Below are 41,630 nucleotides of genomic sequence, written 5' to 3'. Positions count from 1 at the left end.
GGTCACATCGGCAAAGACGGTCGGCTGAATGTAGTAGCCGTCCATATCTGCCCGTGCGCCGCCGCAGACAACGCGGGCGCCCTCTTCTTTGCCTTTCTCGATGTAGCCCAGCACGATGTTCATCTGGTTCTCAGTGACCATCGGGCCAAAGCTGGTGGCCTCATCCATCGGATCGCCGATCACGGCGTTGCCGGTGCGCTCGGCCAGACGGGCAAGGAATTTTTCCTTGATGCCTTTCTGCACAAACACCCGGGTGCCGTTGGAGCAGACCTGGCCGGAGGAGTAGAAGTTGCCGTTGATGGCGCCGCCGACGGCGTTTTCCACATCGGCGTCGTCAAAGATGATCAGCGGCGACTTGCCGCCCAGTTCCATGGTGACGTGCTTCATGCCTTCAGCCGCGGCAGCGTAGACCTTCTTGCCGGTCGGCACCGAGCCGGTCAGCGAGACCTTGTCGACGCGCGGGTCAGTGACCAGCGCGCCGCCCACCTCGCCCATGCCCTGGACAACGTTGTAGAGGCCCGCGGGCAGGCCCGCTTCATGCAGGATCTCAGCGACTTTCAGGGCACAGAGCGGGGTAGTTTCCGAAGGTTTGAACACCATCGAGTTGCCGCAAGCCAGCGCCGGGGCGCCTTTCCAGCAGGCGATCTGGGTCGGGTAGTTCCAGGCGCCGATGCCGACGCAGAGGCCCAGCGCCTCGCGCATGGTATAGACCCAGTCTTCGCCCATCGGGATGTGCTCCCCAGTGAGGCTTGCCGCGAGGCCGCCGAAATACTCCAGCGCGTCGGCGCCGGAGGTGGCGTCGGCCACCAGGGTTTCCTGCAGCGGCTTGCCGGTGTCGTAGGTTTCCAGAACGGACAGTTCGTGGTTGCGCTCGCGCATGATGTCGGCAGCACGGCGCAGGATGCGGCCGCGCTCGGTGCCGGTCATCTTGGCCCATGCCTTCTGCGCTTCCTTGGCGGTGGACAGCGCCTGTTCAACGATGGCTGGGGTGGCGGCATAGACGGTGGCGATCTGCTCGCCCGTCGCGGCGTAGATCACCGGGATCGGGGTGCCGCCCGTGTCTTCGACGTAGGCGCCATTGATGAAATGGCTGGCTTTGGGCTGTGCGGGGTGGGTCATAATTTTATGCCTCCGGCGGGGATATTTGGGGCCAGAAGAACTGGCGGGATGCTGATTTCGGGTTATTCGCCCCGGGGGAAGCGTTTGCTTTCCTCGAGGTTGTCGAGATTCATGTGGTTGCGCATGTAGCGCTCGGAGGCCTTTTGCAGCGGCTGGTAGTCCCAGGGGTAGTAGCCGCCCTGGCGCAGCGCCTCGTAGACGACCCAGCGGCGGGCCTGGCTGGCGCGCACTTCTGCGTCGAAGGTCTCAAGATTCCAGCGGGCCTCGGATTTGGCGCGCAGGGTTTGCAGCGTGCCGGCATGGGCCGGGTCATCGGCAAGGTTGGTCAATTCATGCGGGTCGGCCTCCAGATCAAACAACTGATCGGGGTCAAGGCTGCAGCGGTTGTATTTCCACTTGCCGTAGCGGAGCGACACCAATGGCGCATATGAGGCTTCCGCCGCATATTCGATGGCAACCGGATCGGTGCGCTCAGTTCCCGTGGCCAGCGGCACCAGGCTCTGGCCGTCGGTCCAGGGTTCGATCTCGCCCATGTCCACACCGGCCAGCGCACCCAGCGTCGGGGTCACGTCGATGGTGGAGACTGGGGTTTCGATGAGGCCCGCGGGCAGGTCCGGCGCCGAGATCATCAGCGGCACGCGGGAGGAGCCTTCGTAGAAGCTCATCTTGAACCAGAGACCGCGCTCGCCCAGCATGTCGCCGTGGTCGGAGACAAACAGGATGATCGCTTCCTGCCGGGTGGTTTCCAGCACGTTCAGGATCTCGCCGATCTTGTCATCCAGATAGGAGATGTTGGCGAAGTACGCGCGGCGGGAGCGTTTGATGTTCTCTTCGGTGATGTCGAAGCTGCGCCAGTCGTTTGCGTCGAAAATCCGCTTGGCGTGGGGGTCGTGGTCCTCGTAATCCATAGCGGAGACTTCGGGCAGCAGATGTTCGCAGCCCTCATAGAGGTCCCAGTATTTCTTGCGCGCCACATAGGGGTCGTGCGGGTGGGTGAAAGAAACGGTGACACACCAGGGGCGGTCATCCAGACCGCGCGACAGCTCATAAAGCTTGGCGGTGGCGTTGTAGGCGACCTCGTCGTCGTATTCCATCTGGTTGGAAGTTTCCGCCACCCCTGCCCCGGTGACCGAGCCCATGTTGTGGTACCACCAGTCGATCCGCTCGCCCGGCTTACGGTAGTCCGGGGTCCAGCCGAAGTCGGCAGGATAAATGTCGGTGGTCAGGCGGTCTTCGAACCCGTGCAGCTGGTCGGGGCCGACAAAGTGCATCTTGCCCGACAGGCAGGTGTAGTAGCCTGCCCGGCGCAGGTGGTGGGCGTAGGTGGGGATGTCGCTGCGGAACTCGGCGGCGTTGTCATAGACGCCGGTGCGCGAGGGCAGCTGGCCGGACATGAAGGAGGCGCGGCCCGGCGCGCAGAGCGGCGACGCGGTGTAGGCGTTTTTGAAGCGCGAGGAGCGTTCCGCCAGTTTCTTCAGGTTCGGCGCGTGCAGCCAGTCTGCCGGGCCGTCCGGGAAGAGTGTCCCATTCAATTGGTCAACCATCAGGATCAGGATATTCGGGGCACTCATCGCGGACCTCCCAGTTAAGGCGATGTTTCTGCAAAGGCGCCTGGCAGGCCCGAGGGCGCTGCCAGGCAGTTAATGGCTGAACCGACTATTCGGGGAAACAGAAGTCCAGCCGGGAGACCGCCCTTAGTGGGCCGCCTTGATCTTGTCGAAGTCGAGCGTGTTCTCCTCGGGCGAAGCGTCGATGCTCATCACTTCGCTGCGCTTGGCGATCAGGATGTAGCCCAGGCAGGCCACGTAGATGCCGATCACCGCGGTACCGATCCACTGGATCTGCAGCCACTGGCTTTGGAAGGCCAGGGTCAGGCCGAACAGAACCACCGCGTTACCGACCACATAAGGAATGGTGCCAAAGCGCTTTGCGGTGAGGTTGAGGTTGTCGGTGTAGAGGCGGATCAGCGAGTCAAACGAGTTGACCACGAAGATAATGCCCACCGCGACCATGGAGACATTGATCAGCAGCGTCGTTTCGATGCTGTTCAGGTGGTAGTAGTAGAGCACCGAGAACCAGATCCCCAGCGGGATCGACGGGAACACAAGCAGCGCTGCCAGAACCTGCCAGGTGCGCAGGCCGCCGACAAAACGCGAGGTGAACTGGCCGATCATGATCGACCATGCGAACCACCAGAACAGATAGAACTCGTGATAGTCGGTCAGCGGCAGGATGAACTTGTGGATGTTCGCGAAATAGCCGCCGATGTTCGACGCAGTGGCGGCGAATTCACCCAGCCCCATGCCGGCATAGGCCCACATGCCCAGGATCAGCGCCAGGAACAGGCCGGTCGAGCCCACCGACAGAATACGCACGTATTTGATGTCGGTCGAGGAGAAGGCCGCAAACAGGATTACCAGGAAGGTGATCACATAGAAGGCCGGAACCACGGTTTCGCCATCGCCGATGAAGGTCGCGTAATACGGCAGGTAGATCAGGAACAGCGCGCCGGTGAAGGCGCAGGTGCCGATGATCACGATGTTGTTGATCAGCTTCACCAGCGGGATTTCAAAGAACTTCACCCGCGGCTCAACCACGCAGAAGTAGAAGGTGGTCAGGAAGTAGAAGCCCCAGATCAGGAAGCCCCAGAAGCCGAACTCCAGCGCCAGCGGGTTGGTGAAGCCATAGGCCGGTTCCGCCGCGGTGTCCGCATAGAGCGGAAAGTCCCAGGCCAGCGGGAACATGATCAGCCCAACGTCGAGGCCGGAAGTGAACAGGATTGCAATGAAGGTGAAAAGGTGAACGGGTGTGACGCCGACATTTCGGACGTTCCACCACTTGATCACGCAGAACGCCACCAGCGCAAATGCCAGCAGAATCCCGAATGAGATTATGTAGGTCATATGTCCCTCCCATTTGCGGGCGGTTCCCGCCCCAAGACATGGGACGGGTACATAACACAGGAGTCTGATCCGCCAAACGATTTTTTAAACAGCCATTCAAGTTTCAGTTCTGCGATAACAACAGTTGAAACGCCGGCCCAATTGCCGCACAAATTTACCATGAGCAGGAAACGCATCCGGGACATCCGCAACGAAGAACTGATCGAAGCGACCATCGTCGCCGTGCACCAGCGCGGTTACGGCGTTGTAACCATGGCGGAAATCGCCAAGGAAGCGGGCGCCTCGGCGGCCTCGATCAACTACTACTTCGGCTCCAAGGAAGGGCTGATGGAAGCCACTATGCTGCATCTTCTTGGCAAGCTGCGGCAGGCGATGATCGCGGGCTATGCAACCGCACGCACCCCTCGCGAGCGGCTTTATGCGGTGATGGACGCGAACTTTGCCGATGGCCTGTTTACTGTGCCGCAGTGCAGTATCTGGATGCAGTTCTGGGCCAATGCGCCGTATTCGACGCGGCTGAGCCGTCTGCACCGAATCAACCGGTCCCGGGTGCGCAGCCATTTTCTGGCCGAGCTGCGGGCGCTGCTGCCCGCTGAGCAGGTGGAAACAGCTCGCCAGGCGCTGCAGTGCTACATGGACGGTGTTTGGCTGCAAGCGGCGCAGGCCGAAACCGCGCTGAAACCGGATGCAGCCCGCAGCGCAGCACACCGGGTGGTGGATCTGGTCATTCCCTGACCGGTCAGGACCCTTGCCGCCGGCGATAGACCAGCCGGGTGCCGCGCGGCAGATAAATCAGTGTCATCTCGTCACTGGACAGGGCCTTGATCTGGTAGCACAGGCTGGCGCCATGTTCGCTGTCCCACGCCATCAGGAAGTCGCCAACGTAGCCCAGGCCGCGGCAGCTAGACTGCACCGAGAGATATTCCGGTGCCATCACACTGCCGCGGTAAGTGACCTGGCGGATCGCTCCGGTAACGGTGAACTTATCGCTGGGGTCGTCCTGCAGCCGCCATTCCCCCTGCATCTCCTGAAGTATACGGTCGAATTTTCCAGGCTTGCGCAGCGCGGCACTGTGCAGCGCCAATTCGCCGGACGATCCGAAAAAGCTGGTCATCTCGCCCTCGATCATCAGCAGCGCACCCTGCTGCAGCCCCTGCAGAAAGGAAAAGACCGTATCCTCTTTGCGGTCCCTGCCAGAAGCGCCGATTTCCATGCCGTTGCCAACAAACCGGCAGGAGACGGTTTGCTCCGCTCGCATCGGTGTGCAGCCCTGAAACACCACTTGCGCAGAGAACGGTACCCCGCTGCTGCCTGCGTCCGTGGCCCGTGGCTCCTGCCTTACTGAGCGGGAACTGAGCTGGATGCGAGGCGCGGTCTGGCCGGTTCGGGCCTTGGCAAATCCCTTCTCCGCATACCCGCGGCTTCGGCATTCCTTGCTGCCGTCAATGCGGAACCGGCCTGGCGCCGTGCAAAACCGGATGCTGTCATCCCGGAACTGCCGTCCTGGGCTTTCCGCCCGGAAATAGAAAAACTTGCCTTGGTACCCTTTGGGCACCGGATCGGTGCAGGCACCCGGCGGCAACCGGGTCCAGCCCTCGCTGACCCAGCCGCTGTCGGCCCGGGTGCTGACTGCCAGAAGATGCAGCTCACCGGTGTCATTGCAGATACTGGCCCCGGCACTCGCTGCCAAAGGTTCCAGGAGGACCGCCAGCAGCAGCGCAGGCAGCCAAAGGTACAGCGCCATTTGCAGCTCCCTTACACTCCACCAGGGGTACATTACCCCGGAATTGTAACACCCATAAGACGATTAAACGCCAGTTGCGTTACCGGAAGGTGTAAGAGCTCTCTTTTTGATCCTGGCCTCACGCCACGAAATGAAACTGACCGCCGCCAGGATCAGCCCGCCGCCCGAAACCACCCAGATGTCGGCCGGCTCGGCAAAGACCAGGGCGCCCAGCAAGGTCGCCCAGACCAGCTGCAAAAAGGTGACCGGCTGGGTAACGGCCACCGGCGCAGCGGCAAAGGCCAGCGTCATGGTGTAATGACCTGCGGTGGCAAAGCAGGCGACGCCGAACAGGATGGCGGTTTCAGCCAGGGTTGGCGGCACCCAAACGGCCCAGGCGAAAGGTGCCAGGCCAATGGTGACAAAGATGGAAAGCATCGCCACCACCACCGCCGGGCTGTTGCTGCCGACGGTGAACTTGGCGATCAGGTAGGAGGCGCCGAAGGAGACCGCGGTAAACAGCATGGCGATATGGCCGGGCGAGACCTCGCGGAAGCCCGGGCGCAGGATGATCAGCGCGCCGATCAGCGCGACGGCAATAGCGGTGATGCGGCGGAAGGCGAGTTTTTCTCCCAGAAACAGCGCGGCGCCAAGCGTCACATAGACCGGCGAAAGGTAGTTCATTGCCGTGACCTCGGCCAGCGGGATCTGGGTCATGGCATAGAACCACAGGATCACCCCGGCGGTGTGCACTACACCGCGGCCCGCAAACAGCGCCCAAAGCCGCGGGGTCAGGCGTGCCTTGCGCAGGGCACTTGCCATCGGGATCAGGAAAACCAGCCCCAGCAGATAGCGCAGAAACGCACTTTCAGCGGGCGGGATGCGGGTGCCCAAGTGTTTGACCAGCGCCGTCACCGCCACAAAGCAGAGCCCAGTTACCACCATCCAGAACACTCCCTTCAGAGGGTTCTGGGCGGTTTCAGGGGCGTTAGCGATCTGGCTCATGGCGGTGACAGAACACCCGTTCGGGCCTGGGTGCAAGGCTTCACATGTGAATTATTTGCGCCGCTCCGGCAGCGGAATGAACTCCTGATCATCGCCCGGCGGCAGCTGGAAGCGGCCGTGCTGCCAGTCGCCTGCGGCCCAAGCTTCCTTGGCGGCCTCGATCTTGTCGCGCGAGGAGGCCACGAAGTTCCACCAGATATAGCGCGGCCCGTTCAGCGTCGCGCCGCCCAGCGCCATCAGCCGGGCGCCCCCGGGGCCTGCCGTCACGGTGATTTCGTCTCCTGGCCGGAATACCATCATCCGCCCCGTTTCAAAGGTTTCGCCGGCGATCTGCACCGTGCCTTGGGAGACATAGAGCCCCCGGTCCTCGTGATCGGACGGCAGTGGCAGTTTGGCGCCGGGCTGCAGCACAACGTCGGCATAAAAAGTTTCTGAATAAAGAGTTACAGGCGCTTTCTCACCCCAGGCGGAGCCAAGGATCAGGCGCACCTCCTTGCCCTCGCCCTGCAGGAAAGGCAGCGCCTCCTGCCCGTGATGCTCAAAGGCGGCGGGGGTGTCCTCGTGGCTTTCCGGCAGGGCGATCCAGGTCTGGATGCCGAACAGGCTGCTGGGATTCTGCCGGGTCGCGGCAGAGGTGCGCTCGGAATGGGTAACGCCCTCGCCCGCGACCATCCAGTTCACCTCGCCCGGGTAGATCATCTGATGGGTGCCTAAGGAGTCGCGGTGCTCGAACTCACCCTTGTAGAGGTAGGTGACAGTGCCAAGCCCGATATGCGGATGCGGGCGCACGTCGATGCCCTGGCCGGTCAGGAACTCGGCCGGGCCCGCCTGGTCGAAGAAGATGAAGGGGCCGACCATCTGGCGGCGGGGCGCTGGCAGCGCGCGGCGAACCTCAAAGCCGCCGAGGTCGCGGGCGCGCGGGATGATCACGGTCTCGATTGCGTCCAGGCTGCCCGCGTCGGGGCATTGCAGTTCCAGGGCCGGGTTCCAGCTCATCTTTCCCTCCTCTTGGCGGCTATAGAAGGAAAGGTAGGCTGTTTGGGTGCGGGCGTAAGGCCAGCCCGCGCACAGGCGCTGTTCACGGGGCGCGGCGCATCACATCAGCAGCAGCTTGGCGGCAATTGCCCACATGGTGAGGCCGACAATGGCGTCGAGAACCTGCCAGGCGCGCGGCCGGGCAAAGACCGGAGCCAGCAGGCTGGCGCCGTAGCCGAGAGTGAAGAAGAAGGAGAAGCTGGCGATGGTGGCCCCGGCCGCAAAGACCAGCGGCTCGGGGTATTGGGCCGAGATTGAGCCCAAGAGCACTACCGTGTCCAGATAGACATGCGGGTTCAGCCAGGTGAGCGCCAGCACGGTGGCCAGCACCGGCAGCAGGGCCGCCCCTGCCCCTTCCTGCGCGGCCTCCAGGGTTTCGCCGCCTTTCCAGGCGGCACGCAGCGCCCGGGCGCCATACCAGATCAGGAAGGCGGCGCCGCCGAAACGCATAGCTTGCTCGAACCAGGGTAGCGCCAGGGCCAGCGACCCGAAACCCAGCACACCGGCAGTGATCAGCAGCGCGTCGGAGCCTGCGCAGGTGAGGCAGATCCAGAACACATGCTGGCGCCGCAGCCCCTGGCGCAGGACAAAGGCGTTCTGGGCGCCGATCGCCATGATCAGGCTCAGGCCGAGAGCAAATCCGGCGATCAGGCTTGGCGGCAGACTGAGGGGCATTGCGGTCTCCATTGTTGTGCTGGGATTTGACTACTGCCTGCACCGGCTTTAATCCAGTTAAAGAGATTAACTTCAGATTAGAGCTGCTAATGCAAATGGATCCCAGCCAGCTAGCGGCGCTGAGCGCGGTATTGCGGCTTGGCTCATTTGAGGCCGCGGCGCATTCTCTGCGGGTGACGCCCTCGGCCGTGTCCCAGCGGATCAAGGCGCTGGAGGACCGGATCGGCGCGGCGCTGGTGCTGCGGGGGGCGCCCTGCACCGGCACCGCAGCAGGGCTGCGGCTGGCCAAACACGCCGAGGACATCGGCCTGTTGGAAGCGCAGCTGGCGCGCGAGCTGGCCTTGGAAGGCGGACACGGCCCGGTGCGGCTGCGGATTGCGGTCAATGCCGACAGCCTGGCGAGCTGGTTCATCCTGGCGATGGCTGCAGTGGACGGGGTACTGTTTGACCTGGTGGTGGACGATCAGGATCACAGCGCCGAGTGGCTGAAGCGCGGCGAAGTCTCGGCAGCGGTGACTGCCAGCGCACGGCCGGTGACCGGGTTTGACGCCTACCCGCTGGGTGCGCTGGACTATGCGGCGACGGCCAGCCCGGGCTTCATGGCGCGCTGGTTCCCCGACGGGGTAACAGCCGAAGCCGCGGCGCGCGCGCCTTGCATGATCTTCAATGCCAAGGACAATCTGCAGCGCCTGTGGCTGGAGCGGAATGTGGCACCTGGGCTGGCACCGCCTGCGCATTTCCTGCCTTCGACCCAGGCGTTCATTGACGCCGCCGCCGCGGGGCTCGGCTGGGGCATGAACCCGCTGACGATGGTAGCGGAGGATATCCGTTCCGGCCGCCTTGTGCCGCTGATTGCCGGCACAACGCTGGCGGTGCCCCTGACCTGGCAAGTTTCCCGTGTGATGGCTCCGGCCCTTGCAGAGGTGACCCGGGCCGTGCAGACATCGGCCAAGCAGTATTTGACACAAGACCAATAGGATGCCCTGCAGATGTTTGCAAAAGACGCCCTGAGCTACGATCCGCTCCCCCTGCCCGACCGGGCTGGGTATTCCGATGCTGAGATGCAGGAAAGAGCGGCAGAGTTCCTTGCCCATATGCAGCGGCGGCACACGGTGCGGGATTTTACCGATCAGCCGGTGCCGCGGGAGGTGATCGCGGATTGCATCCGGGCGGCCGGCACGGCGCCTTCGGGCGCTAACCACCAGCCCTGGTTCTTTGCCGCCATTTCCAGTCCGGAACTGAAAGCGCGGATCCGGGAAGAGGCAGAAGAGGAAGAGCGCAAGTTCTACGCAGGCGGTGCGGGCGATGAGTGGATCAAGGCGCTGGAGCCGATTGGAACCGATGCGGACAAGCCGCATCTGACCACTGCCCCCTGGCTGATCGTGGTCTTTGCCCAGCGCTGGGGGGAGTTCGAGGACGGCACAAGGTTCAAGAACTACTATGTGCCCGAGAGCGTCAACATCGCCACGGGCGTGCTGCTGACGGCCTTGCATACGGCGGGGCTGTGCACGCTGACACACACGCCGAACCCGATGAAGTTTCTGAATGGCGCGCTGGACCGGCCATCCTCGGAAAAGCCCACCATGATCATTGCGGTTGGCCATCCGGCAGAGAATGCGACGGTGCCGTCGGTGGCCAAGCTGAAGAAACCCCTGGAGGAGATTTGCGCATTTGTAGAGTGACGCTGGCGGCAGGAAGCCGGAGAGTTCGTACTTTCCGGCCAATTTTCCTGCGAGAAAACCGCTCCGCTTCTGACGGACGGCGCGGCTGATGCCGCGGCCGGCCGCTTCCCTGCCCCGCAGCCTGAGCCTTCAGGTACTGCTGCCGCGGGCCGGGGTGCTGCTGGGCTGGCTGGCGCTCAACCAGTGGGCAAGACTGCCGGAGCCGCTGGTGTTTGCTCTGATGGCCGCGGACGGAGGATTTCTGCTGTGGCAGTTCCGCGCCTTTCAACGAAGCGCGGATGCGCATGTGCGCAGCACCGGGGCGATGGCGCCGGTCTGGGGCGGCTACTTGCTGCTGCTGTTTGCCGGGTTTGCCGCCATAACCCTGTGGTGGGATGCGCTGCTGATTGCACGGCAGCCGCAGGAGGCGCCCCGCTATGCCGAGCAGCGGGCACGGGAGCGCGAGGCCCTCTACAGCCTGACGGTGTCTGACGACGGCCGCAGGATTCTGTTTTCCGGCGAAATCACCTTTGGCCTGACCAGCCGGATGCGGCAGCTTGCGGATGATCATCCCGGTCTGGAGACAGTCGTCTTATCCGGCCCCGGCGGGCTGATTGCCGAAGCACGGGGGGCGGCCAAACTGATCCGGGACCGGAACCTGTCCACGCAGGCCACGGGGCTTTGCGCCTCTGCCTGCACGCTGATCTTCATTGCCGGAAGGCGGCGCAGCCTGGACACTGAGGCGCAGCTGGGTTTTCACAGCTATGATTTGCAGATCGAAAGCGGGCTGCCGCAAGTGGATGTCCAAAAGGAGCAGAGCAAGGACCGGGCATTCTTTCTGCAGCAGGGCATCAGCGCAGACTTTGCGGACAAGGTTTTCGGGATACCGCACTCCCGCCTCTGGACTCCGGACAGGCAGGAGCTGCTGACCGGCGGTGTTCTGACGGAATAGCGCAGCCCAGGGCCAGCCGGAATTTCTTGCCGGTTTGTGTCAGGTTCCTTAGCCTTTGAAGCATCAACCGGGGGACAGAACATGAAGCATTTTCTTTTGGCGCCGGCCTTTATGCTGGCTGCGGCGCAGGCACATGCCGGCCTGGAAATCTGCAATAACGCCAGCCACAGCCTAAGTTTAGCCATCGGCTATTCCAGCGAAGGGGATTGGGTTTCGGAAGGCTGGTGGAATATTCCCGCTGGGGTGTGCAAAACCCCGGTCAGCGGCGATTTGAAAAAACGCTATTACTATTACCGGGCCAACGCCTCGGGTGAGGTTTTTGCCAGCGGCGACTACACGTTCTGCACCACATCCGAAGCTTTCACCATTTACGGCGATGCCGATTGCGCAGCGCGCGGTTATGACACCCAGGGGTTCCGCAAGCTGGACACCGGCGAGACCGCCACGCATTTCACGCTGACACTGAACGGCGCCGCTGCCGCCCCTGCTGCGCCGGCCCCGGCAGCTGCAGGCCCCCAACCGCCCGGCACCTATGGCGAACCCTATACTGACAATGTGATCCTGCAGGGCTGTTATTCGGAAGGCATCCGCGAATGCAGCTTTCACGCCAGCGGCACCAAGTTCTTTGTCCGCGATGACGGGCGCACGCCGCAGTTTGTGTTTTCGGTCATGGAAACGCTGGACCCCGGCACGCCTTTGACGGTGGCCGGCGATCTGGAAGCGGTTTATGACCGCACAGCCGATGCGGTCTTGCGCGATGCAACGGTCCGGTCCTGGACTGAGCATGACGGGCTGCTGCATAAGCTGCAGGGGCACTGGTACGCCGAAGACGATCCCAATGCCCAGTTCACTATTCTGGGTGCCGAGCGGGAGAATACCTATGACGGCGCCTATTCCGGGCGCGATTACCTGTCCGTTTCGGAATGGTGCCACGATTTCGAAGGCGGCGGCCCCTACCTCTATGCGCGGGAGGAGGAAACCGGCGAGGACTATTGCTATGTGATTGACTACGTCGACCACCTGGAACTGGTGCTGATGCACCTGCCGCGCGGCAATATCCTGCGCTACCGCAAGCTGGACTGACGCCAAAGGGGCGCTGCCCCTCGGCCTGCGGCCTCACCCCGGGGTATTTGCAGCCAGAAAGAAGCAGATGAAAAAGAAAGGCCCGCCTGAACCGCGGGCCTTTCTGACAAATTGAAACGCAGCGGATCAGAGCTGCGCCATGACCTCGTCGGACGCTTCGAAGTTGGTGGTGACGCGCTGCACGTCATCATCATCCTCCAGCGCATCCACCAGCTTCATCAGCTTCTGCATGCCCTCTAGGTCCAGCTCAGTGGTGGTGCTTGGCTTCCAGACCAGTTTGGTGCTTTCGGACTCGCCCAGTTCAGCTTCCAGCGCGTTGGACACATCGTTCAGGTCGCTGTCGGCGCAGTAGATGATGTGGCCGTCTTCGGAGCTTTCGACATCCTCGGCGCCCGCTTCAATGGCCGCCATCATAACGGTATCCGCATCGCCCACGGAGGCCGGGTAGCTGACTTCGCCCTTGCGGTCGAACATGAAGCCCACGGAGCCGGTCTCGCCCAGGTTGCCGCCATTCTTGGAGAAGGTGGAGCGCACATTGGAGGCGGTGCGGTTCTTGTTGTCGGTCATTGCCTCGACGATCACTGCAACGCCGTTCGGACCATAGCCCTCATAACGGATCTCGTCATAGTTCTCGGCATCGCCGCCCACGGCCTTCTTGATCGCGCGTTCGATCACGTCCTTGGGTACCGACTGCGACTTGGCTTCCTTAACGGCCAGGCGCAGGCGCGGGTTCTTGTCGGGATCGGGGTCGCCCATCTTGGCGGCCACGGTGATCTCCTTGGCCAGCTTGGAAAACAGTTTGGACCGCGCCGCATCCTGACGGCCTTTGCGGTGCTGAATGTTTGCCCATTTTGAATGGCCTGCCATGGTGCATCCTTGCTGCTGAATTTGCGAATTTGCGCCCATATAGCCTTGGCCGGGGGTGGCTTTCAAGCGTCCCTGCCCCGCCATCCCCCTTGTTCCGCGGGGTTTCGGGGCTAAGCTGGCGGTATGACATATGATCAGGCCGTTTTGTTTGCGTTATTTGCTGCTGTCTTTGCCCTGCTGTTGTGGGGGCGTTTCCGATACGATCTGGTCGCCTTTGCCGCGCTGATGGCGGGGGTCGTTCTGGGAGTGGTGCCGGCCGGGGACGCCTTTGCCGGTTTCGGGCACCCTGCGACGCTGGTGGTGGCGCTGGTGCTGATTGTTTCGGCCGGGCTGGTGCGATCGGGCGCCGTGTTCCTGATCACCCGGACGCTGGTGGACAGTGCGCGCGGGCTTGGCGCGCATATCGCACTGATGGGCGGGGTTGGCGCGGTGCTGTCGGCCTTTATGAACAATGTGGCGGCGCTGGCGCTCTTGATGCCCGTCGATATTCAGACCGCGCGCAAGGCGGGCCGCGCGCCTGGGCTTAGCCTGATGCCTCTCTCTTTTGCCACTATCCTGGGCGGCATGGTGACGCTCATTGGCACACCGCCCAACATCATCATAGCTGCATTCCGGGAGGAGACCTTGGGCGAGCCGTTCCGGATGTTCGATTTTGCTCCGGTGGGCGGCACGGCAGCGCTCGCAGGCCTGGCGTTTGTGGCATTGATCGGCTGGCGGCTGATCCCGGCGCGGGAGAATGCGGCCGGCGCGTCGGAAGCGCAGCTGGCGCCGTATATGGCAGAACTGACGGTCGGCGAGGGTTCCGAACTGATCGGCAAGCGGCTGGGAGAGCTGGATGAAGAGGCCGAGAAAGCGGATGTGGCCATTCTCGGTCTGATCCGGGACGGCAAACGGCGCTATGGCCGGTCTGCAGCTGCCTTGCTGAAGGAAGGCGACACGCTGGTCCTTGAGGCGGAGCCGGAAGCCTTGGACGAGTTCCGCAGCGCCTTGAAACTGGATTTCGCCGACGCAGCGCGGCAGGAGAAGCTGACGGCAGCGGGCGACGGGCTGGAGCTGGCCGAGGTGGTGGTGCCGGAGACCGCCCGCATCCGCGGCCGCAGCGCCCAGTCCATCGGCCTGGCCTGGCGGCAAAGCGCGGTGCTGCTGGGGGTATCGCGCCAGGGCCGCCGGATTACCCGGCACATTCGCCAGACGGAGATCGAGGCTGGCGACATCCTGCTGCTCTTGTGCCCGCGCGGGCGCAGCGCTGATGTCACCGACTGGCTGGGCTGCCTGCCGCTGGCAGAGCGCGGGCTGGCGGTTACTGCCAATGACAAGACCTGGGCAGCCATAGGCCTGTTTGCCGCTGCAGTTCTCGCGGCTTCAATTGGCCTGCTGTACTTGCCGGTGGCCTTGGGGCTGGTCGCGATAGGCTATGTCCTGCTGAAGATCCTGCCGGTGGCAGAGATCTATGACCATATTGAATGGCCGGTGGTTGTGCTGCTTGGGTCGATGATCCCGCTGGGTGCCGCGCTGGACGCCTCGGGCGGGACGGCTTTGATTGCAGGTGCGCTGACGGGCCTGACCGCAGGACTGCCCGCCTGGGCAGTGCTGACTGTACTGATGGTCGTCACCATGACGCTGTCGGATGTGCTGAACAACACCGCAACAGCCATTGTCGCAGCCCCGGTCGGCATCCAGATGGCGGAGTCGCTCGGGGTGTCTCCGGACCCGTTCCTGATGGCGGTCGCTGTCGCGGCTTCGGCTGCCTTCCTGACCCCGATCGGGCACAAGAACAACACGCTGGTGCTTGGTCCCGGCGGATACCGTTTTGGCGACTACTGGCGCATGGGCCTGCCGCTGGAGGCTCTGGTTATTGCAGTGTCGATCCCCGCCATTCTGCTGTTCTGGCCTTTGTGATCCGCGGCCCCAAACCCCTCACAAGGATTTTGCGGGTTCCTCAGCCTCCTGCCCAGGATCGGCGTGATTGACGGCCCAGGCCTGCGACATCAGTGCAATTGCGGTAGAGCCTGCAAGCACCACAATCAGGAATGTTTTCTTGAAGTCCATTTCCCCACCCTTTGAAACCTCTCCCGGTTTCATATGGGCATTGCTTCAATAACTTTCCGTAAACATCTGCAGAGACGGCGGAAAGCCGCCACCGCTGTCTAGGCCGGCCCGGATCAAAGCGGCCAGATGAAGGGAATGATCAGCGAGGCCAGCAGGCCAACACTCAGGTTCAAAGGGATGCCGACGCGCAGGAAATCGGTGAACTTATAGCCGCCGGGACCGTAGACCAGCATGTTGGTCTGATAGCCAATGGGCGTGGCAAACGATGCCGAGGCCGCCACCATCACCGCCACCACCAGCGGCCGGGGATCTACGCCCATGGCCTGGGCCAATCCGATAGCAATCGGGGTCACCACCACGGCCACCGCGTTGTTGGAGACCAGCTCGGTCAGCACCGAGGTCAGCAGATAAACAGCCCAGACCAGGAGGAACGGCGGCAGCATCGACAGGAAGGGGGCTATGGCGTTGACGATCAACTCCACCGCGCCGGAGCTTTCCAGCGCCGCACCGATGGCCAGCATGGAAAAAATCAGCGCCAAGAGGCTGCCGTCAATGAAGGAAAACGCCTCATCCGCGTCGATGCAGCGAGTGACAAAGACCAGCGCCACGGCAAAGACAGACAGCATCAGGATCGGGGCGACGCCAAAGGCGGCCAGCAGCACGATGCCGAACAGCGCTGCAATGGCAATCGGCGCATGGCTGCGGCGGTAGGCGCGCTGGGTCGGCTGCGAGACATCGGCCAGGTCCATATCCGCTGCCAGGCGCTGAATATCGGCGGGCGCGCCTTCCAGCAGCAGCGTGTCCCCCACCCGCACCACCAGGTCATCCAGCTGCACGCCTATGTTCTGGTTCCGCCTGTGCACCGCCAGCGTATAGACGCCATAGCGGCGGCGCAGGCGCAAGGCGCCAAGCGAGCGGCCCACCATGCGGCAGCCCGGGGTGATCAGCACCTCAACGGTTTCGGTCTCCACCGCCGAGACCTGATCCACCCGCTTCAGCTCTTTGTTGGACTGCAGGCTAAGGAGTTCGGTCATCCTGGTACGCAGAACGACCCGGTCGCCCACCTGCAACTCCACCCCCTTGAGGTTGCGGCGCAGCGAGGCATCGCCGCGGATCACGTCAATGAGACGCACGCCGGGGCGCTTGAACAGTTGCACGCCGGTGACTTCACGGCCGATCAGGTTGCTGTCCGGCGGGATCACTGCCTCGGTGAAGAACTTCATCTTGGACTTGTCGCTGAGCAGCATCGCCATGCTGTCGCGGTCTGGCAGCAGCTTCGGGGCGATGAAGCGGAGATAAACCATGCCATAGACCACCAGGATCAGCCCCAGCGGCGTGACCTCGAAGATGCTGAAAGCCTCCATGCCCTGCGCCCGGGCAACACCATCCACCAGCAGGTTAGTCGAGGTGCCGATCAGCGTGAGCGTGCCACCCAGGATCGCCGCATAGCTTAGCGGGATCAGCATCTTGGAGGCAGAGACACCAAGCGTGCGTGCAATCTGCACAAACACCGGAATCATGACCACAACAACCGGCGTGTTGGACACCACGGCAGAGGCCGCCACAACAAAAGCCATTAGCAGCGCCACCGCCAGCCTGGGATTCACCTCGGCCTGTTTCTTGGCGATCTGGGTGAAGGCATCCAGCGCCCCGGTTCGCACCAGGGCGCCCATGATGATGAACATGGCCGCGATGGTCCAGGGCGCCGGGTTGGACAAGACCGGCAAAGCCTGGTCATACGGCAGAACGCCGGTGGCCAGCATTGCGGAGACGCCGGTCAGCGCCACCACTTCGGTCGGATAGGTCTCGCGCAAGAACGCCACGAACATGGCCAGGACAATGGCGAGCGCCAGAAACGCACTGCCGGTGTCACCGAATTGGAAAATCTGCATATGCCGTGACTACGCCCATAGTGTTACAGGCGGGTTGATTGCGCCCGAAGACGTGCCGCCATCGGGCAGTTTCCCCCAAACCCCTTGGCGGAGCAAGAAATTCCGCATCTTCTCCGCTTCCCGATAGAAATTTCAGGATTTTTTACAACAAAGCGCCGGCTTGCAGATAAATCCTCCTGCAAGCGGCGGCATCTGGAGAACCCCAATCGGGCTCAGGCGGGTTCAGGGGGCGGCGTCCTGCAGCAGGCCGCCGTTGCGCACCATGCGAATCTGCTTGGCGGCGCCGGTGCGGTCGTCGGTTTCAACAAAGACGCCGGACAAGGTTGCCTCGCCGTTTGCGGGCGTAAAGCGGGCTTTCGGCATGCCGGTCAGGAAGCGGCGCATCGGTTCCGCCTTGTCCATGCCGATGACGGAATTGTAGTCGCCGCACATGCCTGCGTCGGTCAGGTAGCCAGTGCCCTCCGACAGGATCTGCGCATCCGCCGTCGGCACATGGGTGTGGGTGCCCACCACCAGCGAAGCGCGACCATTGCAGAAGTGGCCCATCGCCATCTTCTCGGAGGTGGCTTCGCAGTGCATGTCGACGATGATGGCCTGGGCCAGCCCGCCGCGCGGGTGCGACTTCAGCACGGCTTCCACTGCGCCGAAAGGATCGTCAAAGGCGCGTTTCATGAAGACCTGGCCCAGTACCTGCACCACCAGCACCTTTCGCCCGCCCGGTGCTTGGAACAGCCTGTAACCGAGGCCCGGTGCACCCTTGGCGAAGTTCAGTGGCCGGATAATGCGCTGCTCTTTCTCGATGAACTGCAGCATGTCCTTCTGATCAAAGGCATGATCGCCCAAAGTCAGGCAGTCGACACCCGCATCCAGCAGCAGCTTGGCGTGCTCACCGCTGAGCCCCATGCCGTTTGAGGCGTTTTCGCCGTTCACCACAACAAAATCGAGCCGCCATTCCTGCCGCAGCCGCGGCAGGGTTTCGGTAATGGCACGGCGCCCGGCGCGGCCCATCACATCGCCTAGAAACAGAATTCGCATTTCTGTCTCCTAGGCTGCGAGGCGCCGCAGGACAAGTGTCTGCCGGGCGGCTTAACGCGAAAACTGCAGAATGCGGCTTTCGGTGACCATCATGTCGAGCGGCTGGTCGGTGGGCTCCAGCGGCAGCTCTTCGGCTTCCTGAGCGTCAAAGGCAAAGCCGATCGCCAGGGTTGCCCGCTTGCCGCGCAAAAGCTCCAGCGTGCGGTCGTAGAAGCCGCCGCCGTAGCCCAAGCGTCCGCCCTTGGCGTCAAAGGCGACCAGCGGCACCACCACGATTTCCGGCTCGAAGAAATCATCTACCTCAGGCACACGGGCACCGAAGGGGCCATCGCGCATGGCGCCTTCCGGCTGCCAGCGGCTGAATTTCAGCGGCATCCCCTCGCCCATGATCACCGGCACACCGACGGGGCCGTGCGCCGCAGCCTCGGCCATCACCGGCAGCGGATCGATCTCGGTGCGGATCGGCATGTAGCCCGCCAAAGGCACGCCGCGATAGCCGGCCAGCACCTCAGCCAGATGTCCGGCGACGCCCGGCAGATTGCGGGCATGCGCTTCCTTGCGGCGGGCAAAGGCGGCTTTGCGAGCGGCGGCTTTAATCTCGGTCAGATCCATCATGGCGGTCTCCTAAAGCAATACGGCGGCGGCGAGCCCGAGGAAGGCGAAGAAGCCGACCACATCGGTCACGGTGGTCACAAAGGCGCCGGAGGCCAGCGCCGGGTCGATGTTCATTTTCTCAAGTAGAACCGGGATCACTGTGCCTGCCAGCCCGGCCACGACCAGATTGATCACCATCGCGACGGCAATCACCGCGCCCAGCATCGGCGAGCCGAACCAGGCAATCCCTACAATGCCCATCACCACTGCAAAGATCAGCCCATTGACCAGCCCCACCAGCACCTCACGGCGGATCACCCGCCAGACGTTGGAGCCTGTAAGGTCACGGGTGGCAATCGCGCGCACGGCAACGGTCAGCGACTGGGTGCCGGCATTGCCGCCCATCGAGGCGACAATCGGCATCAGCACCGCAAGCGCCACGATCTGGGCAATCGCGGCCTCGAACTGGGCAATCACCAGCGAGGCCAGCACCGCGGTCACCAGGTTCACTGCCAGCCACGGAAAGCGGCGCTTGGTGGTCTCGATCACCTTGTCGGCCAGCGAGCTTTCCTCGCCGACACCGGCGAGGCGCAGGATGTCTTCCTCGTGTTCTTCGTCCAGCACCACCATGGCGTCGTCGATGGTGATGACCCCGACCAGGCGGCCTTCCTCATCCGTCACCGGCGCCGAGATCAGGTGGTACTGGTTGAAGGCATAGGCCACGTCTTCCTCGTCCTGGTCGGCCGGGATCACCTGGAAGGTCTCCTCGACCAGCTCCTTCAGTGGCACCTCGCGCTTGGCGCCCATGATCCGGCCCAGGGTGACATTGCCGATCGGATGGGTGCGCGGATCAACCAGAACCATGTGGTAGAACTGCTCCGGAAGATCATCGGACTCGCGCATGAAATCAATGGCCTGGCCAACGTTCCAATGCTCGGGCGCCATCACCACCTCGCGCTGCATCAGACGGCCGGCGGAGTTTTCAGGGAAGCTCAGCGACTGCTCGACCGCAACCCGGTCGGCATCTTCCAGCACATCCAGAATGGCTTCCTGCTGCGGCTCCTCAAGGTCTTCCAGAAGGTCGACGACATCGTCGCTTTCCAGCTCCCGCACCGCCTCGGCCAGAACCGCCGGGTTGAGGATGCCGATCACCTCTTCGCGGATGCTTTCATCCAGCTCCGAGAGGATGTCGCCGTCGAACTCGCGGTCGTAAAGCCGGATCAGGTCTTCCCGTTCCTGCGGGCTGACCTGTTCCAGAAGGTCGGCGATGTCGGCGGCGTGCAGGTCTTCCAGCAGCGCTGTCAGCTCAGCCTGATCGCCGCGGTCCACCGCGTCGCGGACCTGGGCCACCAGGGTGCGGTCCAGGTCATAGGCATCATCCTGAGACAGGTCGCCGGTGATATTGTCGCCGCTGCTCATGTGATGCCCCCCGGAGTATTTTCTTGAGTGTTTGCCCGTAAAATAGAAGAAGCGCTTACCGGAAAACAACGGCAATGGGCCAATTTACCGGAGCTTGAGGCGCGGGTATCCTGAGCACGGCGCATTTGCAAGGAAAGGCTGGACGGAATGGCTGCGGATTACATTCTAATTGGGCAAGTGCTGTCTTTTTCCCACTCCCCCTTCACCGGGGAGCGCCCGGAGGACGCCGCCCGGCTGGATGAGGCCGTGGGTGTGAGCGGAGACAAGGTAGCAGGCACCGGCACCCTGGCAGAAATGCAGGCGCTGCTGCCGGGGGCCTTGATAGTGGACTACGGCCCGCACCTGATCATGGCGGGGTTTGTCGATGCCCATGTGCATTACCCGCAGACCGCGATCATCGCCAGCTGGGGCAAGCGGCTGATCGATTGGCTGAACAGCTATACCTTTCCGGAGGAGATGCGGTTTGCGGACCGGGAATATGCAAATGAGATCGCCGGCCGCTACCTGGATCTGACCACAGCGCATGGCACCACCACGGTCTGCAGCTATTGCACCATCCGCCCCGAAAGCGTGGAGGCGTTCTTCTCCGCGGCGCAGGTGCGCGGGCAGCGGGTGGTCGCAGGCAAGACCTGCATGGACCGCAACGCGCCGGAGGGGCTGCGGGACACGGCGCAGTCGGCCTATGACGACTCGGAGGCGCTGATTGGGCACTGGCACGGGGTTGACCGGCTGGAGTATGCGATTACGCCGCGCTTTTCGCCGACTTCCAGCCCTGAGCAGCTGGAGGCGATGGGGGCATTGTGGGCCAAGCACCCGGAATGCCTTATGCAGACGCATCTGAGCGAGCAAACTGACGAGATCGCCTGGGTTCGGGAGTTGTTCCCGCAAGCGCGTGATTACCTGGACACATACGAAGAATTCGGGCTGCTGGGCGCCAAGGGGCTTTACGGCCATGCGATCCATCTGGAAGAGCGCGAACGGCACCGGCTGCGGGAGTTCGGCGCGGCTTTGATCCATTGCCCGACGTCCAATACGTTCATCGGGTCAGGCCTGTTCGACATGGCCGGGCTGATGGCTGAGGGGCAGCGGATCGGGCTGGCGACAGATACCGGAGGCGGATCGAGTTTCTCGATGCTGCGCACCATGGCAGCGGCTTATGAAATCGGCCAGCTGCGCGGCACACCGCTGCACGCGGCGCAATTGTTGTGGCTGGCGACCCAGGGGTCGGCGGCGGCGCTGCGGATGGAGAGTAAGATCGGAAATATCGCGGCCGGCATGGAGGCAGATCTGGCGGTGCTGGATCTGGCCTCCACCCCGGCGATTGCGCAGCGTTCTGAACGCGCGTTGGATCTATGGGAGGCGGTATTTCCGACTATCATGATGGGCGATGACCGCGCGGTCGCCGAGGTTTGGATCGGCGGCCGGCGGGTTTAGGTGAGGCGCTGGCGCGCCTCTGCCCCCGGCGGGGATATTTTTGGCCAGAAGAAGAACTGGGCTCCTAGTCCATCAGCCGCTGGGCAAGCTGGCCATGGCGTTCCAGAAGGCGCGGCATATCCAGCGTGGTGATTTCGCCGCCTTTGACAATCTGCCTGCCTTCAACAAAGAGGTGCTTGACCTGGGTGGGGCCGGCCAGCAGCAGCGCGGCGGCGTCCCAGCTGCCGCTGGAGGCCACCCCTTTGGTGTCCCAGATTGCGATATCGGCGCGTTTACCAGGCTCCAGGCGGCCGCAGTCGGGGCGGCCCAGCACATCGGCGCCGCCGCGGGTGGCGATTTCCAGCGCCTCATAGGCGCTCATCGCATCGGCGCCATTGGCGACCCTCTGCAGCAGCATGGCCTGGCGCGCCTCGCCGCTGAGGCTGGCCATGTCGTTGCTGGCAGAACCGTCGACCCCCAGGCCAACCGGCACGCCAGCATCGCGCATTGCACGCACGGGCGCGATGCCGCTGCCCAGACGGCAGTTGGAACAGGGGCAATGGGCGACGCCGGTACGGGTTTTGGCAAAGAGGTCAATCTCTTGCCCATCAAGCTTCACGCAGTGGGCGTGCCAGACGTCATCGCCAGTCCAGCCGAGTTCCTCGGCATATTGACCGGGGCGGCAGCCGAAGTTGGCCTCGGAATAGGCAATGTCCTCGTCGTTCTCGGCCAGGTGGGTGTGCAGCATCACCCCCTTGTCGCGGGCCAGGATGGCGGCGTCGCGCATCAGCTCTCGGCTCACAGAGAACGGCGAACACGGGGCCAAACCGACCCGGACCATGGAGCCTTCGGAGGCGTCGTGGAAGCTGTCGACCACGCGGATCATGTCATCCAGGATGGCGCGTTCATTCTCGACCAGGCTGTCCGGCGGCAGCCCCCCGTCGCTTTCGCCGATGCTCATAGCGCCGCGGGTCGGGTGGAAACGCAGGCCCACTTCGCGGGCGGCGTGGATGGTGTCCTCCAGCCGAGCACCATTGGGATAAAGGTAGAGGTGGTCAGAGCTGAGCGTGCAGCCCGACAACGCCAGTTCCGCCAGGCCCAGCTGGGCGGAGACAAACATCTCGTCGGGGGTGAAGCGCGCCCAGATCGGGTAGAGCCGCTGGAGCCAGCCGAACAGCAGCGCATCCTGCGCGCCCGGCACCGCGCGGGTGAGGTTCTGGTAGAGGTGGTGGTGGGTGTTCACCAGGCCCGGAGTGACCACGCAGCCGCGGCCTGAAACGATTTCGCCGGCTGTCTCCAGCCCCTGCCCTATGGCCGCGATCTGCCCCTCCCGGATCAGCACATCGGCGCCACGCAGCACTTGGCGGCGGTCATCCATCGTCAGAATGGTGTCCGCATTTTGAATCAGAATTTCTGCCATAGTCACACACTCCTTTTGGCAGCCCGCTTCAGAGGAATGTGTGACAGCCGATGGAAAACGGGCAAAGAACCGGCCTGAGGCGCAGGCTACAGCCCGGGGCAGCCGGTTTCAAGCAGTTCAGGACCGGCCGAGTTCAGGACTGGCGCAGCAGTTCCAGCGCTGCGGCGTGAATTTCCGCATTGGCAGCCGCCAGGGCACGGCCGCCGTTGTGGGCCGGATTGCCCTGCCAATCGGTGACGATGCCGCCCGCCGCCTGGATCAGAGCAATCGGCGCCTGAATGTCGTAAGGATTAAGGCCAGCCTCGATCACCAGATCAACCTGCCCGGCCGCCACCAGCGCATAGGCATAGCAATCGGTTCCGTAGCGGGTGAGCTTGGCGCAGGCAGCTACGCGCTCAAAGGAAGCGCGTTCTTCCGGAGTGCCGACTTCCGGAAAGGTGGTGAACAGAATGGCATCTTCCAGCGCTGCGGTGGTGCGGGTTTGCAAGGAATGCTCGCCCAGCGGGCCCGTCATCGAGGCGATATCAGGGCCGCCGCAGAACCGTTCACCGGTGTAGGGCTGGTCGATCACCCCGAGAAAGGGACCGTTTTCGTCCGCGAGTGCTATCAGCACACCCCAGGTCGGCGTGCCGCTGATGAAACCGCGGGTGCCGTCGATCGGGTCCAGAACCCAGGTGCGGCCCGAGCTGCCTTGTTCGGTGCCAAACTCCTCCCCCAGGATGCCATCCTCGGGCCGCAGTTCCGCCAGCACCGCCCGCATCGCCTGCTCGGCTGCGCGGTCGGCCACGGTGACGGGATCAAACCCGCCGGCCAGCTTGTTCTCAGCATTCAGGGAAGCGGTGCGGAAATGCGGCAGGATGGCGGCGCGGGCTGCGTCTGCCATCCTGTGCGCAACATCAAGATCGGAAAAGGCGGCCTGTGTCATGCCCTTAGGGGTGCCACCCGGCCGCTTTTATTGCAAGCGCAAATCCCGCCTTCTGCAAGGATTGCGCCGCAAAGACAGTCTTAGACGCCGTCCCGGTTTCAGGCCGCGTCGCTCAGCACGCGGGCCAGTTCAAACAGGCGGCGGCGCTGGTTTTCCGGAATTGCGTAATAGGAGCGCACCAAATCAAGCGCTTCCTTGTCCCCCATCAGGTCCTCCGGCACCGCGGCTTTCTCAGCCGGGGCTTTGCCTTCTTCCTGCAGCCCTTCGAAAAAGAAGCTGACCGGCACTTCGAGGGCATCGGAGATGTCCCAGAGCCGGGAGGCGCTGACCCGGTTTGCACCGGTTTCATATTTCTGAATTTGCTGGAATTTGATGCCGACCTGTTCGGCGAGTTGCTGCTGCGTCATGCCGATCAGCCACCGGCGGTGGCGGATACGCTTTCCCACATGCACGTCAACGGGATGAGCCATGCGTTTCTCCTAGTCTCAAAAATCCGGCTGCAACCCGGACCGCTGCATTCCATAAACCTGTTCCGGTGAAGTCAAATCCGTACCGGAAACATGTTTCCCCATCAGAGCGATCTGAGCTCAACCTCTGCGCAAAAGTGTACAACCCTTGCGATTGATTGCAAGGCTGCCGTCGCCCCCGGCCGGCCGCCGAAGCCCAAGCGCATGATTTCATGTATCATTTTTCTAAACGTTTTATTGCCAATCAGCTGCCGTTCGCGTACCTCCCCAAAAATAGCGAGGTGCGCTCCCCTGCGGAGCCCCGCCAGTGTGACCCCGCGAATCACACTGATTCACGCAAAAGGTGAGGAAAAAATCATGAGAGTTTTCCAGGTTCCCGCCCCAGGCAGCGCCCCGGTCCTGACGGAGGCTGCATGTCCGCCGCCAGGACCCGGAGAGGCCGCTGTTGCGCTGCGTGCCTGCGGGCTGAACTTTGCTGATCTGCTGATGATCAAGGGCAGTTACCAGGATACGCCGGAGCCGCCTTTCACCCTTGGACTGGAAGCCGCTGGCGTTGTCACCGCGCTTGGCCCCGGCGCTGAAGGATTTGCCATCGGCGACCGGGTGGCGGTATTCGGCGGTTCCGGCGGGCTCGCCGAAGCAGGGGTGTTCGACGCCGCACGTCTGATCCGGATCCCTGACACTATGAGTTTTGAACATGCGGCGGCGCTGCAGATCGCCTATGGCACCAGCCATATGGCGCTGGATCACTGCGCCAGAATGCAGCCCGGGGAGACCTTGCTGGTTACCGGGGCCGCCGGCGGCGTTGGCCTGACAGCGGTGGAAATCGGCAAGCTTATGGGGGCAACGGTGATTGCCCAGGCCCGCGGCAAGGACAAGCTGGAGGTTGCTGCAGCGGCCGGCGCTGACCACCTGATCGACGCCGATGAAGACCTGCGCGCCGCCGTAAAGGGGCTGGGCGGCGCTGACGTGGTGTATGACGCGATTGGCGGCGATGTCTGGAAGGCCGCTTTCCGCTCTGCCAACCCGGGTGCACGGCTGCTGCCGGTGGGCTTTGCCGGGGGCGAGGTTCCGCAAATTCCCGCCAACCATCTGCTGGTGAAAAACCTGACCGTGATCGGGTTCTATCTCGGCGGCTACATGAAGTTCCGCCCCGAAGCCGTGCGGCAGTCTTTTGAGACACTGTTTGCGTGGCACAGCACGGGCCGGATCAAACCCCACATCAGCCACACCCTGCCGCTGGAGCAGGCCGCCGAAGGGCTGGAGCTGCTGCGCAGCCGGAAATCCACCGGCAAAGTTGTCATCACTATGGACAGCACCAGCTGATCCCCGGCGCCGCCTCTCCCGGCGGTCCTCCCGCCCGTCGCAAGCGCATTTGAAAATGCACCGCTCCCGTTGGGCCAGGCTCAGCGCCTTAAGCGCTGAGCCTGGCCCAAGGCCGCCAAGGTGGCTCTGGCGAAGCCAGGGCATCCTGCGGGCGCGGGAGCACCTCCCCCGCTTCTGTTTCCAGCCCTCTGCTTTGCGGCTTTAGCTGGCCGCCCGCAGCGGCACCGGCCGCATGGCGGCGAAGCCTTGGCGGATCAGCGCAGCGAGCTCTTCGACAAAGGGCGCCCGCACTTTTTCGGCGCCATAGAGGTTGATGTGCTGAACCGGCAGCTCCGGCAGGGTGCCGCCGTGATCGATCAGCTCCTGATGCGGCGGCTGGGTGCCCTCGAGCAGCACACCGACAGCGAGATCTGCGCTGACGGTTGCCTCCACCGTGCGGTCGGAATCGCTGTCGAGCGCCATTTCCCAGGCCGCGCCTTCCGCATCCAGCGCCGCGGTCGCCTCAGTGCGGAAAATGCACTTGCGGCAGAACCCCAGCCGCAGCGGCCGCTGCCGCCAGGCCGATCCGTTCACTGCGCCAACCCAGCGCAACGGCATCTGGTGGATGGTCTCGCTGCCCTCGCCCGCCCCTGTTTCGGTGGTCAGGATCAGGTCCATCTTGCCGCGCGCGAACTCCGCCTTCAGCTCGCGGGTGTTCGAGGTGCACAGATTGACGTTCACCCGCGGGTAGCTGGCATTGAACCGCTGCATCACCTGCGGGATCACCGGATGCACCACGTCATGGGGCACCCCGAGAATCACCTCGCCCTCAAAGGCCTGATCAGTCAGCCGCGCGATCACCTCGTCATTCATTGCCACCATACGGCGGGCATAGGCCAGGAGCTGCTCGCCTGACGCCGTCAGTGCAATGCTGCGCCCGGAGCGGTCCAGCAGGTCCAGCCCCAACAGCTCCTCCAGCCGTTTCAGCTGCATCGACACCGCCGACTGGGTGAGATGCAGGAAGCCCGCGGCGCGGGTCACCCCGCCATGGTCCGCCACCGCCACAAAGGAGCGGAGCGTGGTGATATCAAGATTTCTAACCATCACGACACCTGATGAGTTGCATCAAAAACATTCGCTTTCAAAATATGCCATACACCCCCATATTCATCAACAGAAATGATCACCCGAAAGGGAACCATCACAAACTTAACTGAAGGATCCGCGCCATGACCTACCTGACCTCCACCCGCTCCGTCCCCTGCACCGCCGCCAAGCCGCGCCTGTCCCTGACCGCCCGCATAGGTCTGCATCTGGCCGCCTGGCGCCAGCGCCGCCAGCTGGCCAAGCTCGACGCGCGCGCCCTGGAGGACATCGGCGTGACCCGGGCGGAAGCCGAGGCCGAGGCCCGCCGCGGGGCCTGGAGCGCGCCGGATCACTGGAGCTGCTGAGCCCTCAGACGGCCGGTACAAGCCGCTGTTGGGAGCGGGCCGCAAAAATGCGGCCCGTTTGCTTGTTTTTTCCGGCAATTCTTACCTGAAATACTTGAACCAAAGCGCGCTTCCCCCGATATTTACCGGGAAAGCTGCCTGCCGCGGCCCTGTTCGCGCGCCGGCAGCAAGGGAGTAATTTACGGAGACCATTGCAGATGGCACAATTTGACACCATCCGGTCTGCCGCCGGCGCACGCGCCGCGCAGATTGACGAGGGCCTGCGCGCCCACATGAACAAAGTCTACGGCACCATGGCCGCAGGCACGTTCATCACTTTCCTGGCGGCTTGGGCAATTGCCGGGCTGGCCGTCACTGCCGACCCGGCCAACGCCGTGGCCCAGCTGAGCGCTGACAAGTACCTGACCAATATCGGCTATGCGCTTTACGCCTCACCGCTGAAATGGGTCATCATGTTTGCCCCGCTGGCCTTTGTCTTTGGCATCGGCGCCGCAGCCAACCGCATGTCCGCTGCTGGCGTGCAGCTGCTTTTCTACGTCTTTGCCACTGTGATGGGCCTGTCGATCAGCTCGATCTTTCTGGTGTTCACCGGCGAGAGCATCGTGCAGGTGTTCCTGATCACCTCGATCGCCTTTGCCGGCCTGTCGCTGGTGGGCTACACCACCAAGAAGGACCTGTCCGGCATGGGCGCCTTCCTGATCATGGGCCTGATCGGCCTGATCGTGGCCTCGATCGTCAACATCTTCCTGGCCTCCTCGGCCATGGCCTTTGCGATTTCGGTGATCGGCGTTCTGATCTTTGCAGGCCTCACCGCCTATGACACCCAGCGTATCAAGAACGACTACCTGCAGATGGCCCATGCTGGCGATCAGGAGTGGCTGGCGAAATCGGCGATCATGGGCGCTCTCAGCCTCTACCTGGACTTCATCAACATGTTCATGATGCTGCTCCAGCTGCTTGGAAACCGCGAATAAGCGCACACCACATTCCAAAGACAGCGAGGGGCGGATCACAACGATCCGCCCCTCTTCTTTTGCGCAAAGATAACAAGAAGGAATTCGCCATGAAGATCATTGAAATTCCCGCTGCAGACGCCAAGCGCCTGCTGCCGCTGCTGCAGGACCTGCACGCGCTGCATGCCGCCTACCAGCCCGAGCGCCACATTCCGGAACCAGGCAGCGCTGAACTGGCGCAATGGCTGGAGGGCTGGCTGAAGGAGGAGAGTGTTTCTGCTCTGGCGGCGGAGAGCCCGCAGGGAGCCCTGCTGGGCTATGTCATCTATGAACTGCAGGATCGCCCTGCCCTGCCTGTCCGCGCAGCCGAAATCCGGGCCATGCTGCACCATATCTCGGTGACCGAAGCCTGGCGCCGCATGGGTGTGGGAAAGGCCCTGCTAGGAGAGATGAAGGCAAGATCTCTGGAGGCAGGCGCCACGGTGGTAGCCGCCACCTATGCCCCCTTCAACACGGCCTCGGCGGCGCTGATGAAGGGCATGGGGATGGAGCCGGTTCTGACCATGGCGGAGTGGCGGGCGTAGATCCAGGCTGCCGGCCTCAGGACCCGGCCGCCGAGCAATCCAGATCGGCGGAAATGGCAATTGTCCCGCGGTGGCTTGCCACCTCGCGGACTTCACCGTCCGGATCGCAGCCTGAGACCTTCGTAACCAGATCGAGGAATTCGGCATCCGGAATCTCTGGAAGGGCGGGCACTGAACTGTTTTCCGGGACGCTCAGCACCGCCATGCCGGCGCTGCCGGAGCGCACCAGGCACAAGGTCAGCTCCCGCCCCTGCAAGCGCACAATCTTATCGACCACAGCCCGGTCCGAGGGCACGGCCAGCCCCTTCGCGGTTGCCTGAGCCGGCTGCTGCGCCGGCAGCAGTTTCGCCTCGACCGCTGGTGCTGCGGGCACCGCCGTGCCCGCAGCAAAGGAACTGGAGACCGGCGCCCCGGCCGCTGCCAGCACCGCAGTATAGATGATCACCTTCACCGCACATCCACCCGTATGTTCTTTAAACCACTGGCGCCAAGCTAGACCAGGAATGCGGCGGAAACGTGCCCTGGCCGATGGTGCCGCTGGGAAAACCGTTTGGCATTTTCCAACAATTCGAAGCAGCTCAGGGGGTACGGCAAAAGAAAACGGGCCGCGGCTGGCGCGACCCGTTCCCAATCTGTGCCGAAGGCAAGGCTTACTTGATTTTGCCTTCTTTGTACTCGACGTGCTTGCGCACAACCGGGTCGTACTTACGGACGACCATTTTCTCGGTCATGGTGCGTGCGTTTTTCTTGGTCACATAGAAGTGGCCGGTGCCCGCGCTCGAGTTCAGGCGGATCTTGATGGTGGTCGGCTTCGCCATGGTGCTTCTCCTGCGTCCGAAAAGGCAGGGGCCTCTCGGTAAATTCCTATCTGAAGCCCGGCTTTTACCGTCCTCAGCCCCCAAGTCAACAGGATTCGGCCTGTTGCCCGGGGGATTTATGCACAGAAGGCCTGTAAGCCGGATCCTGTCCCCCCTGCCCCGTAAGGCAGGGATCGATGGCCATTCATCTAGGCGGCGCATTGCTGCGCCGCTCAAGCTGCCAACCCGGTCCCTCTCGGCTGAAGCGAACCTAGCGGCGGTTTTCCGGAAACCGGAACCTGCCCGCGCGGGGACCCTATTTGGCATTGCTCCCGGTGGGGCTTGCCGTGCCGCCCCTGTTGCCAGGGGCGCGGTGGGCTCTTACCCCACCGTTTCACCCTTACCAGCCCGGGGGCTGGCGGTCTGTTTTCTGTGGCGCTTTCCGTCGGGTTCCCCCGCCCGGGCGTTACCCGGCACCGCTGCTTCATGGAGTCCGGACTTTCCTCGCGGGACTTGCGCCCCCCGCGGCCATCCAGCCTTCTGCGCGGGCTGAGGGGTAGGAACAACGGCGCGCGGCGTCAAGCGGATAGTTTTGCATTTGGGGCGTTGCCCCTCTTGGCTTGCGGCCAATTCACCCCAGGATATTTATAGCAAGAGGAAGAAGGCTGGCCTTCCTCTTGCCTCAAATATCCCGGAGCGTGAGGCAGAGCCTCGCAAAAACCGGCCTCAGAGCCCCTGAAGACCAAGCGCGGCAAGATCCTCCGGCACCAAAGCCCCTCTGCCCCCGGGCCGGTAACGCAGGCGCACGGCCTGCAGCAAAGCAGCATCATCCGCAGAGGCCGTGAAACCCGCGGCATGCGCAGCCTTGCGGAATGTTTCCGGCGATACGTCTTTGGGCGCTGTGCCGGGTGCGGGGTCTGCAGCCAGCCCTTGACGCACCAGCCGCACCCAGTCAAATCGCGGGCCCGGATCGGACTTGCGGCCGGGCGCCATGCAGGAATGGCCGATGACGCCTGATGGCGGGATGTTCCAGCGCTGCATGATGCCGTGCATCAGGCGTTCAAGCGCGGCCATCTGCGGCGCGCTGAACGGATGGCAGCCCAAGTTATCGAGCTCAATGCCTATGGAGCGGGAATTGATGTCGCTTTGGCCGTGCCATTCTCCGGCACCAGCGTGCCAGGCACGCTTCTGCTCGGCCACCATCTGCCAGAGTGCGCCATCCGCGCCGATCAGGTAATGGGCAGAGACTTCCGCCACAGGGTCGCAGAGCCGCTCCAGCGCTGCCTGAGCGCTGTCCATGGCGGTGTAGTGCAAAACGATCAGGGACGGCGTCAAACCGTCCCTGCGAGGCCCGAAATTCGGACTGGGGTACCAAAGGGCACCCGGCTGGTCAGGCTGCTGCCCGCTAGCAGCCATCAGTTCTGCACGGCCAGCCGGTAAGGTGCCGGGTCCCAGCCGCAGGCAAAACCGTCGCCATCAGGGTCCAGCGCCTTGCGGTCGCGCTGCGGCCCGCCTTGCTCCAGGAAGGCGACCTGGGCCTGGTCAGGCGAGGCGAACTCGGCGCAGTTGCGCTGGTTGCGCGCTTTCAGGTTGATGCCGGAGCGGCTGTAGAGACGCACGCCCTTGGGGTTGCTGGTGCTCAGCGCGTAGCGGACGATGTTGGGACCGCTGCTTTCGGTCCGCTGCGGCACTGCCACCGGCTGCACCTGCTGGTACTGCGCTTTCTGGCGCTCCAGCCGGGCTGCATCGCTTTCGATCGACTGCCGGGAGGACACCGCCTGGAAATCATTCTCGTCAGAGATACTGGGGTTCCCGGCAGCTTGCGGTGCCGGGTTGGAGGGGCTGGCCTCCAGCGGCGCAACGCCGGAGTTGGCCTGGGTCGCAGCCAGGGCGGCGGCCGCCTCGCGTGCGATGTCGTCATCGGTCAGATAGGAGGGGGCGGCGGCAGCGGGCTCAGGCGCGGCGGCTGCGAATGTGCCGGCTGCTGCGGTTGAGCCTGGGCTGCGCGGCGCAGGGGTGACCTGATAAGGCTCGGTGGAGACCCGCGCGGGCGGCACCAGCGGCGCGCCGGTGATGGTGGTGCCGGCAGCAGGCGGCGGCGCAAAGGGGTCGCCGTCGATGCCAACGCCTGCGGCGCTGTCGGGAACTTGCGGGGAACAGGCAGCCATAACCAGAAGGCTGCCTGCGGCGGCATAAGATGCGAAGACGCGCATGGGGTACCTGTCAGCTCTGCTCAATTGCTTGAGCAGAGGTTTACCACCATTGCTGCGGCTTGGCTACAAAACCTGCGGCATTCTCCAGCGCATAGGCAGTGTTCAGCAGATCGCCCTCTTCCCAGGGCTTGCCGATCAGCTGCAGGCCCAGCGGAAGGCCCTGTTTGTCCAGGCCGGCCGGCACTGCAACACCGGGCAGGCCCGCCAGGTTCACAGTGACGGTGAAGACGTCGTTCAGGTACATCTGCACCGGATCCGCCTCGGTCATCTCGCCCAGGCCAAAGGCCGCCGAGGGGGTGGCCGGGGTCAGGATCGCATCGACACCAGCGGCAAAGACGTCCTCGAAGTCCTTCTTGATCAGGGTGCGGACGCGGCGGGCGCGGTTGTAATAGGCATCATAGAAACCTGCCGACAGCACGTAGGTGCCGATCATGACACGGCGCTGAACTTCGGAGCCGAAGCCTTCGGCGCGGGTCTTCTCGTACATCTCGGTGATGCCATCGCCTGCTTCCAGCGCGGCGCGGTGGCCGTAGCGCACGCCATCATAGCGCGCCAGGTTCGAGGAGGCCTCAGCCGGAGCAATCACATAGTACGCAGGCAGCGCATACTTTGTGTGCGGCAGCGAGATGTCGACGATCTCTGCACCAGCGGCCTTCAGCATCTCGGCGCCATCGGCCCAGAGTTTGCTGATTTCCTCAGGCATGCCGTCCATCCGGTATTCTTTCGGAATACCGATTTTCTTGCCCTTGATGTCGCCGGTCAGCATCGCCTCGAAATCCGGCACCGCCAGTTCGGCGCTTGTCGAATCTTTGGGGTCGTGGCCGCACATGGCTTCGAGCATGATGGCAGCATCGCGCACCGATTTGGTCATCGGGCCGGCCTGGTCCAGCGAGGAGGCAAAGGCAACGATGCCCCAGCGCGAGCAGCGGCCGTAGGTCGGCTTGATGCCGACCGTGCCGGTGAAGGCGGCGGGCTGGCGGATCGAGCCGCCGGTGTCGGTACCGGTTGCCGCGAGGCACAGATCGGCCGCCACTGCAGCAGCAGAACCGCCGGAGGAGCCGCCGGGTGTGATCTGGGCTTCGTCGCCGTCGCGGCGCCAGGGGCTGACGGCGTTGCCGTAGACTGAAGTTTCGTTGGAAGAGCCCATAGCGAACTCGTCCATATTCAGCTTGCCCAGCATGACAGAGCCGGCATCGGCCAGTTTCTGGCTCACCGTAGATTCATACTCGGGCTTGAAGCCTTCGAGGATGCCGGAGGCCGCTTGCGAGGCTACGCCTTTGGTGCAGAACAGGTCCTTGATACCGACCGGAAGGCCGCACATGGAGGGGGCATCGCCCGCCTTGATGCGTTCGTCCGCGGCCTTGGCACGCTCCATGGCGACTTCGGGCGTCTTGTGCACGAAGGCGTTCAGAGCGTCTGCGGCGTCGATAGCCTTGAGGCAGGCCTCGGTCAGCTCGACGGAGGTGGTGTCGCCTTTGCGCAGCGCATCGCGGGCCTCGGCCAGGCCCAGTTTGTTCAGGTCGCTCATGTCTCTTACTCCACGACTTTGGGCACTGCGAAAAAGCCTTCGCGGGCGTCCGGCGCATTGGCCAGCACCTTGGGCTGCTGACCGCCATCGGTGACTTCATCCACCCGGCGCTTGAGCCGCTGCGGGGTGACCGAGGTCATCGGCTCAACGCCGCTAACATCCACCTCGTTCAGCTGTTCGATGAAGCCCAGGATATTGTTGAACTCGTCTGCCAGCGCCGGCAGCGCGTCGTCCTCGACCTTGATCCGGGCCAGTTTGGCCACCTTGGCGGCGGTGCTTTGGTCAATCGACATGGAAACCCTCATCTCGTGTTACTCAGGCATTTACCGCCGCACCGGCCTGCCTGCAAGCCTGCTTGGGGCTGCCGGCGCGCAATGATGGGCTATGCGGAAATTGCCGGCACGTCCGCATTCTTTTTCACCTCCAGCCTGATAGGCTTTGGGCAAATACATCGGGAGGAGATTTCGAGATGAAAGTGATTTGGCTGGGCCATGGCTCATTCCGCATTGAAACCGAAGCCCAAGTGCTGCTGGTGGATCCCTGGCTGACCGGAAATCCGGTGCTGCCGGAGGAGAGCCACGAGGCGGCAATTGCCGGTGCCACCCATATCCTGCTGACCCATGTGCATTTCGACCACGTGGTAGATGTGCTGCCGCTGGCGAAACGGCTGGGAGTTCCGGTTGTGGGGCAATACGACCTGATGGGACTGTGGGCAGAAACCGAAGGGGTGGAGACCGTTGGTTTCAACAAAGGCGGCACGGTGGATTTGAACGGCGTGAAAGTGTCGATGGTGCCAGCATCGCACAGCTCGACCTTTTCAACGCCCGAAGGGCTGCGCACTGGCGGCAGCGAGGTTGGCTTCATGATCCGCGCCGAAGGAAAGACCGTTTACCTGTCCGGCGACACCGACATCATGGCCGACATGGATTGGATGGGCGATTACTACAAACCGGACGTCGGCATCCTGTCCGCGGGCGGGCATTTCACCATGGACATGAAGGCCACGGCCTATGCCGCCAAGCGGTACTTCAATTTCAAGACGGTGATCCCTTGCCACTACAAGAGCTTCCCGATCCTGGAGCAGTCAGCACAGGAGCTGATCGAGGGCCTGCCGGGGGTCGAGGTGATCGAGCCGGAAGTGATGAAAGCGATCGAGCTCTGACCGGGACGATTGCGGCGGCCCGGGTGCTCCCGCCCGCCGCCGGATCCGCTGCGCAGATCCGCGCCCGTTGGGCCGGGCACCGGGCCTGACGGCCCGGCGCGGTTCTGTCATTCAGCGGCCTTCAGCGCAGGCGGCAAGAAGGCTTTGCGCGCGGCAGCAGCCCGTTCGCGGCATGTGCAGCCATGGGCGTGATCATTGATCAGCCCCATCGCCTGCATGAACGCAAAGGCGGTAGTGGGGCCGACGAATTTCCAGCCGCGTTTCTTCAGCGCTTTGGAGAGCGCTACGGATTCGGGGCTGGTGGAGGCGGTCTGCGGCTCCGGCAGGTCCTCGGGCTTGGGCTCGAAACTCCAAAAGAAAGCTGCCAGCGACCCCGCCTCGGCCACCAGTTCCTGGGCACGGGCGGCGTTGTTGATCACCGCCTCGATCTTGCCGCGGTGGCGGATGATGCCCTTGTCCTGCAGCAGCCGCTCCACATCCGTTTCATCGAACTTGGCCATCTTATTGAAGTCAAACCCGGCAAAGGCGGCTCGGAAATTCTCGCGCTTGTCCAGGATCGTGCGCCAGCTGAGGCCGGACTGAAAGCTTTCCAGGCAGACCTTCTCAAACAAACGGATGTCATCGCCGACGGGATACCCCCATTCCTCGTCGTGATAGCGCAGGAAATCCGGAGCCGAGCCAGCCCAGGCGCAACGCGGCTGGCCATCAGCAGCAGTGAACAAGCGGCTCATTCGCCCGCTCGCAGGAAATCAAGCCGCGGATCCATCATGGTTGGTGCCACGCCGATGATTTCGGGTTCAACAACACCGCCGGACACAAACGGATCCAAAGCCACGCGGGCAAACAAGGCCTCTTCGCTTTCGCCAACTGCAAGGATCGCGCCGCCCTCGCCGTCGGTCATGGAGCCGGCGGCCAGGAACACACCGTCCGCGAACCCTTGCTGCAGCCAGGCTTTGTGGCCTTCGAGGTACTCGGCCAGGCGTTCTTTCTGCGCGGCGAATGTTAGCAATATGAAATACATGTCGTCTCCTTTGATGGATGTCAGCCAGAGGCCGCAGCAGGCATCTGCTCCGCAAGCCAGTCCTGCATCTGCTCGACTTCGCTGTTGATGAATTCCGGGTCCTTGAAGGCCTGCGCCAGCGACGCTACCCCTTGGCTGCGCGCCAAGAGGTGCATTGCAAGCGTTTCCGAGCGGGTGCCGCAGCCCAGCTCCTGAAACTGGCGGCAGAGCCAATCCCTGAACAGAGAGAAAATGGCATTGGCTTGCCCTTGCGCGCCGTGGTCGAGTTTGCCCAGTTCAGCAACCAGAGTGCCGACCGGGCAGCCGTAAAGGGTGATCTTGGCTTGGTTGGCAATCAGGATGCGGATGAAGCAAGTGATACGCTCAACGGGGCTGGCGCCCTGTGCCTGCCAGTCCTGCAGCATGGCGCGCGTATTGGCCAAGCGGCGGCGGATCACCGCTTCAAGGATCTCGTCCTTGGTCTTGAAATGATAGTAGAAATTACCGCGTGAAATGCCCACAGCCGCAGCGATATCCGCAAAGGAGGCCGCCTCAAAACCACGCTCGTAGAACAGCTGATCCGCGGCCTCTGCAATCCGGTCTTTGGTAGTTGGCTGTGGCATTTCCGGACCCTAGGACAGTTGACCTAATCACAAAGTAGGACAACTGCCCTAGCCAAGCAACAAGCAATCGCCGGGACGCAGCGTCATGCGGTTTTGCATCAGCGTTTGGCGGCAAAAAATTCCTTGAGCAGCGCAGCGGCATCCGCTTCGGCGATGCCGTCATAGACCTCGGGCGCGTGATGCGCTTGCGGGTGGGAGAACACACAGGCACCATGGGCGACGCCGCCCGATTTAGGATCGGAGGCGCCGTAGTAAACGCGGCGGATGCGCGCGGCCGCAATGGCGGCGGCACACATGGCGCAGGGCTCCAGCGTCACATAGAGATCATGGCCCGTAAGGCGTTCGCTGCCCAAGGCCGCACAGGCCTCGCGGATCACCAGCATCTCGGCATGCGCAGTCGGATCGTTCAGCTCGCGCGTGCGGTTGCCCGCCAGTGCAGCCACTTGCCCGTCCGGAGCAATTAGCACCGCGCCCACCGGAACCTCGCCGCGATCTGCCGCCAGCCGCGCCTGCTCCAGTGCCTTGTCCATATGCGATTTGAAAGCCATGCCCCTACCTGCCCGCGATTGCGCGCTTTCGCAAGACAGCGGAATGCTCTATGGCAGCCGCATGAGCAAAACACCCGCATCCCCCAAAGGCAAACCCGGTCCGAAATCCCAGCCACGCGAGACGGCTGCCAAACCCGAGGCGGGCGCGGCACCTGATGGCGACCGCATCGCCAAGGTGCTGTCGCGCGCGGGCGTTGCCTCGCGCCGCGAGGCTGAGCGCATGATCGGCGAAGGCCGGGTTTCGGTAAACGGCAAGAAGATCGACAGCCCCGCGCTGAACGTGACCGGCAAGGACCGCATCCTGGTCGACGGCCAGCCGCTGCCCGAAGCCGAAGCGCCGCGGATGTGGCTTTATCACAAGCCCTCAGGCCTGGTGACCACCAACAGCGACGAGAAGGGCCGCAAGACAATCTTCGACGAGCTGCCGGAAGAGATGCCGAGGGTGATGACGGTGGGCCGGCTCGACCTCAACTCCGAAGGGCTGCTGCTGCTGACCAACGATGGCGGCATCAAGCGCAAGCTGGAATTGCCTTCGACTGGCTGGCTGCGCCGCTACCGGGTGCGGATCAACGGGCGGCCCAAGGACGAAGATTTTGCACCGCTGCGCAAGGGGCTGGTGATTGAGGGCGAACGCTTTCAGCCGATGACGGTTTCGCTGGACCGCCAGCAAGGCGCAAATGCCTGGGTCACTGTGGGATTGCGCGAAGGAAAGAACCGCGAGATCCGCCGGGCGATGGAGGACATCGGGTTCAATGTGAACCGGCTCTTGCGGGTGTCCTACGGGCCGTTTCAGCTGGGCGACCTGAAAGCGGGCGAAGTCGAAGAACTGCGGTCCCGGGTGGTGCGCGACCAGCTGGGCCTGGAGCCTGAAGAGGAAAAACCCGCGCGCCCGACCCGCTCCCGCACCGGCAAGCCGGGTGGAAAGCCAGCAGGCAAACCCGGCAGCAGGCCCGGCGCAAAGGGTCCGGGCGCCCCGGGCAAACCTGCAGGCAAAGGCGCAGCCCCGCGCGGTGACCGGCCTGCCCAGCGCGGCGGGGCCAAACGCCCGATCGGCAAGAATCCCCGGCGCTGAGGCATTTGCCGGGGACTTCCCCCTAGTAACAGCGCCCGCTATCCCCTAGATTTCCAGCAGTTAATTCTTGCCGGCCATTTGGGGGACCCGCGTGCAGAAAATTGCCTATGCCGCCCTTTTGATCCTGATGCTCGGGCTCAGCACCGGCTGGATCGTGGGAGGCTGACCGCATGGCACAGCGTTTCGGCGGCAAATACAGCCCGGAAGGACAGTCAGAACCGCAAGCTTCGCGTCCGGGCCAATCTTTCCGTAACGCCCAGGTTGACCCCGTGGGCGTGCGCGCGAACCTGATGTTTGTGCCGCCTGCTATCCTGACCCTGCTGTCCCTGAACGACGGTGCGACCGGGCTGGCTTTGGGGCTGGTTGGTGCAGGCCTGTGGATTGGCGGCGCCTTTCTTCTGCGCGAGGGGCTGAAAGCGCAAGCCGCCTTTGACGCCCGCAAGGTGGCCCGCAAACCCGCCCTGCCCCGCAAAATCCTGGCAGCTGTTCTGGCTGGCGGCGGCGCGGCACTGGCCGCGTGGAAAGCAGAGCCCGGCATTCTGATTGCCGCCATCTATGCTGCCGCCACGGCCGGCTTGCACATTGCCGCCTTTGGCATCGACCCGCTGCAGGACAAGGGCGCCGAGGGCATCGACGAGTTCCAGCAGTCCCGCGTGGCGCGCGCTGTGGATGAGGCCGAAGAGAGCCTTGCCGCAATGAAAGACGCCGTCCTGCGCGCCCGCGACCGCGCGGTTGAAGCGAGGGTTGAGCAGTTCCAGGCCGTTGCCCGCGACCTGTTCCGCACGGTCGAGGAAGACCCGCGCGACCTGACTGCCGCGCGCAAATACCTGACGGTCTACCTGCGGGGCGCCCGCGACGCGACAGTGAAATTCGCCGACATTTATGCCCGCAGCCAGGATGCTCAGGCGCGTGCCGGCTATCTGGCGCTGCTGGATGACCTGGAACAGAACTTTGCCGCGCGCACCCGCAAGATGCTGGTCGAGGACCGCGCGGACCTGACCATTGAAATTGATGTGCTGCGCGACCGGCTGCAGCGCGAAGGGGTCCATTTGGACCAAAACTGATTAGTGAGGAAGCCGTTCATGTCCGAAGCCATTCAACAAAAAGCCGCCGAAGCCGAAGCCCTGGTGCAGGAGGTTACGGCCATCGAACTTCCGGAACCCGTTGCCGAGGTGCAGCCGCTGGAGCAGGCTGATGCCCAGGCCAGCGAAGCGATCCGGGTGCGGATGGATCAGATCGATATGGCGGATACTAATTCGATCATCCATTTCGGCTCTGCCGCGCAGGCGGAACTGCAGACGATCAGCCAGGCGATGCTGTCGGATGTGCGCAACAAGGATGTTGGGCCTGCGGGCGACAGCTTGCGCAACATCGTGACGGCGATCCGCGGCTTTTCGGTTTCAGAGCTGGATGTGCGGCGCAAGCCAACCTTCTGGGAACGTCTGCTGGGCAAGGCCGCGCCTTTTGCCAAGTTCACCGCGCGCTATGAAACCGTGCAGGGGCAGATCGACAAGATCACCGATGACCTTTTGGGCCACGAGCATACGCTGCTGAAAGATATCAAGTCGCTCGATATGCTCTATGAGAAGACGCTGAGCTTCTATGACGAGCTGGCCCTTTACATTGCCGCGGGCGAGGCCAAGCTGGCGGAGCTGGATGGCACCGCGATCCCTGCCAAGGAGGCCGAAGTTCAGGCCGCCGCTGAGGAGGACCAGGTGATGAAGGCACAGGAGCTGCGCGACCTGCGCGCGGCCCGCGACGATCTGGAGCGCCGGGTGCATGACCTGAAGCTCACCCGCCAGGTCACCATGCAGTCCCTGCCCTCGATCCGGCTGGTGCAGGAGAACGACAAATCGCTGGTGACCAAGATCAATTCGACCCTGGTGAACACTGTGCCGCTGTGGGAAACGCAGCTGGCTCAGGCGCTGACGATCCAGCGTTCAGCCCAGGCGGCGGCTGCAGTACGCGATGCCAATGACCTGACCAATGAGCTGCTGAAGTCCAACGCCGCCAACCTGCGCCAGTCCAACGAAATGATCCGCCAGGAGATGGAGCGCGGCGTCTTTGACATCGAAGCGGTGAAACAGGCCAATGCCGATCTGATCGGCACCATCCAGGACAGCCTGCGCATCGCCGATGAAGGCAAGGCCAAACGCGCCGCTGCCGAGGCCGACCTGCAGAAGATGGAAGCCGAGCTGCGCGACACGCTGGCCGCTGCCAAGGCGCGCCGTGACGGGGTTGGCGACACCGCCGGCACCGCAGTGCCGAACTGACCGGAGTGGTTTGGGCGCAGACACATATGGGAGTTCTGAAAACCGGTGCCGCCCTGCTGGCGGCAGCAGCCCTGTCGGCGTGCCTGCCTTTTGCCCAGCCGGAATCGCTGGTGCCCCAGGCCCTCCCAGCGCCGGAACCGGCCGTCTACACTCCTTCCGCTGACAGCGCCCAGCTGGCCTATTACTACAACGCTCTGCAGCGCGATCTGCTGACCCGCGGATTGCTGCGCACTGACGGCGGCGGGCCGGACACGCCTTATGACGCCGAGGATCTGGCTGAGAGCTTCGAGGCGCTGGCGTTTTACGACGAATACGGCGGCTCGGGCATCTCCGGCGGTTTAGGCCGCTGGGCCGGTCCGGTTCGGATTGCCTCGGAATTCGGGCCTTCGGTGCCGCCGGAGCAGCGCGAAGCGGACCGCCAGACAGTAGCAGGCTATACTGCCCGGCTGGCCCGGATCACCGGCCACCCCGTCAGCACTGTGGCTGCGCGGGCGAATTTCCACGTGATCTTTGCCAGCCTCGACGATAGCGCCTTTGTGGCCGAACGGGTGCGCGAGCTGCTGCCCGCGATAAGCGCCAAGGATCTGTCGCTGCTGGCTGCACCGCCGCGCAGCTTTTATTGCCTGGTGGTGGCCGGCGGGCCGCAAAACGACCCGCTGTCCTATACCCGCGGCATCGCGCTGATCCGCGCCGAGCACCCCGACCTGGTGCGCAAGAGCTGTGTGCATGAGGAAGTGGCGCAAGGCCTCGGCCTCAGAAACGACAGCCCGCGGGCGCGGCCTTCGATTTTCAACGACGACGACGAATTTGCGCTGCTGACCAGCTTTGACGAAAAACTGCTGCAGATGCTGTATGATCCTAGACTGAAGACGGGGATGAGCCTGGAAGAGGCCCGCCCCGTGATCCGCATTCTCGCCCGTGAGGCGATGGGCCAGGAACTGTAGGCCGCCACATGAAGAGGACCTGATGCATGGGTATTTTTGATTTTCTCAAAGGCGAATTCATTGATGTCATTCACTGGGTGGATGACACCCATGACACCATGGTCTGGCGGTTCGAGCGCGAGGGCCATGAGATCAAATACGGCGCCAAGCTGACGGTGCGCGAGGGCCAGGCGGCCGTGTTTGTGCATGAAGGCCAGCTGGCCGATGTCTTCACCCCCGGTCTCTACATGCTTGAGACCAACAACATGCCCATCATGACCACGCTGCAGCATTGGGATCACGCCTTCCAGTCGCCGTTCAAATCCGAAGTTTACTTTGTCGATACCACCCGGTTCAGCGATCTGAAGTGGGGCACCAAGAACCCGATCATCTGCCGTGATCCGGAGTTCGGGCCCGTCCGGCTGCGGGCATTTGGCACTTATACCATCCGCGTGGCCGATCCGGCCCGTTTCCTGACCGAGATCGTCGGCACCGATGGCGAGTTCACCATGGACGAGATCTCCTATCAGATCCGCAACATAATCGTGCAGGAGTTCTCCCGCGTTGTGGCAAGCTCCGGCATTCCGGTGCTGGATATGGCCGCGAACACCGGCGACCTGGGCAAGCTGGTCGCGGCAGAGATTTCCGGCACCCTGGCCGAGTATGGCCTGTCGATGCCCGAGCTTTACATCGAGAACATCTCGCTGCCGCCTGCGGTGGAGGAAGCGATGGACAAGCGCACCCAGATGGGTGTGCTGAGTGATCTCGGCCGCTATACCCAGTTCTCGGCTGCCGAAGCGATGACCGCAGCAGCGCAGACCCCGAACAGCGGCATGGGGGCCGGCATGGGAATGGGTATGGGCATGGCGTTGGCCCAGCAGATGGGAAACATGGCAGCGGGTCAGCCCGCAGGTCCTTGGGGCGCCCGCCCCGCCCCCGCTGCCGCCGCACCGGCAGCGCC

General features: G+C 63.3%; 44 protein-coding genes and 1 other RNA gene. 17 read left to right on the top strand and 28 right to left on the bottom strand.

Going from position 1 to position 41,630, the window contains the following annotated elements; all coding sequences use genetic code 11:
• The 3 genes from RA19_RS24710 to RA19_RS24700 all read right to left on the bottom strand — a co-directional run.
• On the bottom strand, window positions 1-1,119 hold a 1,119-nt coding region (locus tag RA19_RS24710; RefSeq protein WP_039168284.1), incomplete at its 3' end, for an aldehyde dehydrogenase family protein.
• A gap of 62 nt (window positions 1,120-1,181) precedes the next feature.
• Window positions 1,182-2,690: a choline-sulfatase gene (betC, locus tag RA19_RS24705; RefSeq protein WP_039168281.1), complete on the bottom strand. Its 1,509-nt coding sequence runs from the start codon at window positions 2,688-2,690 to the stop codon at window positions 1,182-1,184.
• Window positions 2,691-2,813: 123 nt separating this feature from the next.
• Window positions 2,814-4,022, bottom strand: coding sequence for a choline transporter (locus RA19_RS24700; protein ID WP_039168280.1), 1,209 nt, complete (start codon window positions 4,020-4,022; stop codon window positions 2,814-2,816).
• Window positions 4,023-4,181: 159 nt separating this feature from the next.
• Between RA19_RS24700 and betI the strand changes: the two genes are divergently transcribed.
• Window positions 4,182-4,757, top strand: a complete 576-nt coding sequence (gene betI, locus RA19_RS24695; protein ID WP_039168277.1) for a choline-binding transcriptional repressor BetI — start codon at window positions 4,182-4,184, stop codon at window positions 4,755-4,757.
• Window positions 4,758-4,761: 4 nt separating this feature from the next.
• Here betI and RA19_RS24690 read toward each other — a convergent pair whose 3' ends face one another.
• The 4 genes from RA19_RS24690 to RA19_RS24675 all read right to left on the bottom strand — a co-directional run bounded on the left by RA19_RS24690 (window position 4,762) and on the right by RA19_RS24675 (window position 8,448).
• Window positions 4,762-5,766: a DUF1036 domain-containing protein gene (locus RA19_RS24690; RefSeq protein ID WP_039168274.1), complete on the bottom strand. Its 1,005-nt coding sequence runs from the start codon at window positions 5,764-5,766 to the stop codon at window positions 4,762-4,764.
• Window positions 5,767-5,829: 63 nt separating this feature from the next.
• Window positions 5,830-6,750, bottom strand: a complete 921-nt coding sequence (locus RA19_RS24685; protein ID WP_052262055.1) for a DMT family transporter — start codon at window positions 6,748-6,750, stop codon at window positions 5,830-5,832.
• 51 nt (window positions 6,751-6,801) lie between these two features.
• The gene (locus RA19_RS24680; protein WP_039168271.1) at window positions 6,802-7,746 is read right to left on the bottom strand and encodes a pirin family protein; all 945 of its coding nucleotides are present in this window, start codon (window positions 7,744-7,746) and stop codon (window positions 6,802-6,804) included.
• Window positions 7,747-7,845: 99 nt separating this feature from the next.
• Window positions 7,846-8,448: a LysE/ArgO family amino acid transporter gene (locus RA19_RS24675; protein ID WP_039168300.1), complete on the bottom strand. Its 603-nt coding sequence runs from the start codon at window positions 8,446-8,448 to the stop codon at window positions 7,846-7,848.
• 101 nt (window positions 8,449-8,549) lie between these two features.
• Between RA19_RS24675 and RA19_RS24670 the strand changes: the two genes are divergently transcribed.
• The 4 genes from RA19_RS24670 (at window position 8,550) to RA19_RS26005 (ending at window position 12,156) form a co-directional block, all read left to right on the top strand.
• Complete coding sequence (locus RA19_RS24670) at window positions 8,550-9,437, top strand: LysR family transcriptional regulator ArgP (RefSeq protein ID WP_039168269.1); 888 nt, start codon at window positions 8,550-8,552, stop codon at window positions 9,435-9,437.
• 12 nt (window positions 9,438-9,449) lie between these two features.
• Complete coding sequence (locus tag RA19_RS24665) at window positions 9,450-10,142, top strand: nitroreductase family protein (protein ID WP_039168266.1); 693 nt, start codon at window positions 9,450-9,452, stop codon at window positions 10,140-10,142.
• An 88-nt stretch (window positions 10,143-10,230) separates the two neighbouring features.
• A complete protein-coding gene (locus RA19_RS24660; protein WP_039168264.1) occupies window positions 10,231-11,073 on the top strand; it encodes a COG3904 family protein in 843 nt (280 codons plus the stop codon).
• 81 nt (window positions 11,074-11,154) lie between these two features.
• Window positions 11,155-12,156 carry a DUF1036 domain-containing protein gene (locus tag RA19_RS26005; RefSeq protein ID WP_052262054.1) on the top strand — a complete coding sequence of 334 codons (1,002 nt, stop codon included), beginning with the start codon at window positions 11,155-11,157 and terminating at the stop codon, window positions 12,154-12,156.
• A gap of 126 nt (window positions 12,157-12,282) precedes the next feature.
• Here the strand turns inward: RA19_RS26005 and RA19_RS24650 are convergent, their stop codons facing one another.
• Window positions 12,283-13,023 (bottom strand): YebC/PmpR family DNA-binding transcriptional regulator, encoded by a 741-nt coding sequence (locus tag RA19_RS24650; protein WP_039168296.1) that lies wholly within the window; start codon window positions 13,021-13,023, stop codon window positions 12,283-12,285.
• A gap of 123 nt (window positions 13,024-13,146) precedes the next feature.
• Here RA19_RS24650 and RA19_RS24645 point away from each other — a divergent pair, with 123 nt between their 5' ends.
• Entirely contained in the window at window positions 13,147-14,922 is a 1,776-nt protein-coding gene (locus RA19_RS24645) for an SLC13 family permease (RefSeq protein ID WP_039168261.1), read from the top strand.
• Window positions 14,923-14,940: 18 nt separating this feature from the next.
• On the opposite strand, the gene RA19_RS27700 is transcribed toward RA19_RS24645, so the two are convergent.
• The 5 genes from RA19_RS27700 to mgtE all read right to left on the bottom strand — a co-directional run bounded on the left by RA19_RS27700 (window position 14,941) and on the right by mgtE (window position 20,012).
• Entirely contained in the window at window positions 14,941-15,072 is a 132-nt protein-coding gene (locus RA19_RS27700; protein ID WP_275041756.1) for a hypothetical protein, read from the bottom strand.
• A 113-nt stretch (window positions 15,073-15,185) separates the two neighbouring features.
• Window positions 15,186-16,964 (bottom strand): SLC13 family permease, encoded by a 1,779-nt coding sequence (locus RA19_RS24640; protein WP_039168258.1) that lies wholly within the window; start codon window positions 16,962-16,964, stop codon window positions 15,186-15,188.
• Window positions 16,965-17,186: 222 nt separating this feature from the next.
• Window positions 17,187-17,999: a TIGR00282 family metallophosphoesterase gene (locus RA19_RS24635; protein ID WP_039168256.1), complete on the bottom strand. Its 813-nt coding sequence runs from the start codon at window positions 17,997-17,999 to the stop codon at window positions 17,187-17,189.
• A gap of 51 nt (window positions 18,000-18,050) precedes the next feature.
• Window positions 18,051-18,614: a 5-formyltetrahydrofolate cyclo-ligase gene (locus RA19_RS24630; protein WP_039168254.1), complete on the bottom strand. Its 564-nt coding sequence runs from the start codon at window positions 18,612-18,614 to the stop codon at window positions 18,051-18,053.
• Window positions 18,615-18,623: 9 nt separating this feature from the next.
• Complete coding sequence (mgtE, locus tag RA19_RS24625; protein WP_039168253.1) at window positions 18,624-20,012, bottom strand: magnesium transporter; 1,389 nt, start codon at window positions 20,010-20,012, stop codon at window positions 18,624-18,626.
• A gap of 147 nt (window positions 20,013-20,159) precedes the next feature.
• Here mgtE and guaD point away from each other — a divergent pair, with 147 nt between their 5' ends.
• Window positions 20,160-21,446, top strand: coding sequence for a guanine deaminase (gene guaD / locus RA19_RS24620; RefSeq protein ID WP_039168250.1), 1,287 nt, complete (start codon window positions 20,160-20,162; stop codon window positions 21,444-21,446).
• 64 nt (window positions 21,447-21,510) lie between these two features.
• Here guaD and RA19_RS24615 read toward each other — a convergent pair whose 3' ends face one another.
• The 3 genes from RA19_RS24615 to RA19_RS24605 form a co-directional block, all read right to left on the bottom strand.
• Window positions 21,511-22,845 (bottom strand): 8-oxoguanine deaminase, encoded by a 1,335-nt coding sequence (locus tag RA19_RS24615; protein ID WP_039168247.1) that lies wholly within the window; start codon window positions 22,843-22,845, stop codon window positions 21,511-21,513.
• 133 nt (window positions 22,846-22,978) lie between these two features.
• Complete coding sequence (hisN, locus tag RA19_RS24610; protein WP_039168244.1) at window positions 22,979-23,770, bottom strand: histidinol-phosphatase; 792 nt, start codon at window positions 23,768-23,770, stop codon at window positions 22,979-22,981.
• Between the two features lie 98 nt (window positions 23,771-23,868).
• The gene (locus tag RA19_RS24605; protein ID WP_039168241.1) at window positions 23,869-24,240 is read right to left on the bottom strand and encodes a helix-turn-helix domain-containing protein; all 372 of its coding nucleotides are present in this window, start codon (window positions 24,238-24,240) and stop codon (window positions 23,869-23,871) included.
• 354 nt (window positions 24,241-24,594) lie between these two features.
• Between RA19_RS24605 and RA19_RS24600 the strand changes: the two genes are divergently transcribed.
• Window positions 24,595-25,563 carry an NADPH:quinone oxidoreductase family protein gene (locus tag RA19_RS24600; RefSeq protein ID WP_039168238.1) on the top strand — a complete coding sequence of 323 codons (969 nt, stop codon included), beginning with the start codon at window positions 24,595-24,597 and terminating at the stop codon, window positions 25,561-25,563.
• A 201-nt stretch (window positions 25,564-25,764) separates the two neighbouring features.
• Here RA19_RS24600 and RA19_RS24595 read toward each other — a convergent pair whose 3' ends face one another.
• Complete coding sequence (locus RA19_RS24595) at window positions 25,765-26,646, bottom strand: LysR family transcriptional regulator (RefSeq protein WP_039168233.1); 882 nt, start codon at window positions 26,644-26,646, stop codon at window positions 25,765-25,767.
• 125 nt (window positions 26,647-26,771) lie between these two features.
• Here RA19_RS24595 and RA19_RS24590 point away from each other — a divergent pair, with 125 nt between their 5' ends.
• The 3 genes from RA19_RS24590 (at window position 26,772) to RA19_RS24580 (ending at window position 28,530) form a co-directional block, all read left to right on the top strand.
• Complete coding sequence (locus RA19_RS24590) at window positions 26,772-26,993, top strand: DUF1127 domain-containing protein (protein ID WP_039168231.1); 222 nt, start codon at window positions 26,772-26,774, stop codon at window positions 26,991-26,993.
• Window positions 26,994-27,190: 197 nt separating this feature from the next.
• On the top strand, window positions 27,191-27,967 hold the full coding sequence (locus RA19_RS24585; RefSeq protein ID WP_039168228.1) for a Bax inhibitor-1/YccA family protein: 777 nt from the start codon (window positions 27,191-27,193) through the stop codon (window positions 27,965-27,967).
• 89 nt (window positions 27,968-28,056) lie between these two features.
• Entirely contained in the window at window positions 28,057-28,530 is a 474-nt protein-coding gene (locus RA19_RS24580; RefSeq protein ID WP_039168294.1) for a GNAT family N-acetyltransferase, read from the top strand.
• Between the two features lie 16 nt (window positions 28,531-28,546).
• Here the strand turns inward: RA19_RS24580 and RA19_RS24575 are convergent, their stop codons facing one another.
• The 7 genes from RA19_RS24575 to gatC all read right to left on the bottom strand — a co-directional run bounded on the left by RA19_RS24575 (window position 28,547) and on the right by gatC (window position 33,361).
• On the bottom strand, window positions 28,547-28,975 hold the full coding sequence (locus RA19_RS24575; RefSeq protein ID WP_206540304.1) for a hypothetical protein: 429 nt from the start codon (window positions 28,973-28,975) through the stop codon (window positions 28,547-28,549).
• 205 nt (window positions 28,976-29,180) lie between these two features.
• Complete coding sequence (rpmG, locus tag RA19_RS24570; RefSeq protein WP_008554190.1) at window positions 29,181-29,348, bottom strand: 50S ribosomal protein L33; 168 nt, start codon at window positions 29,346-29,348, stop codon at window positions 29,181-29,183.
• Between the two features lie 118 nt (window positions 29,349-29,466).
• Window positions 29,467-29,871, bottom strand: an RNA gene (gene rnpB, locus RA19_RS26010) — RNase P RNA component class A.
• Window positions 29,872-30,053: 182 nt separating this feature from the next.
• The gene (locus RA19_RS24565) at window positions 30,054-30,743 is read right to left on the bottom strand and encodes an N-acetylmuramoyl-L-alanine amidase (protein ID WP_039168221.1); all 690 of its coding nucleotides are present in this window, start codon (window positions 30,741-30,743) and stop codon (window positions 30,054-30,056) included.
• Complete coding sequence (locus RA19_RS24560; protein ID WP_039168218.1) at window positions 30,743-31,540, bottom strand: excalibur calcium-binding domain-containing protein; 798 nt, start codon at window positions 31,538-31,540, stop codon at window positions 30,743-30,745. The genes RA19_RS24565 and RA19_RS24560 overlap by 1 nt, the downstream gene beginning before the upstream one ends.
• Window positions 31,541-31,580: 40 nt before the next feature.
• Window positions 31,581-33,068, bottom strand: a complete 1,488-nt coding sequence (gene gatA, locus RA19_RS24555) for an Asp-tRNA(Asn)/Glu-tRNA(Gln) amidotransferase subunit GatA (protein WP_039168215.1) — start codon at window positions 33,066-33,068, stop codon at window positions 31,581-31,583.
• A 5-nt stretch (window positions 33,069-33,073) separates the two neighbouring features.
• Window positions 33,074-33,361, bottom strand: coding sequence for an Asp-tRNA(Asn)/Glu-tRNA(Gln) amidotransferase subunit GatC (gatC, locus tag RA19_RS24550; RefSeq protein WP_039168212.1), 288 nt, complete (start codon window positions 33,359-33,361; stop codon window positions 33,074-33,076).
• 176 nt (window positions 33,362-33,537) lie between these two features.
• Here gatC and RA19_RS24545 point away from each other — a divergent pair, with 176 nt between their 5' ends.
• Window positions 33,538-34,230: a metal-dependent hydrolase gene (locus RA19_RS24545; RefSeq protein WP_039168209.1), complete on the top strand. Its 693-nt coding sequence runs from the start codon at window positions 33,538-33,540 to the stop codon at window positions 34,228-34,230.
• 107 nt (window positions 34,231-34,337) lie between these two features.
• Here the strand turns inward: RA19_RS24545 and RA19_RS24540 are convergent, their stop codons facing one another.
• The 4 genes from RA19_RS24540 to RA19_RS24525 all read right to left on the bottom strand — a co-directional run bounded on the left by RA19_RS24540 (window position 34,338) and on the right by RA19_RS24525 (window position 36,401).
• Window positions 34,338-34,961, bottom strand: a complete 624-nt coding sequence (locus RA19_RS24540; RefSeq protein ID WP_039168206.1) for a DNA-3-methyladenine glycosylase I — start codon at window positions 34,959-34,961, stop codon at window positions 34,338-34,340.
• Window positions 34,958-35,251 (bottom strand): YciI family protein, encoded by a 294-nt coding sequence (locus RA19_RS24535; RefSeq protein WP_039168203.1) that lies wholly within the window; start codon window positions 35,249-35,251, stop codon window positions 34,958-34,960. Before RA19_RS24535 ends, RA19_RS24540 begins: the two co-directional genes overlap by 4 nt.
• Before the next feature lie 20 nt (window positions 35,252-35,271).
• Window positions 35,272-35,853, bottom strand: coding sequence for a TetR/AcrR family transcriptional regulator (locus RA19_RS24530; protein WP_039168200.1), 582 nt, complete (start codon window positions 35,851-35,853; stop codon window positions 35,272-35,274).
• A 98-nt stretch (window positions 35,854-35,951) separates the two neighbouring features.
• Window positions 35,952-36,401 carry a nucleoside deaminase gene (locus tag RA19_RS24525; RefSeq protein ID WP_039168199.1) on the bottom strand — a complete coding sequence of 150 codons (450 nt, stop codon included), beginning with the start codon at window positions 36,399-36,401 and terminating at the stop codon, window positions 35,952-35,954.
• A gap of 61 nt (window positions 36,402-36,462) precedes the next feature.
• Here RA19_RS24525 and RA19_RS24520 point away from each other — a divergent pair, with 61 nt between their 5' ends.
• From RA19_RS24520 to RA19_RS24500, 5 genes are all read left to right on the top strand, one after another.
• On the top strand, window positions 36,463-37,473 hold the full coding sequence (locus RA19_RS24520; RefSeq protein WP_039168292.1) for a pseudouridine synthase: 1,011 nt from the start codon (window positions 36,463-36,465) through the stop codon (window positions 37,471-37,473).
• A gap of 170 nt (window positions 37,474-37,643) precedes the next feature.
• Entirely contained in the window at window positions 37,644-38,537 is an 894-nt protein-coding gene (locus tag RA19_RS24515; RefSeq protein WP_039168196.1) for a 5-bromo-4-chloroindolyl phosphate hydrolysis family protein, read from the top strand.
• 18 nt (window positions 38,538-38,555) lie between these two features.
• A complete protein-coding gene (locus RA19_RS24510) occupies window positions 38,556-39,746 on the top strand; it encodes a toxic anion resistance protein (protein WP_039168193.1) in 1,191 nt (396 codons plus the stop codon).
• A 26-nt stretch (window positions 39,747-39,772) separates the two neighbouring features.
• Window positions 39,773-40,690, top strand: coding sequence for a DUF2927 domain-containing protein (locus tag RA19_RS24505; protein WP_052262053.1), 918 nt, complete (start codon window positions 39,773-39,775; stop codon window positions 40,688-40,690).
• A gap of 26 nt (window positions 40,691-40,716) precedes the next feature.
• Window positions 40,717-41,630 (top strand): SPFH domain-containing protein (locus RA19_RS24500; protein ID WP_039168191.1); only part of this gene is annotated, 914 nt, incomplete at its 3' end.

Origin of the sequence: Leisingera sp. ANG-M1, from assembly GCF_000813745.1 — a bacterium.
Classification (GTDB): domain Bacteria; phylum Pseudomonadota; class Alphaproteobacteria; order Rhodobacterales; family Rhodobacteraceae; genus Leisingera.
Note: the sequence above shows the minus strand (reverse complement) of the source record. Positions and strands in the feature narration are given on the sequence as shown.

Excerpts from the sequence above, each read along its gene's own strand:
- betC (WP_039168281.1), bottom strand. The coding sequence starts at position 2,690 with ATGAGTGCCCCGAATATCCTGATCCTGATGGTTGACCAATTGAATGGG.
- RA19_RS24700 (WP_039168280.1), bottom strand. The coding sequence starts at position 4,022 with ATGACCTACATAATCTCATTCGGGATTCTGCTGGCATTTGCGCTGGTG.
- betI (WP_039168277.1), top strand. The coding sequence starts at position 4,182 with ATGAGCAGGAAACGCATCCGGGACATCCGCAACGAAGAACTGATCGAA.
- RA19_RS24690 (WP_039168274.1), bottom strand. The coding sequence starts at position 5,766 with ATGGCGCTGTACCTTTGGCTGCCTGCGCTGCTGCTGGCGGTCCTCCTG.
- RA19_RS24685 (WP_052262055.1), bottom strand. The coding sequence starts at position 6,750 with ATGAGCCAGATCGCTAACGCCCCTGAAACCGCCCAGAACCCTCTGAAG.
- RA19_RS24680 (WP_039168271.1), bottom strand. The coding sequence starts at position 7,746 with ATGAGCTGGAACCCGGCCCTGGAACTGCAATGCCCCGACGCGGGCAGC.
- RA19_RS24670 (WP_039168269.1), top strand. The coding sequence starts at position 8,550 with ATGCAAATGGATCCCAGCCAGCTAGCGGCGCTGAGCGCGGTATTGCGG.
- RA19_RS24665 (WP_039168266.1), top strand. The coding sequence starts at position 9,450 with ATGTTTGCAAAAGACGCCCTGAGCTACGATCCGCTCCCCCTGCCCGAC.
- RA19_RS24660 (WP_039168264.1), top strand. The coding sequence starts at position 10,231 with ATGCCGCGGCCGGCCGCTTCCCTGCCCCGCAGCCTGAGCCTTCAGGTA.
- RA19_RS26005 (WP_052262054.1), top strand. The coding sequence starts at position 11,155 with ATGAAGCATTTTCTTTTGGCGCCGGCCTTTATGCTGGCTGCGGCGCAG.
- RA19_RS24650 (WP_039168296.1), bottom strand. The coding sequence starts at position 13,023 with ATGGCAGGCCATTCAAAATGGGCAAACATTCAGCACCGCAAAGGCCGT.
- RA19_RS24645 (WP_039168261.1), top strand. The coding sequence starts at position 13,147 with ATGACATATGATCAGGCCGTTTTGTTTGCGTTATTTGCTGCTGTCTTT.
- RA19_RS27700 (WP_275041756.1), bottom strand. The coding sequence starts at position 15,072 with ATGGACTTCAAGAAAACATTCCTGATTGTGGTGCTTGCAGGCTCTACC.
- RA19_RS24640 (WP_039168258.1), bottom strand. The coding sequence starts at position 16,964 with ATGCAGATTTTCCAATTCGGTGACACCGGCAGTGCGTTTCTGGCGCTC.
- RA19_RS24635 (WP_039168256.1), bottom strand. The coding sequence starts at position 17,999 with ATGCGAATTCTGTTTCTAGGCGATGTGATGGGCCGCGCCGGGCGCCGT.
- RA19_RS24630 (WP_039168254.1), bottom strand. The coding sequence starts at position 18,614 with ATGATGGATCTGACCGAGATTAAAGCCGCCGCTCGCAAAGCCGCCTTT.
- mgtE (WP_039168253.1), bottom strand. The coding sequence starts at position 20,012 with ATGAGCAGCGGCGACAATATCACCGGCGACCTGTCTCAGGATGATGCC.
- guaD (WP_039168250.1), top strand. The coding sequence starts at position 20,160 with ATGGCTGCGGATTACATTCTAATTGGGCAAGTGCTGTCTTTTTCCCAC.
- RA19_RS24615 (WP_039168247.1), bottom strand. The coding sequence starts at position 22,845 with ATGGCAGAAATTCTGATTCAAAATGCGGACACCATTCTGACGATGGAT.
- hisN (WP_039168244.1), bottom strand. The coding sequence starts at position 23,770 with ATGACACAGGCCGCCTTTTCCGATCTTGATGTTGCGCACAGGATGGCA.
- RA19_RS24605 (WP_039168241.1), bottom strand. The coding sequence starts at position 24,240 with ATGGCTCATCCCGTTGACGTGCATGTGGGAAAGCGTATCCGCCACCGC.
- RA19_RS24600 (WP_039168238.1), top strand. The coding sequence starts at position 24,595 with ATGAGAGTTTTCCAGGTTCCCGCCCCAGGCAGCGCCCCGGTCCTGACG.
- RA19_RS24595 (WP_039168233.1), bottom strand. The coding sequence starts at position 26,646 with ATGGTTAGAAATCTTGATATCACCACGCTCCGCTCCTTTGTGGCGGTG.
- RA19_RS24590 (WP_039168231.1), top strand. The coding sequence starts at position 26,772 with ATGACCTACCTGACCTCCACCCGCTCCGTCCCCTGCACCGCCGCCAAG.
- RA19_RS24585 (WP_039168228.1), top strand. The coding sequence starts at position 27,191 with ATGGCACAATTTGACACCATCCGGTCTGCCGCCGGCGCACGCGCCGCG.
- RA19_RS24580 (WP_039168294.1), top strand. The coding sequence starts at position 28,057 with ATGAAGATCATTGAAATTCCCGCTGCAGACGCCAAGCGCCTGCTGCCG.
- rpmG (WP_008554190.1), bottom strand. The coding sequence starts at position 29,348 with ATGGCGAAGCCGACCACCATCAAGATCCGCCTGAACTCGAGCGCGGGC.
- RA19_RS24565 (WP_039168221.1), bottom strand. The coding sequence starts at position 30,743 with ATGGCTGCTAGCGGGCAGCAGCCTGACCAGCCGGGTGCCCTTTGGTAC.
- RA19_RS24560 (WP_039168218.1), bottom strand. The coding sequence starts at position 31,540 with ATGCGCGTCTTCGCATCTTATGCCGCCGCAGGCAGCCTTCTGGTTATG.
- gatA (WP_039168215.1), bottom strand. The coding sequence starts at position 33,068 with ATGAGCGACCTGAACAAACTGGGCCTGGCCGAGGCCCGCGATGCGCTG.
- gatC (WP_039168212.1), bottom strand. The coding sequence starts at position 33,361 with ATGTCGATTGACCAAAGCACCGCCGCCAAGGTGGCCAAACTGGCCCGG.
- RA19_RS24545 (WP_039168209.1), top strand. The coding sequence starts at position 33,538 with ATGAAAGTGATTTGGCTGGGCCATGGCTCATTCCGCATTGAAACCGAA.
- RA19_RS24540 (WP_039168206.1), bottom strand. The coding sequence starts at position 34,961 with ATGAGCCGCTTGTTCACTGCTGCTGATGGCCAGCCGCGTTGCGCCTGG.
- RA19_RS24535 (WP_039168203.1), bottom strand. The coding sequence starts at position 35,251 with ATGTATTTCATATTGCTAACATTCGCCGCGCAGAAAGAACGCCTGGCC.
- RA19_RS24530 (WP_039168200.1), bottom strand. The coding sequence starts at position 35,853 with ATGCCACAGCCAACTACCAAAGACCGGATTGCAGAGGCCGCGGATCAG.
- RA19_RS24525 (WP_039168199.1), bottom strand. The coding sequence starts at position 36,401 with ATGGCTTTCAAATCGCATATGGACAAGGCACTGGAGCAGGCGCGGCTG.
- RA19_RS24520 (WP_039168292.1), top strand. The coding sequence starts at position 36,463 with ATGAGCAAAACACCCGCATCCCCCAAAGGCAAACCCGGTCCGAAATCC.
- RA19_RS24515 (WP_039168196.1), top strand. The coding sequence starts at position 37,644 with ATGGCACAGCGTTTCGGCGGCAAATACAGCCCGGAAGGACAGTCAGAA.
- RA19_RS24510 (WP_039168193.1), top strand. The coding sequence starts at position 38,556 with ATGTCCGAAGCCATTCAACAAAAAGCCGCCGAAGCCGAAGCCCTGGTG.
- RA19_RS24505 (WP_052262053.1), top strand. The coding sequence starts at position 39,773 with ATGGGAGTTCTGAAAACCGGTGCCGCCCTGCTGGCGGCAGCAGCCCTG.